At 61.4% G+C, this 57,671-nt stretch carries 46 protein-coding genes and 2 pseudogenes (1 of these 48 running past the window's edge); 31 read left to right on the forward strand and 17 right to left on the reverse strand.

What is annotated here, in order from left to right; all coding sequences use genetic code 11:
• The 7 genes and pseudogenes from NKH41_RS19045 to NKH41_RS19075 all read left to right on the forward strand — a co-directional run.
• Positions 1-370: pseudogene (locus tag NKH41_RS19045) on the forward strand (transcriptional regulator); the annotation flags it as partial.
• 4 nt (positions 371-374) lie between these two features.
• The gene (locus NKH41_RS19050; protein ID WP_352541706.1) at positions 375-536 is read left to right on the forward strand and encodes a hypothetical protein; all 162 of its coding nucleotides are present in this window, start codon (positions 375-377) and stop codon (positions 534-536) included.
• 19 nt (positions 537-555) lie between these two features.
• Positions 556-2,067, forward strand: a complete 1,512-nt coding sequence (gene arfA, locus NKH41_RS19055) for an arabinosylfuranosidase ArfA (protein ID WP_352769405.1) — start codon at positions 556-558, stop codon at positions 2,065-2,067.
• A 49-nt stretch (positions 2,068-2,116) separates the two neighbouring features.
• Positions 2,117-3,208 carry an ABC transporter ATP-binding protein gene (locus NKH41_RS19060; RefSeq protein WP_352449658.1) on the forward strand — a complete coding sequence of 364 codons (1,092 nt, stop codon included), beginning with the start codon at positions 2,117-2,119 and terminating at the stop codon, positions 3,206-3,208.
• Positions 3,209-3,227: 19 nt separating this feature from the next.
• Positions 3,228-4,145, forward strand: coding sequence for a carbohydrate ABC transporter permease (locus tag NKH41_RS19065; protein ID WP_502895679.1), 918 nt, complete (start codon positions 3,228-3,230; stop codon positions 4,143-4,145).
• A complete protein-coding gene (locus NKH41_RS19070; protein ID WP_352769411.1) occupies positions 4,142-4,990 on the forward strand; it encodes a carbohydrate ABC transporter permease in 849 nt (282 codons plus the stop codon). Before NKH41_RS19065 ends, NKH41_RS19070 begins: the two co-directional genes overlap by 4 nt.
• A gap of 95 nt (positions 4,991-5,085) precedes the next feature.
• Positions 5,086-6,405: an ABC transporter substrate-binding protein gene (locus NKH41_RS19075; protein ID WP_352769414.1), complete on the forward strand. Its 1,320-nt coding sequence runs from the start codon at positions 5,086-5,088 to the stop codon at positions 6,403-6,405.
• Between the two features lie 265 nt (positions 6,406-6,670).
• Here NKH41_RS19075 and minE read toward each other — a convergent pair whose 3' ends face one another.
• Genes minE through minC form a run of 3 tightly spaced genes read right to left on the reverse strand, consistent with a single transcriptional unit; the run spans position 6,671 to position 8,494 of the window.
• Entirely contained in the window at positions 6,671-6,943 is a 273-nt protein-coding gene (gene minE / locus NKH41_RS19080) for a cell division topological specificity factor MinE (protein WP_352683186.1), read from the reverse strand.
• Positions 6,940-7,755 (reverse strand): septum site-determining protein MinD, encoded by an 816-nt coding sequence (gene minD / locus NKH41_RS19085; RefSeq protein WP_352472499.1) that lies wholly within the window; start codon positions 7,753-7,755, stop codon positions 6,940-6,942. The genes minE and minD overlap by 4 nt, the downstream gene beginning before the upstream one ends.
• A 19-nt stretch (positions 7,756-7,774) precedes the next feature.
• Entirely contained in the window at positions 7,775-8,494 is a 720-nt protein-coding gene (gene minC / locus NKH41_RS19090; RefSeq protein ID WP_352472500.1) for a septum site-determining protein MinC, read from the reverse strand.
• Positions 8,495-8,732: 238 nt separating this feature from the next.
• On the opposite strand from minC, the gene NKH41_RS19095 reads away from it, so the two are divergent.
• Positions 8,733-9,593, forward strand: a complete 861-nt coding sequence (locus NKH41_RS19095) for an alpha/beta hydrolase (protein WP_352769417.1) — start codon at positions 8,733-8,735, stop codon at positions 9,591-9,593.
• Positions 9,594-9,687: 94 nt separating this feature from the next.
• Here the strand turns inward: NKH41_RS19095 and NKH41_RS19100 are convergent, their stop codons facing one another.
• Together NKH41_RS19100 and NKH41_RS19105 are read right to left on the reverse strand one after the other, a co-directional pair.
• Positions 9,688-10,794 (reverse strand): glycosyltransferase, encoded by a 1,107-nt coding sequence (locus NKH41_RS19100; protein WP_352769420.1) that lies wholly within the window; start codon positions 10,792-10,794, stop codon positions 9,688-9,690.
• An 8-nt stretch (positions 10,795-10,802) separates the two neighbouring features.
• Positions 10,803-12,353, reverse strand: a complete 1,551-nt coding sequence (locus NKH41_RS19105; protein ID WP_352778519.1) for a GumC family protein — start codon at positions 12,351-12,353, stop codon at positions 10,803-10,805.
• Between the two features lie 167 nt (positions 12,354-12,520).
• Here NKH41_RS19105 and NKH41_RS19110 point away from each other — a divergent pair, with 167 nt between their 5' ends.
• Positions 12,521-13,834 carry a VpsF family polysaccharide biosynthesis protein gene (locus NKH41_RS19110; protein WP_352472504.1) on the forward strand — a complete coding sequence of 438 codons (1,314 nt, stop codon included), beginning with the start codon at positions 12,521-12,523 and terminating at the stop codon, positions 13,832-13,834.
• A gap of 18 nt (positions 13,835-13,852) precedes the next feature.
• Here NKH41_RS19110 and NKH41_RS19115 read toward each other — a convergent pair whose 3' ends face one another.
• Complete coding sequence (locus NKH41_RS19115) at positions 13,853-15,295, reverse strand: glucosamine inositolphosphorylceramide transferase family protein (protein WP_352769426.1); 1,443 nt, start codon at positions 15,293-15,295, stop codon at positions 13,853-13,855.
• Positions 15,296-15,496: 201 nt separating this feature from the next.
• Between NKH41_RS19115 and wecB the strand changes: the two genes are divergently transcribed.
• From wecB to NKH41_RS19130, 3 genes are read left to right on the forward strand one after another with little or no spacing between them, the layout of a single operon-like run.
• Positions 15,497-16,651, forward strand: a complete 1,155-nt coding sequence (gene wecB, locus NKH41_RS19120; protein ID WP_352769429.1) for a non-hydrolyzing UDP-N-acetylglucosamine 2-epimerase — start codon at positions 15,497-15,499, stop codon at positions 16,649-16,651.
• Entirely contained in the window at positions 16,644-17,975 is a 1,332-nt protein-coding gene (gene wecC, locus NKH41_RS19125; RefSeq protein ID WP_352569040.1) for a UDP-N-acetyl-D-mannosamine dehydrogenase, read from the forward strand. Before wecB ends, wecC begins: the two co-directional genes overlap by 8 nt.
• Positions 17,972-18,775, forward strand: coding sequence for a WecB/TagA/CpsF family glycosyltransferase (locus tag NKH41_RS19130; RefSeq protein ID WP_031211886.1), 804 nt, complete (start codon positions 17,972-17,974; stop codon positions 18,773-18,775). The genes wecC and NKH41_RS19130 overlap by 4 nt, the downstream gene beginning before the upstream one ends.
• 45 nt (positions 18,776-18,820) lie before the next feature.
• On the opposite strand, the gene NKH41_RS19135 is transcribed toward NKH41_RS19130, so the two are convergent.
• A complete protein-coding gene (locus NKH41_RS19135) occupies positions 18,821-20,260 on the reverse strand; it encodes a lipopolysaccharide biosynthesis protein (RefSeq protein WP_352683195.1) in 1,440 nt (479 codons plus the stop codon).
• A gap of 169 nt (positions 20,261-20,429) precedes the next feature.
• On the opposite strand from NKH41_RS19135, the gene NKH41_RS19140 reads away from it, so the two are divergent.
• A complete protein-coding gene (locus NKH41_RS19140; protein ID WP_352769432.1) occupies positions 20,430-21,548 on the forward strand; it encodes a glycosyltransferase family 4 protein in 1,119 nt (372 codons plus the stop codon).
• Here NKH41_RS19140 and asnB read toward each other — a convergent pair.
• Both asnB and NKH41_RS19150 read right to left on the reverse strand, forming a co-directional pair.
• A complete protein-coding gene (gene asnB, locus NKH41_RS19145) occupies positions 21,522-23,447 on the reverse strand; it encodes an asparagine synthase (glutamine-hydrolyzing) (RefSeq protein ID WP_352769434.1) in 1,926 nt (641 codons plus the stop codon). The two genes, NKH41_RS19140 and asnB, sit on opposite strands and share 27 nt — an antisense overlap.
• A gap of 167 nt (positions 23,448-23,614) precedes the next feature.
• Entirely contained in the window at positions 23,615-24,856 is a 1,242-nt protein-coding gene (locus NKH41_RS19150) for a glycoside hydrolase family 5 protein (RefSeq protein WP_352769437.1), read from the reverse strand.
• A gap of 116 nt (positions 24,857-24,972) precedes the next feature.
• On the opposite strand from NKH41_RS19150, the gene NKH41_RS19155 reads away from it, so the two are divergent.
• The 3 genes from NKH41_RS19155 to NKH41_RS19165 all read left to right on the forward strand — a co-directional run bounded on the left by NKH41_RS19155 (position 24,973) and on the right by NKH41_RS19165 (position 29,302).
• Complete coding sequence (locus tag NKH41_RS19155) at positions 24,973-26,901, forward strand: heparinase II/III family protein (protein ID WP_352769439.1); 1,929 nt, start codon at positions 24,973-24,975, stop codon at positions 26,899-26,901.
• Between the two features lie 239 nt (positions 26,902-27,140).
• Positions 27,141-28,136 carry a sterol desaturase family protein gene (locus NKH41_RS19160; protein ID WP_352769441.1) on the forward strand — a complete coding sequence of 332 codons (996 nt, stop codon included), beginning with the start codon at positions 27,141-27,143 and terminating at the stop codon, positions 28,134-28,136.
• On the forward strand, positions 28,133-29,302 hold the full coding sequence (locus NKH41_RS19165; RefSeq protein ID WP_352769444.1) for a GNAT family N-acetyltransferase: 1,170 nt from the start codon (positions 28,133-28,135) through the stop codon (positions 29,300-29,302). The genes NKH41_RS19160 and NKH41_RS19165 overlap by 4 nt, the downstream gene beginning before the upstream one ends.
• Positions 29,303-29,446: 144 nt before the next feature.
• Here NKH41_RS19165 and NKH41_RS19170 read toward each other — a convergent pair whose 3' ends face one another.
• From NKH41_RS19170 to NKH41_RS19185, 4 genes and pseudogenes are all read right to left on the reverse strand, one after another.
• Positions 29,447-29,758: a UBP-type zinc finger domain-containing protein gene (locus tag NKH41_RS19170; RefSeq protein WP_036238601.1), complete on the reverse strand. Its 312-nt coding sequence runs from the start codon at positions 29,756-29,758 to the stop codon at positions 29,447-29,449.
• A pseudogene (locus NKH41_RS19175) lies at positions 29,755-31,442 on the reverse strand (FAD-dependent oxidoreductase). Before NKH41_RS19175 ends, NKH41_RS19170 begins: the two are co-directional and overlap by 4 nt.
• A gap of 359 nt (positions 31,443-31,801) precedes the next feature.
• Positions 31,802-32,728: an NADP-dependent oxidoreductase gene (locus NKH41_RS19180; protein WP_352933335.1), complete on the reverse strand. Its 927-nt coding sequence runs from the start codon at positions 32,726-32,728 to the stop codon at positions 31,802-31,804.
• Positions 32,729-32,841: 113 nt separating this feature from the next.
• A complete protein-coding gene (locus tag NKH41_RS19185) occupies positions 32,842-33,279 on the reverse strand; it encodes a CBS domain-containing protein (protein ID WP_352769449.1) in 438 nt (145 codons plus the stop codon).
• Positions 33,280-33,329: 50 nt separating this feature from the next.
• On the opposite strand from NKH41_RS19185, the gene NKH41_RS19190 reads away from it, so the two are divergent.
• Positions 33,330-33,674 carry a hypothetical protein gene (locus NKH41_RS19190; protein WP_352933339.1) on the forward strand — a complete coding sequence of 115 codons (345 nt, stop codon included), beginning with the start codon at positions 33,330-33,332 and terminating at the stop codon, positions 33,672-33,674.
• Between the two features lie 111 nt (positions 33,675-33,785).
• On the opposite strand, the gene NKH41_RS19195 is transcribed toward NKH41_RS19190, so the two are convergent.
• Complete coding sequence (locus tag NKH41_RS19195; RefSeq protein ID WP_502895678.1) at positions 33,786-34,661, reverse strand: AraC family ligand binding domain-containing protein; 876 nt, start codon at positions 34,659-34,661, stop codon at positions 33,786-33,788.
• A 198-nt stretch (positions 34,662-34,859) separates the two neighbouring features.
• Here NKH41_RS19195 and NKH41_RS19200 point away from each other — a divergent pair, with 198 nt between their 5' ends.
• From NKH41_RS19200 to NKH41_RS19225, 6 genes are all read left to right on the forward strand, one after another.
• Positions 34,860-36,326, forward strand: coding sequence for an alpha-glucosidase/alpha-galactosidase (locus tag NKH41_RS19200; protein ID WP_352769452.1), 1,467 nt, complete (start codon positions 34,860-34,862; stop codon positions 36,324-36,326).
• A 119-nt stretch (positions 36,327-36,445) separates the two neighbouring features.
• Positions 36,446-38,530, forward strand: a complete 2,085-nt coding sequence (locus NKH41_RS19205; protein WP_352541688.1) for an ABC transporter substrate-binding protein — start codon at positions 36,446-36,448, stop codon at positions 38,528-38,530.
• 112 nt (positions 38,531-38,642) lie between these two features.
• On the forward strand, positions 38,643-39,650 hold the full coding sequence (locus NKH41_RS19210; RefSeq protein WP_352769455.1) for an ABC transporter permease: 1,008 nt from the start codon (positions 38,643-38,645) through the stop codon (positions 39,648-39,650).
• A gap of 1 nt (position 39,651) precedes the next feature.
• Positions 39,652-40,785, forward strand: coding sequence for an ABC transporter permease (locus NKH41_RS19215; protein ID WP_352467677.1), 1,134 nt, complete (start codon positions 39,652-39,654; stop codon positions 40,783-40,785).
• Positions 40,786-40,795: 10 nt separating this feature from the next.
• The gene (locus NKH41_RS19220) at positions 40,796-42,463 is read left to right on the forward strand and encodes an ABC transporter ATP-binding protein (RefSeq protein ID WP_352769549.1); all 1,668 of its coding nucleotides are present in this window, start codon (positions 40,796-40,798) and stop codon (positions 42,461-42,463) included.
• 21 nt (positions 42,464-42,484) lie between these two features.
• The gene (locus NKH41_RS19225; protein ID WP_352933343.1) at positions 42,485-43,855 is read left to right on the forward strand and encodes an alpha-glucosidase/alpha-galactosidase; all 1,371 of its coding nucleotides are present in this window, start codon (positions 42,485-42,487) and stop codon (positions 43,853-43,855) included.
• A 26-nt stretch (positions 43,856-43,881) separates the two neighbouring features.
• Here the strand turns inward: NKH41_RS19225 and NKH41_RS19230 are convergent, their stop codons facing one another.
• Complete coding sequence (locus NKH41_RS19230; RefSeq protein ID WP_352769459.1) at positions 43,882-45,084, reverse strand: ROK family transcriptional regulator; 1,203 nt, start codon at positions 45,082-45,084, stop codon at positions 43,882-43,884.
• A gap of 243 nt (positions 45,085-45,327) precedes the next feature.
• Between NKH41_RS19230 and NKH41_RS19235 the strand changes: the two genes are divergently transcribed.
• The 7 genes from NKH41_RS19235 (at position 45,328) to NKH41_RS19265 (ending at position 54,256) form a co-directional block, all read left to right on the forward strand.
• On the forward strand, positions 45,328-46,599 hold the full coding sequence (locus tag NKH41_RS19235; RefSeq protein WP_352473206.1) for an ABC transporter substrate-binding protein: 1,272 nt from the start codon (positions 45,328-45,330) through the stop codon (positions 46,597-46,599).
• A 71-nt stretch (positions 46,600-46,670) separates the two neighbouring features.
• Complete coding sequence (locus tag NKH41_RS19240) at positions 46,671-47,555, forward strand: carbohydrate ABC transporter permease (RefSeq protein ID WP_352748217.1); 885 nt, start codon at positions 46,671-46,673, stop codon at positions 47,553-47,555.
• On the forward strand, positions 47,555-48,406 hold the full coding sequence (locus NKH41_RS19245) for a carbohydrate ABC transporter permease (RefSeq protein ID WP_352933348.1): 852 nt from the start codon (positions 47,555-47,557) through the stop codon (positions 48,404-48,406). Before NKH41_RS19240 ends, NKH41_RS19245 begins: the two co-directional genes overlap by 1 nt.
• A gap of 61 nt (positions 48,407-48,467) precedes the next feature.
• Entirely contained in the window at positions 48,468-49,607 is a 1,140-nt protein-coding gene (locus NKH41_RS19250) for an ABC transporter ATP-binding protein (protein ID WP_352473208.1), read from the forward strand.
• An 18-nt stretch (positions 49,608-49,625) separates the two neighbouring features.
• Positions 49,626-51,767, forward strand: a complete 2,142-nt coding sequence (locus NKH41_RS19255; protein WP_352769462.1) for a beta-galactosidase — start codon at positions 49,626-49,628, stop codon at positions 51,765-51,767.
• 223 nt (positions 51,768-51,990) lie between these two features.
• Complete coding sequence (locus NKH41_RS19260) at positions 51,991-53,232, forward strand: acyl-CoA dehydrogenase family protein (RefSeq protein WP_352541731.1); 1,242 nt, start codon at positions 51,991-51,993, stop codon at positions 53,230-53,232.
• A 7-nt stretch (positions 53,233-53,239) separates the two neighbouring features.
• Complete coding sequence (locus tag NKH41_RS19265; RefSeq protein WP_352769551.1) at positions 53,240-54,256, forward strand: phosphotransferase family protein; 1,017 nt, start codon at positions 53,240-53,242, stop codon at positions 54,254-54,256.
• A gap of 43 nt (positions 54,257-54,299) precedes the next feature.
• Here the strand turns inward: NKH41_RS19265 and ftsZ are convergent, their stop codons facing one another.
• A complete protein-coding gene (gene ftsZ, locus NKH41_RS19270) occupies positions 54,300-55,307 on the reverse strand; it encodes a cell division protein FtsZ (RefSeq protein ID WP_023677189.1) in 1,008 nt (335 codons plus the stop codon).
• A 219-nt stretch (positions 55,308-55,526) separates the two neighbouring features.
• Positions 55,527-56,645 carry an NAD(P)/FAD-dependent oxidoreductase gene (locus NKH41_RS19275; RefSeq protein WP_352769464.1) on the reverse strand — a complete coding sequence of 373 codons (1,119 nt, stop codon included), beginning with the start codon at positions 56,643-56,645 and terminating at the stop codon, positions 55,527-55,529.
• 167 nt (positions 56,646-56,812) lie between these two features.
• On the opposite strand from NKH41_RS19275, the gene NKH41_RS19280 reads away from it, so the two are divergent.
• Positions 56,813-57,671: the 5' portion of an aspartate aminotransferase family protein gene (locus NKH41_RS19280; RefSeq protein ID WP_352473216.1), read on the forward strand. 518 nt of this gene lie beyond the right edge of the window; only the first 859 of its 1,377 coding nucleotides appear in the window; it begins with the start codon at positions 56,813-56,815; its stop codon lies beyond the right edge, outside the window.

Raw genomic sequence — 57,671 nt, forward strand, 5'->3', positions numbered from 1 at the left:
AGTGCCGGGCACCAGCGCCGATTGGCCCTCGGACATCACGCTGACGATCAATGGCGTCGATGTCGGCACCTGGACGTCGCCGGGGGATTTCGGCGACAAGCGCGGCGTCTTCACGCCCACCTGGTGGAAGCTTAAGGGCTCGCAATACGGTAAGCTGAAGAACTGGCGAATTGCCAATGACGGCACCTATGTCGACGGCCTCAGGATTTCCGAAACCGGCCTCGCCGCACTCGATCTGAAGAGCCATCATTCAATCCGCGTCCGTATCGGCGTCAAAGACGACGCCGAGCGCCCCGGCGGGATCAATATTTTCGGCAAGGGCTTTGGAAATTACGATCAGGACATCCTGCTCAGGATCAAAACTGGTTGATATCATGAAACCGGGTTCTGAAGATAACGCAGCAATTTCAACTATCTGGCTTTCTGCTGTTCCAAAGCGTTCGTCTAATTGTCCTACATTTGGCTATTTTGGCTTGACGAAGGGCTGCCAATTCCTCTTTGATATCGGGCAAGATGATTTAAATCATCGTTTGTGATATCGATGGGAGGAAATGCATGAAGGCAGCCGTTACGGCTCATCCGCACTATGTTGTCTCGGAAATCGATCCGAGGCTCTACGGATCCTTCATCGAGCATCTGGGGCGGGCAGTTTACACTGGCATCTATGAGCCCGGCCATCCGACAGCGGATGCCAACGGCATGCGTCAGGACGTCATCGACCTCGTCAGGGAACTCAATGTTCCGATCGTCCGCTACCCCGGCGGCAATTTCGTCTCGGCCTACAATTGGGAAGACGGCATTGGCCCCAAGGAACAGCGCCCAGTGCGCCTCGACCTCGCCTGGCACACGTCGGAAAGCAACGAAGTCGGCCTGCATGAATTTGCCGATTGGTGCACCTCCGCCAACACCGAGATGATGCTTGCCGTCAATCTCGGCTCGCGCGGCCTCGATGAAGCCCGCAACCTGCTGGAGTACGCCAACCATCCCGGCGGCAGCAAATGGAGCGACAGGCGCATCGCCAACGGCCGCAAGGAGCCGTTCGACGTCAAGCTCTGGTGCCTCGGCAATGAAATGGATGGCCCTTGGCAGATCGGCCACAAGACCGCGGACGAGTATGGCCGGCTGGCGCATGAGACGGCCAAGGCCATGCGCGCCTTCTCCAAGTCACTCGAGCTGGTGGTCTGCGGCTCTTCGAATGCCAAGATGCCGACCTACCCTGAATGGGAAGCGACGGTTCTCGACCATACCTACAACGAGGTCGACTACATCTCGCTGCACATGTATTTCGACAACGAAGCCAACGACGCTCCGAACTATCTCGCCATGAGCGAAAAGCTCGACGACTACATTGTCTCGGTCGCCGGCGTCATCGAGTATATCAAGGCCAAGAAGCGCTCCAACAAGCAGGTCTACATCTCGTTCGACGAATGGAACGTCTGGTACCATTCCAAGGAGCAGGACAGGAAGATACTCGGCGGCAGCAACGGCTGGCCGTTCGCCCCGCCGTTGCTCGAAGACATCTATAATTTCGAGGATGTGCTGCAGGTCGGCCTGATCCTCAACACCTTCATCCGCCGTTCCGATGTCGTCAAGATCGCCTGCCTGGCACAACTGGTCAATGTCATCGCGCCGATCATGACCGTTCCGAATGGCCCGGCATGGCGACAGACGATTTTTTATCCCTATCTGTTTGCTTCTAACTATGGTCGCGGCAATGCGCTGGATCTCAAGGTGGAAAGCCCGACCTACAAATCCAGCGTTGCGGGCGACGTCGCCTATGTCGATGTTGCCGGCGTGCACGACAGGCAAACCGGCCACGTCACCTTCTTCGCCGTCAACCGCCATTCGAGCGAGGCAATCGAAACAGTGGTCGACCTCACCGGCTTCGGCGCAGCGGAGATCGTCGATCACCAGGTGATGGCACACGCCGATCTGAAAGCCGTCAATTCGGCCGAAAACCCTGGCAATGTCGGCCTCAGGAAGGGTGAGGGCGCCTCGCTCGCCGGCGGCAAGCTGAGCCTGTCACTGCCGGCCTATTCCTACCAGGTCATACGCCTGAGGCTCTGAGTTCAGGCGGATCATCGAGAAAGCGCAAACGCTGAGGAGGAGCGTCGACGTGACGGCCGATATCGAGATCAGGAACGTGAGCAAGCAGTTCGGTGCCATGACGGTGCTGGATCATCTGTCGCTCTCCATAAGGGCACGCGAATTCATCGTGTTCCTGGGCCCGTCCGGCTGCGGAAAATCGACGCTTCTTCGAATGATTGCCGGGCTCGAAGCTGTCGATAGCGGCGAGATTGCCATCAACAACGAGCGCATCGATCATCTGCCACCGGGCAAGCGCGGCATTGCCATGGTGTTCCAGTCCTATGCGCTTTATCCGCATATGACGGTGCGCGACAACATGGCCTTCGGGCTTGCGAATATCGGCGTACCAGGCAAGGTCATCGAGGCGCGCATCAACGAAGCCGCCCGCATCCTCGAAATGCCGCATCTGCTCGATCGCAAGCCGGGCCAGCTCTCCGGTGGTCAGCGCCAGCGCGTCGCCATCGGCCGTGCGATCGTCAAGGAGCCGAAGGCCTTTCTGTTCGACGAGCCGCTTTCCAATCTCGATGCGGCGTTGCGCACCCGCACCCGCATCGAGCTTGCCCAGCTTCACCAGCGGCTGCAATCGACGATGATCTTCGTCACCCATGACCAGGTCGAGGCAATGACGCTGGCCGACCGCATCGTCGTCATGAACAATCGCAAGATCGACCAGATCGGTACCCCGATGGAGATCTACGAACGCCCGGCGACCAAATTCGTCGCGGGTTTCGTCGGCGCGCCGGCGATGAACTTCGTCGATGCGACGCTTGACAGATCCGGCGAGAACGCCACGGCCAGGTTTGCGGACGGCGTCTCGGTGCAGACCGAGATCGCCTCCAGCCAACTGACCGATGGCAAGTACACTTTCGGCATCCGTTCTGAAGACGTGCGCATCGTTGCCGCCGGACAGGGCAATGCCGGCGGCGTGGTCGATGTGCTCGAGCGGCTCGGCGAACGCACCCTGATCTACGCGCGGCTGGGCGATGGCCAGCAGATCGTCGGCTCGGATGCCGGCAACAGCCGCGTCGCCGTCGGCGACAGAATCGGGCTCGCCTTTGACGGCCAGAAATCGCATCTGTTCAACGAGACCGGCCGCGCCTGGCATGCGAGAGAGGCCTGAGATGGCTGACCGGCTGGCGATGTCCCCGACCGCGACGCTTGCTGTCGGCGTCAGAGCCCCTACCGCCGACATCTATGCGCCGCAATGGCGAAACGTCATTTTCGTTGCGCCATTCTTGTTCTTCTTCACCACGCTGCTGCTCTTCCCGCTGCTCTGGGGGATGTGGCTGAGTTTCCACAAGGCCGACACGTTCTCGTCCGGAAATTTTGTCGGTCTCGGCAATTACGCCAGGCTGTATCACGACAAGGTCTTCCTGCAATCGATCTGGAACACCTTCTATTTCGTGCTTCTGACGGTGCCGACGCTGGCGCTGATCGGCCTTTTCCTGGCGCTTTGCCTCAACCGCCGCACGCGCGCTGCCGCGGTTTTGCGGACGCTGTTCTTTTCCTCGTCGGTGCTATCGGTCACCATCGTCACGCTGATCTGGCGCATCGTCTTCATTCCGAATGTCGGGCTGTTGTCGACGATTTACGGATGGTTCGGCGCAACGGCTCCGGCCTTCATTTCCGATCCCAGCCTGGCGATGGCCGGCATCGCCATTGCCACCATCTGGTGGTGCATCGGCCTGCCGATGATGCTCTTTCTCTCAGCACTCCAGCAGATCCCGCAGGACATTTACGAGGCGGCAGCGCTGGACAATGCCAATCGCTGGCAAACGCTGCGGTCGATCACGCTGCCGTCGATCAAGCGGACCTTCATCCTGGTGATCATCATCCAGATCGTGCTGCAATTCCAGCTGTTCGGCCAGGCCTGGCTAATGACGCGCGGCGGTCCGAACAATCTGACCAAGCCGATCGTGCTCTATATCTACGATACCGCATTCCGTCGCTGGGATCTCGGCCTGGGCGCCGCCGCATCGGAAATCCTGTTCATCCTCATCCTGGTCGCGGCCATGGCCCAGTACCTGGTGACACGCAGCAGGGGAGACCAGGCATGAGCGCCCCAGCAGCTTCCATCAAGGGCCGGGCATTTGGCGACCATTTGTTATTGGCCCTGGTCATCCTGCTTTCGATCGTCATGATCGCGCCGGTTCTGTGGGTCGTCGGTCTATCACTCAAGGACAATACGGAGCTGATGGCCGATCCGAACTCGGTGTTTCACGCACCCTATACGCTGAAGAACTACATCAACACCGTCGGCACCTCGTCGGTGTTCATCTGGGTGCGCAACAGCATCATCGTCTCGGGCGGATTGACGCTCGGCACGTTGATCCTGTCGTCGCTCGCGGGCTACGGTTTTGCACGGCTGAATTTCCCCGGCCGAGACGCGCTGTTCGTGATCGTTCTGTTCGGTCTGGCGGTCCCGGAACAGGCCGTGCTTGTCGCCCGTCACCAGATCTTCAGCATGCTGAAGTTCCACAACACCTATCAAGGGCTCATTCTGCCGGGCCTTTCGGCTCCGTTCGGTGTCTTCCTGATGACCCAGTATTTCAAGGCCATCCCGAAGGAGTTGGACGAAGCCGCCATGCTCGATAACGCCAGCCGGCTCAGAATTTTCTGGAAGGTGCTTCTGCCGCTCACGCTGCCTGCGCAGGCGACGCTCGGCATCTTCACCTTTCTCGGCGCCTGGAATGACTACTTCTGGCCGCTGATTTCGGCGACGAGGAAGGACATGTTCACGCTGACGGTCGGCATGGCCTCGACCCAGGCCAACTTCGCCCAGTCCGAAGGCATCGGCTTCCTGATGGCGCAGGCGGTGTTCGCCGGTGCACCGATCCTGATCGTCTACCTGTTCTTCCAGAAATACATCGTCACGGCAGTCTCCGGCGCTGCGGTGAGATAACGAAGATTGCCTGACGGCCGGGGGGAATGCGCAGCAATTGAAGCACGAAAGCCAATCCAGGGTGGAGCGGCGGAAACTCAGTAGGAGGAACTGATATGAAACTGAAGAAAATACTGTTTGCCGCAGTCTCTGCGGGCGCAATGATGCTCGCAAGTCCAAGCTTCGCGGCCACGGAGCTGAGCGTGCAGCGCTTTTTCGGCGCCTGCGATGCCGATTTCGGCACCAACACCGATGCCACCAAGGCCGTTGGCGAATGCGGCATCATCACCTCGCTAATCAACAAGTTCAACGCCGACAATCCCGATGTCCATGTCAACGTCACTACCGTGGAATGGCCCGGCTATGATCAGCTGACCGCGCAGTTCGCTTCAGGCGACGCTCCGGACATCGTCACGATCCATGAATCCGTACTGTCGGATTATCAGTCGAAGGGCCTGTTGATGCCGCTCGACGATCTCTTGAAGTCGGTCGGCGTGACACCCGACGCCTTCACCGACGCGGCGCGCAATGGCGCCACCAAAGACGGCAAGATCTACGGCCTGCCGATCGACAGCTGGACGATGCTCTATCACGTCAACATGGATCTTTTCAAACAAGCCGGCCTGGTCAATGCCGACGGCACGCCGATTTTTCCAAAGTCGCCCGAGGAACTGCTCGCCCAGGCCGAACAGTTCAAGCAGAAGACGGGCAAGCCTTATTTCGTCCAGAACCTGACCAATGAGACTGCACTCTACACACGCAACCTCTATACCTATCTTTTCCAGCAGGATTCCGATTTCTTCGCCGATCCGAAGCATGTGAAGTTGAATACGCCGGAAGCCAAGAAGGTCATCGAGATGTACAAGGCGATCTTCGAGAAGGGCTACACCACCAAGGATCTCGATTATGGCGGGTCGATCAACGCCTTCCTTGCCGGCGAGGGTGGCGTCCACCTTAACGGCACCTGGGTGGTCGGCGATTACAACGCGCAGTCCGAGACCAAGGGTACGGCGCTCAACAAGGGCGGCTATGCGGTCTATCCGTATCCGCAGCTGTTTGGCGGCGCCCACGCGCAGTATGCCGACGGCCACACCTGGGCCGTTTCGCAGAAAGACCGCACGCCCGAACAGATCGCGGCCATCGGTAAATTCCTGAAGTTCTTCGCCGACAACGACTTCGAATGGTCGCGCACCGGTCACCTGCCGGCCTATAAGGCCGTCATCACCTCGGACGCCTTCAAGGCCCTGCCGCATCGCAACACGATCTCTGCGGTCGCTGATCTCGGCAAGCCGCTGCCGTCCGCCGTACAGCGTCAGTTTGCGATCCAGGACATTATCGGCGAAGAGATGAGTGCAGCAATCAGTGGCCAGAAGGACATCGACACCGCCCTTGCCGACATGGAAAGCCGCGTCAACGAATTGCTCGCCAACATCTGACCACCGGTTTCGAAAGGCCCTCCCAAGGCCCCCCGCGGCTGGAAACGGCCGCGGGTTTTTAGTGAGGCAGTGATTATTGTCCTCGAATTGCGCGACTTGCCGGTGGCGACCGGGTCAAACACGCCAACCACGGCGCCGCAACCTCGGCAGCAGCCGACGCAAGCTAAGCATTTTGCAGCCAAGTGGAACCACTTGGCGTCGCACAAATGCGGCTGGAACAAACAGATAGAGCGGAATGCCCGATTCGATCCAAATGCATTCCGCTCTAGAACGCCGCGGCTATGGGCATTGCGACCTTGTTGGGGATCTGGATGTCGATCTCCAATCTCGACGTCGTTTCGCCGTGATCCATGCTCACCTGCAGGAAATCCTGGTCGACCTGAACATGCCGGGCGATCACCGCCATGATCTCCTCGCGCAACACCGAGACGAGATCGGGCTGGTTGCGGCTTCGACGCTCGTAAGCCAACAGCAGTTGCAAGCGCTCGCGCGCCACCGGCGCGCTGCCGCGGCGCTTGAAGATATCGAGCAGGTTCATGCTGCCCTCCTTCCCAACAGCCGGTCGAGGAGGCCCCTCCGCTCGAAAGGCAGAATGACCGGCAGGTCCTCGCCCTCGAGTCTTCTCGCCGCGTCGATATAGGCGCGTGCGGCGGGGTTGGTGTTTTCGCTGAGCGTAACCGGCGCGCCCACATTGGATGCGCGCAGCACGTCCTGGCTCTCGGGAATTATTCCCAGCAAGGGCGTCGACAGGATCTCGAGCACGTCATCGATGCTGAGCATCTCGCCGCGGGCAGCGCGCGCAGCATCGTAGCGCGTGACGAGCACGTGTTTGGCAATCGATTCACCCTGCTCGGCTTTCATCGTTCTGGAGTCGAGCAGGCCGATGATGCGATCGGAATCGCGGACCGAGCTCACTTCCGGGTTGGTGACGATTACCGCCTCGTCGGCAAAGCGCATGGCAAGTTGCGCGCCCCGCTCTATGCCGGCGGGACTGTCGCAGAAGACGTAGTCGAAAACCGAGCGCAGCTTGTCGATGACATCGGCGACGCCTTCCTCGGTGAGAGCATCCTTGTCGCGCGTTTGTGAGGCCGGCAGCAGGAACAGCGTGTCGAGTCGCTTGTCACGGATCAGCGCCTGCGAAAGCTTGGCGGTTCCCTGAATGACGTTGACGATATCGAAAACAACGCGCCGCTCGGCACCCATGATCAGATCGAGGTTGCGCAGGCCGACGTCGAAATCGACGAGAGCCACCCGCTTGCCGGTTTTCGCGACCGCGGCGCCGAGAGCGGCCGTCGAGGTCGTCTTGCCGACACCCCCTTTGCCGGATGTGACAACCACTACCTTGCCCATATTTGTGCCTCCAATGTTGTTAGTTGAGCGGTGCGACGCAAAGTGCGCCGTCCTCGAGAAAGGCCTGTACCGGCCTTCCTCGCGAGGAGGCGTCCATCTCCTCGGCAGTGCGGTACCAGCCGTCCACCGCCAGAAGTTCGGCTTCGTTTTTCCGGCAAAAGATGCGAGCCGCGGAATTTCCCGTGGCGCCGGCGAACGCACGTCCACGCAGCGTGCCGTAGACGTGGATTGATCCTCCGGCGACGATCTCGGAACCGGAACTGACGGAGCCGACAATGACCACATCGCCATCGGGATGAAAGATCGACTGGCCGGAGCGGATCGGTGCCTTGATCATCAATGAGTTCGGCGCCTGCGGTTCTTCCGTCTTGGCCTCAGCGGCGGCCTTCGGGTCCGGCTGCACGTAAAGCGCATCAGCGGTGGCCTCCTTGGCGCCAACGAGGAGCGGCGGCAGATCGGCATCGAGCGCTACATTGCCATCGGCCTCGATCGCGTAGATGCGAATCCCGCGCTCCGCGAGCTGTAAGACCAGATCCCGCATCTCGCCCACCTCGGGCTTGAGTATATTCAGATCGAGCACGACCGGGCGGCCGGCAAAGAAGCCGGGGGAGTTTTCGGTCCAGTGATCGAGGCTTTGCAGCCATTCCCCTAGCGGAGCCTCAGGGGTGAGGGTGAAGGCTACAAACGAGCGCGCTCGAAAGCGTATGGACTTGTTTTGGATGGGAGCGACGCAGGTCACAGAGGCGAGTCCTTACTGATTGGTTAAGGCTAGCCCGGCATGGTTAACGAAAAGTTAATGGCGGCTTCCCGAGGCGTTGGCGAAGGCATTCTTTTTGTCCCTGATCGTCCCGGCGGCGCCCTGCTTCCGGTGCACGACGAGGTCCTCCTCGCGGCTGCCTGGAGGCGCCTCCAGTTCACGAGGTCGGCCGACCGGTATATTGTTGTCGGAACGCCGGGCCTATTAAGGAGTTATCGATTTGACAAGTGTTGCCAAGGGGCCTGTCGCGGATCGCGGTCGCGCTACCTATGACCTTGGCGCGACCGCCATCTTTGCTTCCAAATCAGACGCGCGCTTTCACTATTGCCTGTATGTGCCTCCCGCGGTTGGGGAAGGGGCCAAAGTCGATCTGATGGTCGCTGTCCATGGCACCGGCCGCACCTCTTTTCTTGGATTCCGCGACGCGTTTTCCGAGTTCGGACGCTGGAACGGCTGCGCCGTTTTGTGTCCGCTGTTTCCAATCGGCGTTCTCGGGGATGATGCCCGCAGCGGGTACAAATATTTGCTCGAGGGCAACATACGCTACGATCAGGTGCTGCTCGCCATGGTTGAGGAGGTCAGCGCCAAATACAGTCAGGATTGGAGCCGCTTTGCCATGTTCGGATTTTCCGGCGGCGGACATTTCACGCATCGTTTTGCTATCCTGCATCCCGACAGGCTCTGGGCGGCCTCAATCGGCGCGCCAGGCTCGGTGACCTTGCTCGATCCGACGCATGACTGGTGGGTGGGCATTCGCGATCTGCCCGAGAAGTTCGGCATCACCTTCGATGCCGCAGCGCTGGCAAAAGTGCCTTTCCAGATGATCGTCGGCGACGCTGACCTGGAGACTTGGGAAATCACTCATGTCCAAGGCAGCACCCATTGGATGCCGGGCGCCAACGATGCGGGGCGAACACGGCCGGAACGCCTCATGGCATTGTGTCGATCGTTCGAGGAGGCGGGCGCGCGCGTGCGCTTCGATTTGCTGCCAGGCATATCTCATGAACGGGACGCGGTTCTCGATTCGGTCAAGGATTTCCTTGCCCGACAACTCAAGGAACGAGGGAACGCCTCACGATGAATTCGTTGCGCCCCAGCCCGTGAAGAGATTATCGCAATCAAAGCCCGACCACGTCGACCGCATCCAACCGCGATCTGCTGGCAGTGCGTAACGACTAGAGCAACGCTTCGTATTGATCGCCAATCTTGTCGACTGTGAAATCCACCGCCCTGTTTTTCAGCACGGCAGCAGGGGTGGGGTGGTCCAGCATCTCGGCCATCGCCTTCGCCAGGGCCGCGGCGTCACCGACCGGCACCAAGGTGCCGAAGCGGCCGTCACCGAGTATTTCGCGCGGGCCGTGCGGAGCATCGGTGGAGATTACGGGGACACCGGCGGCCATGGCCTCGACCAAGACGTTGCCAAAGCCTTCGCTCGTGGATGTAAGGACGAACAGATCGGCTGCGGCGTAACAGGCTGCGGGATCGTTGACGTAGCCGGCAAAGAGTACGTCCTGGCCAATGCCGATCTGCTCGGCACAGGCGTGCAATTTGGCAGCCAGCGGACCTTCGCCGAAGATGACAAGCCGGGCAGGGCGGCCGGCGCGCAGGGCAGCGAAGGCCCGCAGCAAAGTCCGGTGGTCCTTGACCGGCACCAGGCGTCCCGCGGTGGCGATGACCGGGCCATTGCCCATCGCCGCCAACGCTGCCTGCCAGGCATAGGAATTCCTCTGCGGTGCTACAGCCGGCGGCAGCGGGTTGTTGATGACGACAACCTTCGATTCGGGGAAGCCTCGGGCGATGATGTCACGGCCGACACCCGCCGAAACGGCGATGGCTTTGGTTGCGCGCGCTGCAACCAGCGCGGAAAGCCAGATCGCCAGCCTGGCGCCGAGGCCACTGGCAGGCAGCGAGGCCGCGGCATGGAAGCTTGGAAAGAATTTTGCCCGGCTTCTGGCCAACATGAGTGACAGCGCCATCACCAGATTGGCGAATTCCGGGGCGCTATAGACCGCATCAGGATCAAGGCGGCGGAACAAATTTGCGCTTCTCACGATGCCTTTCAGCGTCGCCGACTTGGCGTAACCCTCGCCGCGCAAGAGAAGGCCGAAGTCGACCAGATGCACGGCAGCGGAACGCAGCGCGGCGTTAGGGCCTTCCGCGTTCCAGGTAAAAAGCGTGACCTCGTGGCCACGCGATGCCAGTTCATTTGCCATCAGGACGAAAACACGTTCGGCGCCGCCGCCCCTCAGGCTGGCGATGTGGAAAACGATGCGCTTCACCATGCCTTGCTTCAGGCTCGGCTGGCGGCAACGCCTGATCGGTTCGGCGGCCGGCGCATGTCGCGGATGATGCCCATGCCGATGGCCAGCAGCATCCCCAGGGCAAAGCCTGCGAACGCTCCGGCGCCTGCCACCAGGGCAGTGCGCGGGGGCCATGAGCGCGCGGGCGGGGGCACCGCGGTCGAAATCACCTGTACGTTTGTGGTGTCGATCTGCTCGCGCTCGCTGATTTGGCGCGCACGTGACAGGAAGCTCTCATAGACCGCTCTCTTGGACGCGGCATCGCGTTCAAGTTCTCGCAGGGCGACTTCGGATTCGCTGTCGGTGAATACATTGCTCTTCAGATCGTTCATCCTGGCGTTGAGAGAAGCCAACGAGGCCCGGGCCTTGTCCAGGCTGGCCTTTGCCGTGCCGACGGTGCGGGAGAACTCGGCCCGGAGTTGCGAGTTGACGGTCTCGAGTTCCGTCCTGAGCCTGACAATCGTCGGGTGGCGCGGACCGAAGGTCATCGACTGTGAGTCGATCTGCTGCCGCAGGCTGTTTGACCTGTCGCGCAGCGCAGCGAGCGCTTCCGAAACCGTGGGGTCGGGATTGGCCCCGTTGATACCGGAGGCAACCAGGGCGTCGTAGCTTGCCTGCGCGGCGATGACACGCGATTGCGCATCGACGATTTCGCCATTGAGCTGCGTCAGCGTCTGCGAACTGACGAGCTGGCCATTGCTGGACGACAGGTTGTGGCTGCGCCTGTAGCTCTCGACCTTCTCTTCGGCTGCCTGCACGTCGCTCTTGAGTTGGCCAAGCCGGCTGTCAAGGGCAGCCGCGGCACGGCTGGCGCCGGCAGCTTCGGCCTTAGCCAGTTCTTCCTGGAAGTTTTTGACTATGGCCTGCGAGATCAGGATCGCCTTGGCGGTGGTTTCCGCAGATACCGAGAGGGTTGTGACAAACGAGGTCGGATCCGCGATGGCGTCTACCCGGTCCGCCAGGTTCTTCAAGGCGATGAGCCTCGGGTCGGGCTTCGCCACAGCGCCGGACGAGGATGTGCTCCGGTCCGGATCGAAGAATTCTGGATCGTGAGTCAGGTTCAGTTCGTCCACCACACGGGAAAGCACGTTGCCCGAGGTCAGGATGCGCTGCTTGCTGCGCGTGCTGAGCAACTGGCTATCGACCTGGCCCGGTTGCGAGTAGAGGTCGTTTTCCACAACCTGCAAATTGGATGGGTTGATGAGGACCTCGGTCGTGACGGTGTAACGCTGCTTGCTCAGCAATGCATAGGCGCCGCCGACAATGCCGCCGACTACCGCCAGCATGAAGGCCAGGGCGAGGCCGGCCCGCAGCCAGACGAACAGACGCCGAAAATCGAGCTCAAGGAAATCGCCGATCTTGTCCAGGGTCACCGTTGCGACAGGCTCTGGAGGTTGCGGCGTCACCGGCGCGGAGCTTAGCCCCGCGACTGGGCCATGCTGTTGCAGCAATGCCCTGCGCCGTGCATTGGCGATACGCTCGAATGCACTGTTATTGGAAGCCGTCGCGGAGATAGGGGGTGTGCCGGAACCGGCAGACATGGTGACAACCCTTGTTAAATCATTACGCTTGGCCTGCTCTACAGAAACATCGTTAACATCTTATTTTCCAAGTTGGCCCATTTTACCGCTCTCGCTGTCCGTCCGGCGGACGTTGAAGGGGTCTCGTTGCCCGGAATGCTGTTTGAATACCTTCACCTGGATGGGCCATGAGCTATCCCGCTGCCGCATCGGAACGATTGTTGCCCAGTCGAGCGCGCCGTGAGAACGCGCTGTCGCTGCTGTTTTTCCTATGCGCCGCCTTCGCGCTCCTGCTTCGCTTTACGGTGTCGCCGCAGGTGATGAACATGGTCGTCGACTATACGGCCCAGGGGGGCTCGTTCTACGAGAAGCTGCATTTCGGCACCTATGCGATCTTCCTGGTCCTTGCCGTCGTTCTTTTCAGCCGACCGTTTCTGCTGCAGGGCGACGAAATTGGGATATTCAAAGCGTTGATTCGCTTTTCGGTGCTGATGTTCGCGCTGGTGCCCTATCTGTTCGTCACCGGCCGTGCGGGCTCCTCCGGGTTCATCATCGATTCTTATCTGGTGGCCGGCGCCGCAGGCCTGTTGATGCTGGCCTTGAACGCGGAAGTGCGGCGGGCGTTGGGCGACGTCGTGCTTGGAATGGTGATCCTCAGCGCTGTGCTCGGCACGATCGAAGCGGTGACTCAACATCGATTTATGCCTTACGGTCTCAACGAACTGCAGTTCAGGCCAATTGGCCTATCGGCGCACCCGCTGGCGCTAGGCGCGCTCTGCGCCACAGCCATCGGATTCGTGCCGCTGACGCGCTGGCGCATATGGGTGCGGGTGGCATCGATTCTCGTGTTGCTCGTCGGTTGTGCTGCGTCAGGCGCCCGCGCCGCCCTGATGCTCGCTGCGGGAGAAACCCTCATTCTGCTGCTGTTCGTGCCTTGGCCGCGCCTGACTCTCAAGCACCAGCGGCAGGCCAAGTCCGTCGTGCTGCTGTTCGCCCTGGTGAGCGGCGCAGTGCTGGTGGCCATACTATTTTCGGGCGGGCTGCTGAATCGATTCGGCAACACGATCTTTGACGAGAATTTCATGGCGCGGGTGACGATCTACCAGATATTCGGACTTGTTAGCTGGAAAGACATCCTGTTTGGCATGAACGTCGACGACCTCCTGGCGATCGTCAAAGAGAAGCTGCATCTGCCCTATATCGAGAGCGCTCCGGTGGTCATCACCATGCTCTTCGGCTTGCCGATAGCTGTGCTCTTCATAGTGCTGGTATTCTGGTTCATTTTTCGGCTGCTGCGCGCGGCGCCGCTGCCGGCATGGATCGGCACCATGACCTTCCTGCTTGCTGCGCTGTCGAACAACGCGCTCTCGTCAAAAGCGCCGGATATTACGACTATCGTGGTGTTGCTGCTTGCCTATAGAAACGTGCCGTATAGAAACCAGCCGAAGAGCACGTCTTCGACCGCTGTCGCATCCGAGCCGAAACTGGATCGGCTTGGATAAGCGCAGGCTCCAGACGCATCAGCCGGCGCTATCCACAACCTCGACATTGCCTGCGCGATTGAGCGTGTGGATGCCCGCCCGCGCCCATGCCGGTCCTGGGCCGATCGGGTGGGGCGGTGCAAACAGGACATCGAAGTCGTCAAGGCGATCCAACCGCATCAATCCCAGGCCGCCGCCATAGGCTCTAGACCCGTTTTGCACGGGCAGTAGCAAAGCGTCGCCCTGGCGGATGAAAGCGCCGCCCGGCCGAGTGGCCGAGTGATCGACGGCGACGGGATTGAGCGCGTGCGCAGCCCACGGCCCACGCAGCGCCGGGGCGGAATAGACGGCCATCGTGTCGGACGCGCTGCCGTAACCGAACCGCTCCGTCCCCAACAGCCAGAAACGGCCGTCGGATTCGAGCAGCGTGGCGTCGTTGAAATCCCTGTCCGTCATCAGCACCGTATCGCGTACCCAGCGATCCGGAAACTGCACGGCACGGTAGAGCACCAGTTCTCGCGCCGTAGCGCTTTCAGGGATCATGAAAATCTCGCCGGAGTGAGCGAACACCTGCGGATATGACAGGTGATGCGCTTCGTCCAGCACCACTTTCGGCACGCCGAAAGTGCCGTCGGTGCCAAGTTCAGCGACAGAAATCACCCCGCGGCCGGTGGAGTAGGGAAACTCCTCGACAAACAGAAAATGACGGCCGTCGCGCTCGAGAACGAACGGATCGGCGTAGAAGCGCTGCCCGTCATCGGCAAGCACGGTGAAGGGCTTACCATCCAGCAGTCCGGTTTCGGCGACGCCTGGACCGTCGATCAGCCGATAAGCAACCTGCCAATAGAAGGGACGCCGACCACGTCGCAGTTTTTGCACGGCGCGGTCGACTAACCCCCTGCCGAAAAAGGGCAGATAGTGCCCGATAAATCCGCCTTTCTGCAGGGGCGGCGCCGGGCTCTCGGCAATCGGCGCAAGTTTGCCCGCGGAAAAGCGGGCGACACATTGGGCAATCAGGGAGATGGCGCCGGCGAGCAGGTCGTTGCTGGTTCGGGACAGCCACAACCGGTCGCTGATCATCGGCCGCGCCGTGGCGACGGCAACGCCGTCGAGGCGCGCGGTGAGTTCGGGCAGCCGCCCGCTCGCCAGCATCTCGGTCATGCCTGCGGCAAAGCTGCTTTGGCCGCAAAATTCGAGCGTCAGGACAGGCGTGCCGCGTCGTGCGGCGGTAGCCGTGAGATCGACTATAAGATCGACTGGGCCGGTGTCGCCGGACGGCAACGGCCGGGAACGGCTTGCCAGTGAGCGGCCGAAGCGCCGGCCCTCGAGCGCCAGCACATTATCCATCGTGCGCGCATTGGGTTCAGGCGTCGGCGCGCGGCAACTCGAAACCGCATGTCCAGCCGCACTCAACCGCGCCAGAAGCTCATTTTCCCAGCGCCGGGATGTGTCGGCGTGGCCGATGATTAAAATATTAGTCAATCCAATATATTCTTTTTCAAGACTACTGCCATAGACTACTTGTCAGTCCAACCTTTCACAAGAGTTAAACCGGGAGAACGCGGCCTTGGTTGTTAATCATATATTAAGAATTGAGATCACGAAGGCGCTTTCCGGCGCTATTATGACTCTTGCGGGCAATAGTCGGCATGTCCCGAAGGCTGCAGGCGACCAGGATCAGCGATGAACGTCCTTTCACGTCCAAAACTGCCATCCAGGCAGAAACTGCTGATCGTGTTCGGCACTAGGCCGGAGGCACTCAAATGCTTTCCAGTGGCGCGTGCCGCCCTCGCTCATCCAGGCTTCATCACCGAAATATGCATAACCGCCCAGCATCGTGAAATGGTCGACCAGGTTGTCGAGCTGACCGGCTTGCCTGTGCACCACGATCTCAACATCATGCAACCCGGCCAGTCGCTGTTCGATGTGACCTCGCGCGTGCTCCTGGGCATGGCCGAGGTGTTGGACAAGGCGAAGCCCGATATCGTCATGGTACAGGGCGACACCACCACGGCAATGGCCGCGGCTCTTGCTGCCTTCTACAAGCGTATCCCCGTCGCTCATGTCGAAGCAGGATTGCGCAGCCACAACATCAACTCGCCGTTTCCTGAAGAACTGAACCGCAAGATTGCCGGCGACATCGCCACCTGGCATTTTGCGCCGACCGTTCAAGCGCGCGACAATCTCATCGCCGAAGGAAAGGCCGAAAGCACCATTTTCGTGACCGGCAACACGGTGATCGACACGCTGTTGCATTTTTCAAGCGCGATCGATGCCGACAGGCTGATGAACGCGAAGCTCGCTGCCAGCTTCCCCTTCCTCGATCCTTCCAAGAAGATGATCCTCGTCACCGGACATCGCCGCGAGAATTTCGACGGCGGCATCCAGCGCATCTGTACGGCGTTGAAGGGATTGGCGGCGCGCGGAGACGTGCAGGTCGTCTACCCTGTCCATCCAAACCCCAATGTGCGCTCGGTGGTCAACGCAGAGCTGGAAGGCGTGCCGAACATCCATCTGGTCGAGCCGCAGGACTATCTGCCGTTTCTGTACCTGCAGAAGCAGAGCTATCTGGTGCTTACCGATAGCGGCGGCGTTCAGGAAGAAGCGCCGTCGCTCGGCAAGCCGGTGCTGGTGATGCGCGAAAATACCGAGCGACCCGAGGGGATCGTGGCCGGCACCGCCCGCCTTGTCGGCACCGATGTCGAAAAAATCCTGTTCAACGCCAATCGCCTGCTCGACGATCAGGCTGCCTATCGCGGCATGGCGGAACGACACAACCCATATGGCGATGGCCGGGCTAGTAACCGGATTGTTGAGGAACTGCTGCATCATGGCTGAAATCAAAACCGTTTCCGTAATCGGCATGGGATATATCGGCCTGCCGACCTGCGCCATTTTCGCCAGCCGCGGGCTCAACGTCATTGGCGTCGATGTCAACGGAGCGGTGGTCGAGAAGGTCAATCGCGGCGAAATCCACATCGTCGAGCCGGACCTTGACGGTCTGATCCAGAAGGTCGTGGCGAACGGCAAGCTCATGGCCTACAGCACGCCGCAGCCGGCGGACGCCTATATCATCGCCGTGCCGACCCCGATGACCCACGATCATAAGCCGGACGTAACCTACGTGCTCGCGGCGGCACGAAGCATCGCCCCCGTGCTGAAGCGCGGAGACCTTGTGGTATTGGAATCGACATCGCCGGTTGGAACCACGCGTATCATGACCGGGCTGCTTGCCGAGTTGCGGCCTGATCTCAAATTTCCTGTCCAGCATGGCGAAGACGCCGATGTGCTGGTCGCCTATTCGCCCGAGCGTGTGCTGCCGGGAAAGGTGCTGACCGAGCTGATCAACAACGATCGCTCGATCGGCGGATTGTCCCGCAAATCGTCGGAGCGGACCGCGGCACTCTATTCAACCTTCGTCACCGGCGACCTGTTCATGACGACGGCCGAAAGTGCTGAGCTGGTGAAACTGACCGAGAACGCGTTCCGCGACGTCAACATCGCCTTCGCCAACGAGCTTGCTGCAGTGTGCCAGGACCTGTCGCTCAATGTCTGGGAAGTGATCGATCTTGCCAATCGGCACCCTCGCGTGAACATCCTCCAGCCGAGCCCGGGCGTTGGCGGTCACTGCATTGCGGTCGATCCATATTTTATCATTGACGCCGCACCCAACAGCACGCGGCTGATGGCTTCGGCACGCCGGATCAATTCCGAACGGCCGATGTCGGTGGTCAGGGATATCGAGGCCTTGCTCGACCCCTCCCGCAAGCAAACGATCGCCTGTCTTGGCCTCAGCTTCAAAGCCAATATCGACGATCTGCGCGAGAGCCCGGCCGTCGAGGTGGTGAAGCTTCTGTCCGATAACCCCAATGTGAAGATCATTGCGGCTGAACCCAACACAAATGCGCTGCCGCATGAGCTCGAGGGCAGGGGCATCGTGTTCACCGACGCACTTTCGGCCATCGACAAGTCCGATATCGTCGTCCTCCTGGTCGACCATCGGCAGTTCAATCTGGTCGACCCCGAAGCGCTCAAGGACAAGAAGCTCGTCGATACGAGGGGTCTGTGGACGTGGCGCAAGGCACGCAAGCCCGACGCCCGCATCGAAGGCAAGAAACCAGAGGTCGCACAAGTGACGCTTGCAAGGGAGCAGGCCGCATGAACGCGCACGCCCCGGCATGGGCGCAGCATTCCCTGTTGGCATCACGGCGCCGGGAGTTCCTTGGTGCACCGATCCATGCGCTGACCATGGCCGAGACACTGGCCATCGCCGACGAGGCGATGACCCTGGGGCGGCCGCTGCATCATGTGGTCGTGAACGTCGCCAAGCTGGTGACCATGCGCCAGAATGCCGAGCTGCGCGAGGACGTGGCCGGGGCGGACGTGGTCAATGTCGACGGCATCGGCGTGCTTTGGGGTGCACGTCTGTGCGGCGTCGCGCTGCCCGAGCGGGTGGCGGGCGTCGACATCATGATCAATCTGCTGAGCCTCTGCGCGAAGCGTGGATTCAGGCCGTATCTGCTGGGGGCCGAACAGCACGTTCTCGACGCGGTTGTAGTGAGACTTGCCAAGGACCATCCGAGCCTCGTCATAGCGGGAATGCGCAACGGCTATTTCAAGCCGGAGGACGAGGCCGGGATCGTCGCGGCGATCAACGCCTCGGGCGCCGACTGCCTGCTGGTGGCCATGCCGACACCGCGCAAGGAACGCTTTCTCAAACGCTACCGCGATGAACTCGCCTCAAGCTTCGTGATGGGCGTAGGCGGCAGTTTCGACGTCTATGGGGGCAAGGTTGCCCGTGCGCCGAAGCTGATACAAGCGGCCGGCCTGGAGTGGCTGTTCCGCGTCGTCCAGGAGCCGCGACGCTTGTGGCGCCGCTACTACGACACCAACACTGCCTATGCGGGACTGCTGTGCCGGGAGTTCTGGGAGCGTCGCTGGCGCCGAAACGCCGGTTTATAGTTTCGCGTTCCCCCCACAAAACAGGCGTTGCCCCTGGACTTCGCTTTACGCGATCCGTAGCCGCGCTCGCAGCTGGGCGACGAATTGCGTCGCTGCCACGGGGTGGAACAACGAGGTCAGCCCGAAGAAAACCGCGGCGCCGGTGGTGCCGCCGGCGACAAGCGAGAAGATCGCCGGCACGTCGCCGGCCACCATGCTGGCAAGCTTGGCGGCCATCCCCGTGCTGAGCGAGATGATTACCGAAACACCGATGTCGCGCCACGGCACCGGCACCGGTGTGAGCCGCTCGCTGATGATGATGCAGGTTATGGAGCCCACCACCGAGCCCCCCGCCAGCGCCAAAGCGGCGCCGATCTCCGCCATCGGGGGGATCAACAGCAGGGACAATGCGATTGTTGCCACCGAGCCGAAGAGATTGGCGATGATCAGCAGCCACGGCCGCTTGTGCGCGTGCACCACGACGCCATAGACGAAGCTGGTGAGGTTGGCGCACAGCACGCTGAAGGCAATGATCGGAAACAGCAGGCCGAAGCGGCCGTGATATTGCGAGGGCAGCATGAGCTCGGTGATATCGCTGCTGAGCGCGACCAGCATCGCTGCAATCGGCAGGCAAAGCCGCATCATCAAGGCCATTAACTGCGACAGCAACCGACCCGATGCCGCGGGGCCATCCTCGTCGAACCGGCTAACCACCTCGGGAAAGGCGCCCATGTTGATGGCGTTGGCGACCATATCGATCGGCTGGCGGGCCAGCGCATAGGCTGCGGCGAAGATCGCCACGGCGCTGGCATCGTAATAGAACTTGAGGAACAGACGCTCCGCGCTGTTGAGCCCGAAGCCAACCAGCGCCATGATGATCAGCGGCACACCGAGCGCAAAGAAGTCCCTGTGGGTGAAACGCGGCGGACCGGCAACGAGCCGTCGCGATGCCATGATGCCCGCCACGATGCCGGCAATCAAGGCGCCGAGGCTCGAGCCGAGCGACACCGTCAGAAAGCTATCCTGAAAGACAAGGATAGCGCCGATCGGTAACGCGAGTTGCAGCAGGGCACGCAGGGCTTCTAGCATCGAATAGACCGAATGGCGCTGCTGCATCTGCAGCACCGTCAACGCGAAGCGGCTGATGGACCCGGCGACCAGATAGCCGCAGACTGCGATCGCGAACTCGATCCAGCGTTCAGGCACGATCACCGCCGACGCGCCTACCGATATGACCAGCGCCAGTGCCGTGGTGGCAAGCAACACCTGCCCGGCCAGCATCAGGCTGCCGCGGCTGACTTCGCCCTTGCCGCCAAGCCTGAGCAAGGCGATGCGCAGCCAGTTGGTGACGGCAATGTCGGTCATTTCCCCGACGGTCACCACCAGGGTGAGCAGGCCATACTCGGTCTGGTCGATCAAACGCGTCACGACGACCAGCAGGAGCAGCGCCGAAATTCGCGTCAGCAGGATCGCCGGAGCATAAATGAGCGTGGAACGGAGCAGCAAGGGCGTGTCCCTGGAAAACTCACCTTCGACTAGCCGCCGACTGGCGGAAAATCCAGCCCGATGACGCCGAAGGGTGAACAGATTCAGTTTGAACTAAAAGATTTGCCGTAAAACTTATCGGGAACGTTTGCTTTGCAGTTACCCGGTCTGTGTTATTTAGAGTACCATCATGTTGCAGCGCCTCATATCCGATCGAAAAATACATGTCCTGGTCGCGACGCCCTCGGGCGTTTCGGGGCAGGGCGGCATCGACCGCATCATGGGCGCGCTGAAGCAGGAGTTCGAACGGCAAGAAATCGCCGACATCGATGTGTGCTTCCTTGCCAGTCGTGGCCCGGGGCATGTCGGACTTTCGATCTTCTATATGCTCGGTTTTTGCTTACGGATGCTTAAAGCGCGTCTGGCTGGACGCGCCGATGTCATTCATATCAACATCTCGGTTTCCGGCAGCACCTACCGCAAGATGGTGATCGCCGCCTGCGCACGGCTGCTGTCGATACCCTATGTCCTGCACTTGCACGGGGCGCAGTATCAGACATTCTGGAAAGCCGACCGCGGTTTCATTAGCCGCCGTATCAAAGCTCTGTTCGAGCATGCCGATCGGGTGATCGTTTTGGGCAGGCTTTGGCGCGATTTCGTCGCCAGCCGGGCGCCGGGCGCAGCCGGCAATATCGTGATCGTGCCCAATGCGACCGAAGTCCCGTCGCTGGCGCATGTCGGCGGCGGCGACCATGTGCATATCCTGTTCCTGGGCCGCATCGGCGACCGCAAGGGCGTACCGCAATTGCTCGAGGCACTGCACCGCATGAGCCCTGTCAAGAATTGGCGCGCCACGATTGCCGGCGATGGCGAAGTCGAGGCGGCACGGGCAAAATCGGCCGCGCTGGGGATTGCAGACCGGATCGCCTTTCCGGGTTGGGTGGGACCGGACGATGTCGCATCGCTGATTTCTTCGGCCGATATTCTGGTTCTTCCATCCTTCGCCGAAAATCTGCCGATGTCGGTGATCGAAGGCATGGCAGCCGGTTTGGCGGTGGTGGCGACCCCGGTTGGCGCCGTCGAAGACATAATCACCGACGGGCAATCCGGGCTGCTGGTGCCGCCAGGCGATGTTACAGCGTTGACCGAGGCGCTGAGCCGCCTCGCGGAGAACCCGGCACTGCGGGCAAAGCTTGGTGCCGGTGCCATGGCCGTGCATCGGGAACGGCTTGAGCTCGCCCCGTTTGTCGGCGCAATCTGCGATGTCTGGCGGTCGGCCGCGTCAAGCCGTCAAACGGTCAAGCGCTGAGGCCGACGATCGCGGCGGCGCGTCGAGCCTGAATTCGCGGTGGAATATCTCCAAATTCAACAGCGCCCATATCAGCTTTTCGTGGTCTGCAGCACGCGTGGTGTGTTCCGAGACGATTTGATCTAGCTGTTTCGGACTCAGATAGCTGCGAATGACGGAGTGAGGCGAGCAAAGATGGTCATGCACGTAGTTCCTCATCGATCCGCGAAACCATTCGGCGACCGGTACCTTGAACCCGACCTTGCGGCGGCTGAGAATTTCCTCCGGGAGGATATTGGCCATGCTGTCGCGCAGGATCTGCTTGCTGTGCAACCAACCCAGCCTGTAGCGATCGGGCAATTTGCTAACGAATGAAACCAGGTCTCGATCGAGGAACGGCATTCTTCCTTCGATTGAACCGGCCATCATCATGTGGTCGCCTCGTTCCAGGAGATTGTCGGGCAGCCACGATGTCTGATCGAAAAACAGCACGCGGCGAAGATGGGAAGCCGCAGCGCTTGACGAGAACGGAAAGTCGTTGCGCTCATAACGGCGATTTGCGGACGCGCCGATCAGGCAAGCGCTCTGCTGCGCCGAAACGGCTCCAAACCAGGAGACCATCCGGGCGGCAAAGTCCCTTTCGCCCGCGGTGCGGGCAAATGTATCGACCTTGGCCGACGCGCCCGGCATGGCGCGTGCCAAAGGGGAAAGGACGTTATCGTGCAGCGAGGCTGGAACAAGCGACTGGTAGATCCCGGCCAGTGATTCCGCGCGATGCTTGGGATAGCCGCCGAGAATCTCGTCGGCTCCTTCTCCGGTGAGCACCATCTTGACGTCTTGCGAGGCTCGCTCCGACATCAGGTAAATTGGAATATCGCTGCTTTGCGAAACAGGTGCCCCGCGTTGGCGAACCATCGTCGGCAGATGATCCATCAGATCGCCTGGCTGGATTACAAGTTCGCAATGATCGGTCTTGAAATGATCGGCAACGCGTCGGGCGAATGCAAATTCGCTATAGGCTGCGTTGTCGAACCCGACGGAAAACGTGCGAATGGGCGTGGCGCTGTGCGTGGCCATCAGCGCGACGATAGCCGAGGAGTCGAGCCCTCCGGAGAGAAAGGCCCCAAAAGGTGCATCGCTGCGCATCCTGATCTCGACGGAATGGTCGAGCAATTCCAGAAATCGCCGCTTGGCGGTTTTTCCGTCGATCCGCTCGGTAACGGCCGCCTGGTCCGGAGGCGTATAGTAGCGCGTTTCCTTGACTACCCCTTGCGACCAGACAGCATAGCTTCCGGGATTGAGTTTGCGGATCTGTTTGAAGAGCGTGCGCGGTCCCGGCACATAACGCCAGTTCAGATACTCGTGCACGGCATCCAGATCGAGTTCCTGAGCATCTTGCTGCGATGACAACAATGCGTTGATCTCCGAGGCAAATAGCAGCAATTTTTCGCTTTGCATGAGGTAAAGCGGCTTTTCCCCGAAGGGATCCCGGGCGAGGATCAATTCCTGCCTCTGAGCATCCCAGAGTGCAAAGGCGAACATGCCACTCAGCCGGTCGAACATTGACAAGCGCCACTGATCGTAGGCTCGGAGCAGCACCTCGGTATCGGAGCGCGTTCGAAAATGATGGCCAAGGCCGATCAGTTCCTGGCGCAGCTCGATGTAGTTATATATCTCGCCGTTGAAAATTATTTTGAGACGACCGTCCTCAATCTGCATCGGCTGATTCGACTCGGGCGCTAGGTCAATGATCGCCAGGCGGCGATGAACCAATGCCAATTGTTGCTCGCCGGTATTCAGGTCCAATATCTCGGTGCCTTCGGCATCGGGACCGCGATGCCGCAATGCGTTTGACATTCTGGCGGCCCGCTCTTGTGGATTTTTAGCCCTTCGCCCGATCCATCCGGCAATTCCACACATTGTTCCCCCCTAGGCGCGCGCATTCCCCACTCAGTACAACAAATGTGTTAAACACTTCGTGCCAATACAACCCAACCGGGAGAAAGCTGCCACGGGCCGTTCCTCGATCGAGCCTGGCCGTCAGGGGTTGCCACCGGTTGTTCGCTGGTGAGGGCGAGTGATGGCACCTATGGCAGGCCCAATGCCTGCAGCATCTCCGGGTCGGGAACCGGGGGACCATCGGGCGGGATGAGGCTCATCCCATAGGGATTGGAGAACTCCCAGGCAGACCATGGGATCGCGAAGCGTTCGGCCTCTTGGCGCACTGCCTTGAGATAGCGCGAACGGTCGGCCTCAAAGGCGCCCATGCGGCCGTCCGCGGACATGAGGATAGCGCCGAATTCGCCCATGAAGAGCCGCCGGCTGGGAATGCCATGGCCTTCAGCCCAGTCGACAGCCTGGCGAAAGCTCGCCTCCAGTTGGCTCTGGCCCCAGTTCTGCTCGAAATAGTTCGCGATTGCTTGGCGCGCGGTGGCCATGTTCATGACCTGCTCGACCCTGCTCAAGCCGGCAGCGTCCATCCGCGCTCTAAGGGTTTCGGTCACCACTTCGGGTGTACTGCTGTCGGCCGGCCAGGGAAGTCCCGAAGCAAAGCTGATCGTGTCATCGGGCCGCTGGTGGGTGAAGCTGTGCGGCTCATACATATGGAAGCTGTAATAGAGGTTTGGGTCATCAAAGCCGGGGCTGAGGTTGACCAATCCGGCAATGCTGCCGCCGCAGGCGCCGGTTGCAACGATGGTAAGTTCGCTGCTGACCGCTCGAATGTCGTGGACGGTCCCTGCCATGATCCGCTGCCAGTGATCGCTGCCGCTCGCATCGCAAGGGTAGTATGCGGGCTCGTTGTAAGGTTCGAGGGCGACTTTGTCGGTGCCTATCTTGACCAGCATGGCGGCGACCGCCACAACCATTTGACGATAGCGGGCAACGCCCTCGCTGTCGGCGCCGCCATAGATCATCTCCATGCTGTAGTCGGGAACCTGAGTGACGCCATGCAGGTCGAAAACCACCTTGAGGCCGGTCGACGTGATCCGCTCGACGGCGGCGGCAAGTATGTCCAGCGCCTGCTGCCGCTTGGCGTCCCCGCTGGCAAGCAGCGGGCCGGGATCGACGCTCAGCCGGACGAAGTCGAAGCCCATCGATCGGATGTGGGCAAACACCTCCCCGGCCGGCCAGTCGGTGAGCGGCCTGCTTTCCGCAAGCCACTCCTTTTCGCTGCGATAGGGCGGCCAAACGTAGGTTCCGTCTTTCGCCACCGGCGACCAGTTGAGCCACTGATGCACGCCAACGCCGCGCTTGAGAGGGATGGGCTCTGCCTCGGCCGCCACAAGCAAGGCGAGCACCCAGGAAACAACATACACCGCTTTTCGCATCGCTCCCTCCGCATGCTCGCGGGAGATATTAACCGCAACGAGCGGGAAAGAAGATTGCCGGCCCGCAGCTTTTCGACGGCATGGTATACAAGGACCGAAACGTTGACGGGGCGTGCATGAGAATCGGCTGGTACATCAACCGATTGCGCAGCATGGGACCGGCCGAGGTGTTGCACCGGCTGGGCGAGCAACGTCGAAGGATCGCGTCGCGCCGCCGCGATGATGGGTGGGAGCGCTATCCATCGCCGCAGTTGCACCCAGTGCTGCCCGGATTTCGCCATGCTGCGCTGGCAGCGACCGACGCTCAACGGCAGGCCATAGCGGCGGCCGCGCAAGAGATGCTGCATGGCCGGTTTTCGGCACTCGGGCGGACATGGCCAAAGCGTGAGCCCGATCGTTTGTTTCCTGCTGAGCTTTGGCGTCTTGATCCGGTAACCGGCAGGCTTTGGCCTGGCGCCGAGGCTCATACTTTCGATATCGATTTTCGCGATGGCGGCGACCTTGGCGATATAAAATATGTCTGGGAGATCAACCGGCTGCAGCAATTGCCAGTACTGGCTGCACACCTGCTCCTCAGCGAGGACAATCGATCCCGGAGTGCCATTGAGGCGGCAATCGGCAGTTGGCATTCCGCCAATCCGCCGTACCGAGGCATTGGCTGGGCTTCCGGCATCGAAGTAGCGCTGCGAGCCATCAGCCTGATCGTCACCCTGGACCTTATCGGTGACCGGCTTGACCCGGCGACGCTGCGGAAAGCCGGTGAGATACTCGCGGCAAGCGCCTATTGGCTGCCGCGGTTTCCGTCGCGATATTCCTCCGCCAACAACCATCTCGTCGCAGAGTTGGCTGGCGAATATCTGGTTGGCCTGGCGCTCGGGGCCGAATCCGAAATTGCCCGCAGCGCCCTCTTAAATGAGACGCACAAGCAGATTCTTGCCGACGGCGCCGGTGCCGAGCAAACGCCGACCTATGCAGCCTTCAGCGCCGAACTCATCTTGCTGTGCGCCGCCGCGGCGCGCCAGGCGGGAACGCCGTTTCCCTCGGCCGCCGAAGCGCGTCTGGGCGCCTTCGCCAATTTCGTCGGCTGGCTGCCACAGAAAGCCGCCCGCTTCGGCGACGACGATGAGGGCCGTGTGCTGAAGCTGGGCGACGAGCCGAACTATATCCGATCCGTCGCGGCCGCCATCCACGGCTTACTGGGGACGCCGGGCAACGCGCCGGAGCCTGACGATTTTCGTTCGCTTTTCTTTGGTGCGCCGTCAGGCCCGGCGCCCGCGGTGCATGGCTTACAGACATTCACGCAAGGCGGGCTCTCCGTCTGGCGCGGAGCAATGAATGGCCGCAATGTCGAACTGACGTTCGACCATGGACCGCTCGGCTATCTCTCGATAGCGGCGCACGGCCATGCCGACGCGCTGTCGCTCACCCTGTGCATCGACGATGAGCCGGTGCTGGTCGATCCCGGCACCTGGCTCTACGGTTCGGGAGGCGCATGGCGCGACTGGTTCCGCTCCACACCGGCGCACAACACGCTGAACATCGAGGGCAAGAGCCAAAGCACCATCGCTGGAAATTTCAACTGGTCGCACAAGGCAGTCGCAGCGCTGATGGAGAGCGAACCGGAACCGCACTGGAGGCTGAGCGCCCGGCATGACGGCTATAGAAGCCGCTTCGGCGTCGTGCATCAGCGCACTTTGGCGCGCCAGGCCGATGGCATCCTCATCACCGACCAACTGCTCGGCGGCAGGCGCCAGTCCGAGATCGTCTTCCAACTGGCCGCCGGCCTCCTTGCCGAGCGGCACGAAGATACGGTCACGGTATTGTGCGGCGACGAGGTACTGTTGGCCATCCGCTTTCCTGATGCTGTGCTCGATATCGGCGCCGGCGGTGACATGCCGGGCCAAGGCGGTTGGGTTTCACTGCGTTTTGGCACCAGGCAGCAAGCCGAACGCATCGCCTGGCACGGTGAAGTGGGCGAAGCCGGGATCGATATCCATCTTGCCCCAATTCACCCGCCGCGACAGCAAAAACCGGTGCCAACGTAGAGTTGCCGGGCGAGTTCCAGCCGTATTCGACATTAATTACGTTTGGACATTTAGCGGTTTCGTTACCGTTGATCTGCTAGTCTCGCACCATCCAGCCTGCTTTGCCCGCTGCGCCCCGCAACAGCCACTGGTTGCAGGCGGCGTAGCGAGTTTGGCGGGAATTTTGTGCTTTGCTATTCGCCAGATCGCCTTCTTACGACCCCCAGACTGCCTTCTTACGACCAGGAGCCGCTGCATCAATGTTTTCCGAATTTGCCAGAGCGATTGTGGAAAAGCTTTCGAACGTCAATCTGACCACGCTCGGCCTGCTTCTCCTCACCGCACTGGGCAGCGCGGTGATCGCCTACTGGCGAACTGCCGAACATAAGTCCCTCAGGGACTTTTTCGACTTCGCCTTCCCACAGGAAGTCATCCTGCACCCGTCGGCGCGAGCCGACGCCATGTTCTGGATCACGAAACGGGCGATGATGCCTTTCCTGCTTATTCCTGCCGGCGTCACCTTCGTCGTCGCGGTGGGCTATGGCACACGCGAGGCAATTGGCTGGCTCCTTAACATCCACGCGCCGCTTCTCGGCGGCCCGGCGGGACCGGTGACGATCGTCATCTTCACCGCAACCATGCTGGTCGCCTATGATATTTCATACTACCTCTACCACGTCGCCCAGCACCGTTTCCCGTTCCTGTGGGAATTGCACAAGGTACATCATTCGGCCGAGGTGATGGTGGGGATCACCAAGGACCGGGTTCATCCGCTGGACGATCTGATGAACCGTATGTGGGATGGCGTCATCCCGGGCATCTGCTTCGGGATCTGGAGCCTGATCGCACTCGATCCGGTAGAGGTCGCTATCTTCGGCATCAACGTCTACGTCATCCGCAACATCCTGATGATGGACTTTGTTCGCCATACGCATCTCAAGATATCGTTCGGCCCGTTGAACAGCATCATCCTGTGTCCGCACTGGCACCAGGTGCATCACAGCATCGACCCTCGTCACTACGATAAGAATTTCGGTCTGCTTTTTTCGTTCTGGGATCGTCTGTTCGGAACGCAATTTGTCCCGGAGCCGGATGAAGACCTGAAATTTGGCCTGGTCGATCGCGATGTGCGCGATTACCAGTCGCTCTTTGGGCTCTACATCCTGCCGCTCAAGAAGATGGCAAGGCATGTCATGCGACTGTTTCACAGACGGCCCAATGTGGTCGCGCAGCCACAGGACAGTTCTCCTTCATGAACACCGCTGTTTCCATCGACGTCCTAGGCGCGGAGCGCCTGGAAATCGTCCGTTCGGCGGATCGCCTGGCTGCGGTCGAAGCCGCTTGGATGGAGCTTTGGCATCGTACCGACGGGCTGATCTTTCAAAGCCATGCCTGGATTTCGGCATGGTGGAGTACTGTACAACGGCGTGACCAGCGCGCGTTGCGGATCGGCCTGGTCTGGAAGGGCGAGAGACTCGTTGCTGTCGTTCCGCTAGCGATCGGCAGGCGCAGGGGGCTGCGGTTTCTCGAATGGGCGGCCGGCAGCTATACCGACTATGGGGATATTCTCGTTGCTCCGGAATGCTCGTTATCGGCGCTGCAGGAGCTATGGACCCAACTGTGCGACGCCGGCGGCTTCGACCTTGCCTTGATCAATCGTCTCTCACCGGATGCGGCGGCCCGCAAAATTTTCACGCCGGGAGCTTCCGACGGCATCAGGCTTCGTCCGTTTCACCGAACGGAAGTCAGCTATCGCGTTGCCGGACAATGGGAAAGCGGAGCGGCATGGTTCGCGGACCAGTCGAAAAAGACGCGCCAGAACTATCGGCGCGGCATCAAAGCGCTGGAAGAAACCGGAGAGGTGAGATTTCGCCTGCTTGCCCCCGACGAGCCGCTGCAACCGGTACTGGAGCGCCTCGCGGCCTTGAAGCGGAAATGGCTGACCGAGCGCATGCGTGAATCAGATCTGTTCGAAGAGGGCGTGCCGGTACTCGCCGCGCTCGTCGATGCGTTGGCGCGCGCCGGCGTGCTGCATATCTTCGTCCTCGAATGCAATGGCGTGATGGTCGCGGTGTCGATCAACTTCGTCCAGCACGACGTGATGATGGCCTTCGTGACGACGTTCGATCCGGATTTCGGCCGGGCGTCGCCGGGTGTGATCCTGTTGATGGATTACGTGCAGTGGTCGATCGATCACGGTTTGAGCATGGTCGATTTCCTCTGTGGCGCAGAGTCGTTCAAACACAAATTCTCAACGCAGGCGGCTACGCTGGAATCCGTCATCGGAACGCGCACGGCACAGGGCGCGCTTGCATTTCTTGCCGATCGTGTCCTCCAGACGGTCAGGCATATGCGCGAGCGGTCATCGGCACCACCAGAGGGACGCGATGCGCCCGCTCAAGCCGAAGCAGCCTTGGACTAAAGCGCGTCGCGTTCGATCGGCCTCATGCGACGCGCTTTAGATTCTTGTTTATACATGTCGTTATCGCAAAACCGCTGCACACTTTTGCGCGACATGCTTTAGAACGGTTCATCGTTTCACGGAAACGGCCCGCTCGCAAAAAGCTCAAATGAAGCGCGGTATCGGACCGTTTTGCGGCGTGGTGCGGTCGCCGAGGTCGAGGAAGATTTCGTCGATGTAGCACCATCCCCAACCTTCCGGCGGATCGTAGCCTTCGATGACAGGATGGCCGGTTGCCCGAAAATGCTTGGTGGCATGACGGTTGGGCGAGTCGTCGCAGCAGCCGACATGGCCGCATGTGCGGCAGAGCCGCAGATGCACCCACTGCGAACCGCTCTTCAGGCATTCCTCGCAGCCGAGCGCGCTCGGTGTCACGTCGCGAATGTCCCCGGCGTGCCTGCATTCGTCTGCCATCATACGCTCCTGACCAGTTGTGGCGCCACGGCGAGACTGCCGTTTCGCGCGAGATATGCATGCAGCGCTGCAACCACCTGGGCGCCTTCGCCGACGGCAGCGGCGACGCGTTTGATCGAGCCGGAGCGCACGTCGCCGATGGCGAACACCCCGCCGCGGTTCGTCTCCAGCGCACCACGTTCCTGGCCAATGTCAGGCCCAGTGCGAACGAAGCCCTTCGCGTCCAACGCCACGCCGCATTGCGCCAACCAGTCGGTGTTCGGATCGGCGCCGATGAACAGGAAGAGGTGGCGGATCGGACGTGCTGTCTCGGTGTCGCGGTTGCGCCAGCGCACTTTGCCAAGATTGCCGTCGTCGCCTTCCAGTGCCGCAATCTGCGTCTCAGCCAGCACTTCGATGTTCGGCTGTGCCCTGACGCGCTCCACCAGATAGCGCGACATGCTCGCATCGAGGCTGCTGCCGCGCGCCAGCAGCCATACCTTCTTCACATGCGCCGCCAGGTAGACGGCAGCCTGACCAGCCGAATTGCCGGCGCCGACCAGGGCTACCTCTTGCCCTGCGCAAAGCCGCGCTTCGATCGGCGAAGCCCAGTAATGCACGGAGCTTCCCTCGAACTGCGCCAGGTTTGCCATGTCGAGGCGGCGATAGCGCGCTCCGCTGGCGATCACGACCGTGCCCGCACGGTCTCCCCACCGCCGACGGCGAGCGTATAGTGGGCACCGGACGTGTCGCTTACGCTGCCCAGCAGCTTCGCCTCGTCCGGTATCACCATCTCGACGCCGAATTTCTGCGCCTGGTTGTAAGCGCGCGCCATCAGCGCCATTCCCGAAATGCCGGTCGGAAAACCGAGGTAGTTCTCGATGCGCGAGGAGGCACCCGCCTGTCCGCCGAAGGCACGGCAATCGAGCACGATCGTCGACAACCCTTCGGAAGCCGCATAGACGGCCGCCGCGAGGCCGGCCGGTCCGGCGCCGACAATGGCCACGTCGTACAGCCTGCCGGCGTCGATCGGCCTCACCAGGCCGATGCAGCGGGCAAGCTCGTTCTCTCCGGGATTGAGCAGCAGCTTGCCGTTCGGACAGAGCACGATCGGCAAATGGTGGATGTCGACATGGAAGCGTTCGATCAGGGTCCTGGCGCAGGGATCGGCAGCCGAATCGAGAATGCGATGCGGCTGACCGCTGCGAGCCAGAAAACCTTGCAGCCTCAAAACGTCGCCGCTGTCGACCGGTCCGACAATGATCGGGCCGGCTGTGCCGCTCTCGAGCAGGCCGACACGGCGCAGGATCAGCGCCCGCATGACGCGCTCGCCGAGGTTTGCTTCCTGCACCATCAGGTCCCTCAGTCTTTGCGAGGGGATGACGAGCGCCTCGACCGGCTCGACCGCCTCCACATCCACCAGTGAGGGTCGGGCTGAAAGCTGCGCCAACTCGCCGACGAAATTGCCTGCACCGTGCGTGACGATTGTTTCGCGCCGGCCGAAGCTGCCGCCCTGGATGATATCCACCTTGCCGGACAGGACCACGATCAGACCGGGCGCCAGCTCGCCGGCTTTGACGATCTGTTCGCCTGCAGCATAGGACACGGCTTCGCCGAAACGGCCCATGCGGTCCAGATCCGCCTCAGCCAGCACTGGAAACATCTGATCGCGACGGGCAATGGAGATCGGATTGGCGGGTTGAGACATGGTTCGAACCTATCGCCGGTTTCCGACAGTTTGAAGCGGTTTTTGCGGCTTGCGGCCGGTAGGAACCTGGCCCGCCTGTCGGTAAACGCTGTGCCCTTCGCTTCGCAGTTAACTGATCGCGGCCGTGCGACGGTGTCGTCGCGACGTGCCTCACGATCCGTTGCATCTCCTTGATTTGTTTGATTTGCGCATCCCGGCAAACCCGGCGCATGCTGCTTTAGCCGGCACCTGCCTAAGCCGGCCAGGCCCGGCGCGCCGTCCTGTGTCAAACTCTCGGCCGCCGGGCTTCTGGACAGCAGAAAACGGCCTGTGTCCGAGCACTCCGCAAACTGGCCCGCGGCCTGTTGTTCGGCGAGTGCTCAGGCAGCTACCTGAAGCACAATCTTGCCGCGCGTGTGCTGCTTCTCGAGCTGTTCCTCGGCCCTGGCGACTTCCTCAAGAGGATAGATTGCCTGCACGAATGGCCTGACCTTCCCGGCGTCGATGAGGCGGCTGATCTCGGCAAGCTGCGCCGCGTTCGGCTTGGTCAAATAGGAAACGCCGCGAGCCCGATGCAGGCGGGCCTTCTCCGCCGACGGTTCGGAAAGCGTTGAGACGACCGTCCCGCCGGGCTTGAGCACGTCCCACGAGCGGTCCTGTGTTTCACCCGCTACCAGGTCGAAGACGAGGTCGACGTCCTCGACAAGCTCCTCGAAGCGCTGGTTCTTGTAATCGACCGCCTGGTCGGCGCCAAGCGCGCGGACGAAATCGAAATCCTGCGCGGAAACGGTCGTCGCGACAAACGCGCCCGCGGCCTTTGCGAACTGCACCGCCAGATGACCGACGCCGCCGGCGCCGCCATGGATAAGGACCCGCTGCCCGGATTTGAGGCCGCCGTGATCGAAAAGGCCTTGCCACGCGGTAAGGCCCGCAAGTGGCACGGCGGCGGCTTCGGCGTGGCTTAAGCGTTGCGGCTTCGCCGCCGCCTCCGTTGCCTTGACGACGACATATTCGGCGTTGCCGCCGCGGTCGTTGCCGAGCATGGCATATAGCGGATCGCCCTTCTTCAGCGTATGGGCCCGCGTGCCGCACAGTTCCACCACGCCGGATACGTCGCGGCCGAGCGTGACGGGCAGATCCGCGCCCGAAGAGCCCTCGCGAACCTTGTAGTCGACGGGATTGACGCTTGCCGCGTAGACCTTGAGCGTGACCTCGTCGTCACGCGGCTGAGGCAACGGAACCGCGTCCAGCGAAAGAACCTCCGGTCCACCAAAATCGTGGATACGGACGGCCTTCATCGTAATCATGGCTTGCTCCTCGTCGGGTTGCAGTCCAGTTCGCTCTGAACAGTTTCGCCGGCAGGCCGGCGTCTATCCAGCCGGCGGTTCGGTCGTAGCAAAGGCCGGCCGGTGGTGCGCCGTCAGTGTATCGTTTGCGAATGCTCGCCGCCGGGTTGCGAGATGTCGCTCAGCGCTTCACCTGCTGTCGCCGTCTCGCTGTTGGTGGCGAGGTCGCCCAGCGAAACGATGCCGACCAGGCGCTTGTCGCGGTTCAGCACCGGCAAGCGGCGCACTTTCAGGTCAGCCATGTTACGCAGAACATCCTCTGCGTCTTCGTCTTCGAAGCAATACCTGACCTCGGTGCTCATCACTTCCCGTACCTTGGCGTCAGGTGTCTTGCCTTGGGCGACGCCGCGGATCGCGATGTCGCGATCGGTTACCATGCCGACAAGCCGATCGTTCTCGCCCACCGGCATTGCGCCGGCGTCGAGGCGACCCATCATTTCAGCCGCATCGCGCAGGGTTTGCTGCGGACTGGCGATCTCGACGTCCTTTGTCATGCAGTTGCCAACTTTCATTTTAACCTCCCTTGGTTGCAGGGCCCGCCGCCGGTTTCCAGGATGAAAGGGTGAATGAGCGCCAGCGCAAAACGTTCCATGGCAAGACCCGTTTCGAGCGCTTCGCCGAAATCACCCTTGCCATCCTCCACCCGACCGCCCTTCAGGCGGTCGGCCCGGGAAAGGTCGGTTCCGAAGGAATTTCGGAAGGCGTGCCGGGAGGAACTCCGATCGGCTCCTGGTCCGGCGTCGGAATTGGATCCGGCGAGGGCGGGGGTACGCCTGGAGGTTCTCCCGGCGGAGTCTCCGGCGGGGCAGGCGGCCGGGCCGGCTCCGGATTGGGATTGTCCGGCAGTGGATTCGGGTTGTTCGGATCGGGGTTGTTCATCGATCACTCCCTGACATCTGTGGCCTGATCTCCGCCAGAGCGGGGGTGCCGCAGCGGCGAGCAGGCTCTCTTGTCCTAAACCGAGGGGAAGCAAAAGCGTTCCCGCACCCGATGCCAAGCGCGGTGCCAATCTATCGGGCTATCGGGCGGTTCCCAGGCTGGCATACATCCCGTTGGTGCGGAACTGCGTCGGGTTGATGCCGTAGAGGCGGCGGAAGACCTTCGAAAAATAATTGGCATCCTCGAAGCCGCACATGATGGCGACTTCCTTGACCGGCAGGAAATCGGCCTTCGTCAGCAACTTCGCCGCGAGCTGCAGTCGCTGCTGCAGCACGAATTCGGCGGGCGGAAGTCCCTCGCTCTCGGCGAAGCAGCGCGAGAAATGCGCGCGGCTCAGGCCGCTGATCTCAGCGAGATCGGCAACGCGGAGCGGCCTGTCGAGATTGGCCCTGATGTGATCGATGACCGGCTGCATGGCGCTCTTGTCGTCGGTGACGGCATGCGAGCCAAAGACATCGTCGTAGAGCGCCATGGCTGCTTCATAGGCGACGGCCGAGGCGGCTCCCGGCGAGACCGCGCCCGTGATCAGGCGCACACTGCAATCAGCCAGATGATCGATCGTCGAGGGCTGCAGCCGCAGCACCGGACCGACGGCGGCAAGGATCGACTTGTGGATGCGCAGTGCCTCCTCGCCGTTCATCGATATCCAGAAGAACTCCCAGCGTTCGCCCTTGGCCAGCCAGTAACGGTGGTTGTGCGGCACGAGAACCAGCAAAGTGTCGCCCTTTTGCAGGCGGTAGTTCCGGTTCTCGTAGCGCAATCGGCCGGTGCCGCTGATCGTATGCTGGAGCACGGTAAACGGCGTCAGGCCGCGCTTGCGCCCATCCCAGTCGTAGACCTCGTTCTCGCGCACTTCATAGCCGGTGCTTGTCGGCATGGTGTGTAGGCGCTGGCGCCCGCGCGGCAGCGATACCGTCCTGCCCGCCGGCCCGATGTCGATCAAGTTCCGCAGCACAAAATTACCCCTAAAAGCATAATCCTTCTCTGGTCGCGTGCCGAATAAGGCGCATAATCCCTCGAGAAAAGCAAAAGAAACCGCGGTCAAAGAGCGGATGGGAGGAAGTGCTGGATTCCAGCCTGCATAGCGTCGCAGGCGGGCCAGCCTCTTTTCGCCGCCTTTGCCCTAGCGTTCGATCAGGTCGAGGTGAGGCTGATGAGTTTCAAGATCGCTATCATCGGTGCGGGAAGCGTCGGGTTCACCAAGAAGCTCTTCACCGACATTTTGTGCGTTCCTGAATTCAGGGATGTCGAATTCGCATTGACCGATCTCAGCGAGCGCAACCTCCAGATGATCAAGTCGATCCTCGACAGGGTCGTCGAATTCAACAGGCTGCCGACCAAGGTTACGGCAACGACAGACCGCCGTGCTGCCCTCGAGGGCGCACGCTACATCATCAGCTGCGTTCGCGTCGGCGGTCTCGAAGCCTATGCGGACGACATCCGCATTCCCTTGAAGTATGGCATCGACCAGTGCGTCGGCGACACGATCTGCGCCGGCGGCATCCTCTATGGCCAGCGCAACATTCCGGTGATCCTCGATTTCTGCAAGGATATCCTCGAAGTCGCCGAGCCTGGGGCGAAATTCCTGAACTACGCCAATCCGATGGCCATGAACACCTGGGCGGCGATCGAATATGGCAGGGTCGATACCGTCGGCCTCTGCCACGGCGTCCAGCATGGCGCCGACCAGATCGCCGAAGTGCTCGGCGCCAAGTCGCGCACCGATCTCGACTACGTCTGCTCCGGCATCAATCACCAGACCTGGTTCATCGACCTGCGTCTCAACGGCCGCAAGATCGGTAAGGACGAGCTGGTTGCCGCCTTCGAGGCGCATCCGGTCTATTCGCAGCAGGAAAAGCTGCGCATCGATGTCCTGAGGCGCTTCGGCGTCTATTCGACCGAAAGCAACGGCCATCTTTCCGAATACCTGCCCTGGTATCGCAAGCGGCCGGACGAAATCACCCGCTGGATCGACATGTCAGACTGGATCCACGGCGAGACCGGCGGCTACCTTCGCTATTCGACCGAAACGCGCAACTGGTTCGAAACAGAATTCCCGCAATTTCTGGAGTCCGCCGCGAGGCCGATCGACCCCGCCAAGCGCTCCAACGAGCACGCCAGCCACATTCTCGAGGCGCTGGAGACGAACCGCGTTTATCGCGGCCATTTCAACGTCAAGAACAACGGCATCATCACCAACCTGCCGCAGGACGCGATCATCGAGTCGCCCGGCTTCGTCGACCGCTTCGGTATCAACATGGCCTCCGGCATCACGCTGCCGGAGGCCTGCGCCGCCACTTGCATTTCCTCGATCAACGTCCAGCGCATGTCGGTTCATGCGGCGATCTCCGGCGATATCGACCTGCTGAAGCTCGCGGTCCTGCACGACCCGCTGGTCGGCGCGGTTTCGACGCCGGAAGAGGTTTGGCAAATGGTGGACGAAATGGTCGTCGCCCAGGCTCGCTGGCTGCCGCAATATGCCGATGCGGTGCCGGCCGCGAAGGAACGGCTTTCGAAATCCAGGATCAAGACCCGCGAATGGGCCGGTGCGGCAAGGCGCGACGTCCGTTCGATCGAGGAATTGCGTGCGGAAAAAACGGCTCTCAAGCAGGCCGTCTGAATTTCGCCAGAACGGATCGCGGCAAGCTTTCGGGAGGATTTTCCGCACCCGTCTGTACATTCGTTCGAGGAGAAATGGAGCGGCGTCAACGCGCTCCTGAACAACAGGGAGGAGAGACGATGAGGAATTTTCGAAACATTGGCATTCTCGCCGGGCTGGCGCTTAGCGTCTCGGCCTCGGCGCTGAACGCGTATGCATCCGAGCCGACCGTGCCGCCGGTGCCCGCGCAATTTCCCGCCGAGGGAAAGATCAAATACGTCGCGCGCGACTCCATCCTGGAGTTCAAGGCACTTCCGGAATACCACGAACCCGATTGGGTCACCGACAAATACGTCAAGGCAGGCAAGCTGCCGCCGGTCAAGGACCGGCTGCCGAAGGAGCCGCTGGTCTTCAAGACCGGCAATATGCCGGACGGCGTCGGTGTCTACGGTGATACGATGCGTCATGTCATCGGCGGCCGGCCGGAGGGCTGGAACTACGGCGCCGGCCAGACGCAAGGCTGGGGCGGTATCGACATCGGCCTTTCCGAATGCCTGACGCGCACCGCGCCGCTGTTCCAGGTCGAGGCCAAGGACACGGAGCCGCTGCCGAACCTCGCCAAGAGCTGGGACTGGTCGAAGGACGGCCACACGCTGACGATGCATCTGGTCGAAGGCGCCAAATGGTCGGACGGCGTTCCGTTCAACGCCGACGATGTGATGTTCTACTGGGACGACGAGGTGATCGACCCCAATGTGTCGCCGCTGAACGGCGCGACGCAGGAGACCTTCGGCGTCGGCACGACGTTGAAGAAAATCGACGACTACACCGTCGAGTGGACGTTCAAGGACGCCTTTCCGAAACAATACCTTTACGCCATGGCTTACGGCACCTTTTGTCCGGGCCCGTCGCATATCCTCAAGCCGCAGCATCCGAAATATTCGAAGAACACCTACGAGCAGTTCAAGAACGCGTTCCCGCCGGAATATATGAACATGCCGGTGATGGGTGCCTGGGTGCCGGTGGCATACCGCCCCGACGACATCATCGTCATGCGTCGCAATCCGTACTATTGGAAGGTCGACGAGAAGGGCAACCAGCTGCCGTATCTCAATGAACTGCACTACAAATTGTCGACCTGGGCCGACCGCGACGTTCAGGCGGTATCGGGGGCGGGCGACTTCTCCAATCTGGAGCAGCCAGAGAACTTCGTCGCCTCGCTGAAGCGCGCGGCGCAAAAAGACGCACCGGCACGGCTTGCGTTCGGCGCGCGGCTGATCGGCTATAATCTGCGCATGAATTTCTCAGCCAATGGCTGGGGCAACCCCGACGAGCGCGGACAGGCGATACGCGAGCTGAACCGCAACGAGGACTTCCGCAAAGGCGTCACCATGGCGCTCAACCGCAAGGCGCTCGGCGACTCGCTGGTCAAGGGTCCGTTCACTGCCATCTATCCGGGCGGCTTATCCTCGGGCACGAGCTTCTACGACCGGAAGTCGACGGTCTACTACCCCTTCGATCTCGAAGGCGCTAAGGCGGAACTCGCCAAGGCAGGCCTGAAGGACACGGATGGCGACGGCTTCGTCAATTTTCCTGCAGGTACCGCCGGCGGCAAGAATGTCGAGATCGTGATGCTCGTCAACAACGACTACACCACCGACAAGAGCCTTGCCGAAGGTGTCGTCGCCCAGATGGAAAAGCTAGGGCTGCGGATCGTGCTGAACGGACTCAACGGCACCCAGCGCGATGCCTCGCAATACTCCGGCCGCTTCGACTGGCTGGTACGGCGCAACGATCAGGAGCTGACTTCCGTCGTCCAGAATACCGATCAGCTGGCCCCGGTCGGTCCACGAACCAGCTGGGACCATCGTGCGCCGGAAAACGGCGAGGTCGATATGATGCCTTTCGAGAAGGACCTCGTCGACATCGTCAACAAGTTTGTCTCGTCCGCGGACAATGACGAGCGCGCCAGCCTGATGAGAAAATTCCAGAAGATCTCGACCGAGCACGTCTACAATGTCGGCCTGACGGAATATCCCGGCGCGCTGATCATCAACAAACGCTTCTCCAACATCCCGCAGGGCACGCCGATCTTCATGTTCAACTGGGCCGAGGATTCGATCGTCCGCGAGCGGGTCTTTGTCGCTGCCGACAAGCAGGCCAAGTACGAGCTGTTCCCCGAAGAGCTTCCCGGCAAGCCCGGAGACAAGGGCCCGATGAACTAGGTTTACCTCCCCTGACTGAGAACTCCGGCCGCGCCGGTTGGCGCGGCCGGACAAAGCAAACCTCCGTACGCTCAAAGAGAGCGACCGGCCAGACAAGGAAGCGGACCGACCGATGTTGCGATTCCTGCTCACGCGCATAGCGTCGGCGATCCCGGTCCTCGCCATTCTGAGCCTGGTCACCTTCGCCATCATCCAGGCGCCGCCGGGCGACTATGCCGACTACATCCGCTCGCAGTTGATCAATCAGGGCGGGGCCTCATTCGCCGAGGCCGACGCGCAGGCCAAGGCCTATCGGATAGAACACGGTCTCGATAAGCCGCTGCCCGTCCAGTATTTCAACTGGATCGGCGGCGTCATCACCCGCGGCGATTTCGGCTACAGCCTCTATTACAACAAGCCGGTGGCCGATGTGGTGGGCGAGCGGCTGCCGCGCACGCTGCTGCTGGCGCTGGTGTGCCATCTGCTGGCCTCGGTCCTCGGTATCACCTTCGGCATATGGGCGGCGACCAGGCAGTACAGCTGGATCGACAGTACGCTGTCAGCGATTTCCTTCCTCGGCATGACGGTGCCGCGCTTCCTGATGGCGCTGATCATCGTCTATCTGCTGGTCTTCCAGTTCAACGTTTCCGAGATCGGCAGCTTCTTTTCGCCGCAATTTGGCGGGGCGCCGTGGTCCTGGGCGAAGTTCGTCGATCTCGTCCGGCATGTCTGGCCGGTTGTCGCCATCGCCACCTTCGGCGGGCTCGCCTACAACATGCGGGTGATGCGCGGCAATCTGCTCGACACGCTGAACGCACAATATGTCGAAACCGCTCGCGCCAAGGGCCTTAGCGGCGGTGCGGTCGTGATGCGCCATGCGGTGCCCAATGCGCTGCATCCGCTGGTCATGTATCAGGGCGTGGTGCTGCCCTATATGCTGACCGGCGAGATCGAGACCGCGATCATCTTTGCCCTGCCGACCGTCGGCCCGGCGATCGTTGGCTCGATGGCGGTCGGCGACGTCTATGTCACGGCGACATTCATGATGGTGCTGTCGGCGACGCTGATCGTCGGCAACATCATCGCCGACATGCTGCTCGTCATGCTCGATCCGCGTGTGCGCCAATATGCAGGGTCCTGAGATGCTTGCTTTCGAGCCCTCGCTGCCGCCACTTGCCGAGGAACCGGCCAAGATCAAGCCGCGCGGCAATGAGAGTTACATCGCACTCGTCTGGCGCCGCCTGAAACGGTCCTGGACCGGCATGGCCGGGCTCATCCTGGTCGCGTTTCTGGTGCTGCTGGCGGTGTTTGCCGACTTCTTCGCACCGATGGATCCCAAGGTGACCGATGTCGGCTTCGCCCCGCCGCAGATGATGAGCTTCCATGACAAGGACGGCAACTTCGTCTTCCAGCCACGCGTCTATGCCCTGGCGGATTCGGAAGACCTCGACCCGGTCACCTTCCAACCCGTCGTCGGGCCGGACTACGACCATCCGCGGCTGCTCGGCTTCTTCGTCAAGGGAGCGGAGTACAGACTGCTCGGCCTGCTTCCCGCGAACCGGCACTTCTTCGGCTCGACCGACGGCCAGCCGGTGCACTTCCTTGGCACCGACAAATTCGGTCGCGATGTGCTGGCTCGTGCGATCTATGGTTCGCGCATCTCGTTGATGATCGCATTGACCGTGGTCTTCATCGTCACCGTGATCGGCACGACGGTCGGCATGGTGTCGGGCTATTTCGGCGGCACATTCGACGTCTGGGTCCAGCGCTTCGTCGAACTGGTGCTCGCGTTTCCGCAATTGCCGCTTTATCTGGCGCTGACCTCGCTGGTTCCGGTGACGGCGCCGACGAATGTCTTCCTGGCCTTCGTGATCGTTGTCATGTCGGCACTCGGCTGGGCGCAGATGTCGCGCGAAGTGCGCGGCAAGACCCTGGCACTGGCGCGGATTGATTACGTTCGTGCGGCGATGGCGGTCGGCGCCACAGATGGCCGCATCATCATGCAACACATTTTTCCAAACGTGATGAGCCACGTGATCGTTGCGGTCACGTTGGCAATCCCCAGCGTGGTTCTGCTCGAATCCTTCCTCGGTTTTCTCGGCTTCGCGGTGAAGCCGCCGCTGATCTCCTGGGGCCTGATGCTGCAAGACACCGCGACGTATTCGGTCATCGGCACCTATCCCTGGATCCTCTCACCGGTCGGCTTCGTGCTTGTCACCGTCTTCGCGTTCAACGCGCTTGGCGATGGACTGCGCGATGCGGTCGATCCTTATTGAGCATGAGATGATGCAACACGCGCTCGTCAAATCCTTCGCACCGCCTGTCCGGCTCGACCATGACGGCCGTTCGGAAAACCCGGTCATTGATGCCCGCAACATCGCCGTCGATTTCAAGGTCGAACACGGCATGATCGAAGCCGTCAAGGACATCTCCTTCCAGCTCTATCGCGGCGAGACGATCGCCATTGTCGGCGAGTCGGGATCGGGCAAGTCGGTGACGGCGCGCACCGTCATGGGACTGTTGTCGAAGCGCGCAGTCGTGTCGCCGAAATCGACTGTCGAATACAACGGGGCCAACATCCTGAAATTTTCCGAACGTGCGCGGCGCAAACTGCGCGGCGACCGCATCTCGATGATCTTTCAGGAGCCGATGAGTTCGCTTAACCCGATCTACACGATCGGAAGCCAGATCGTCGAGGCGATACGGGTGCATCGCAAGATGAGCCGCAAGCAGGCCGAAGCAAGAGCGCTCGAGCTGCTGCAGCAGGTACAGATTCCTGAGCCCCAGGCGCGGCTGAAACAATACCCGCACCAGCTTTCCGGCGGCCAACGCCAGCGTGTGATGATCGCCATGGCGCTGGCCAACGATCCCGATGTGCTGATCGCCGATGAGCCGACGACGGCGCTCGACGTCACGGTTCAGGCGCAGATCCTCAATCTCATCCGAAACCTGCAGAAGAAACTGCGCATGGCGGTGATCCTGATCACGCATGACCTGACCGTGGTGCGGCAGTTCTCCGACTATGTCTACGTCATGCAGCATGGGGAGATGCGCGAGCACAATGTGACGGAGAAGCTGTTCGCCAATCCGCAGCATCCCTACACCTGTCACCTGCTTGCCTCCGAGCCGCGCGGCCAGGCAAATCCGTTGCCGGAAGGCGCCGACGTTATTCTTGAAGCTAGGAATGTGCGCGTCTCCTTCATGCTGCGGCATGGCACGTTCATGAGGCCGGACCTGCGCGAACTCGTTGCCGTCGACAGCCTCAGCCTGACCCTTCGACGGCACGAGACGCTGGGTCTCGTTGGCGAATCCGGATCGGGCAAGACCACCTTCGGCGAGGCGTTGCTCAGGCTCAACACCACGGACAGCGGCGAGGTCTATTTCGATGGCCAGCCGATCCATGGCTGCTCGCGGGCGCAGATGCGGCCGTTGCGGTCGCGCATGCAGGTCGTCTTCCAGGATCCGTTCTCGTCGCTCAACCCGCGCATGACGATCGGCCAGATCATCGAGGAAGGGCTGGTCGTCAACCGCATGGGCGCCACCAGGAACGATCGGATCGAGCGGGTGCGCGAGGCGCTGATCAGCGCCGGCATGCCCGGCGATATCCTGTCGCGCTTCCCGCACGAGTTTTCCGGCGGCCAGCGCCAGCGTATTGCGATTGCCCGCGCCGTCGCGCTCGAACCGGAATTCATCGTACTCGACGAGCCAACATCGGCGCTGGATCTCTCGGTCCAGGCGCAGATCATCGAATTGCTGCGCAAGCTGCAGCGCGAACGGGGCCTGAGCTACATCTTCATCTCGCACGACCTCAAGGTCGTGCGGGCGCTGTGCCACCGCGTCATCGTCATGCAGCACGGCAAGATCGTCGAAGAGGGGCCGGTCGACGAAGTCCTGTCCCATCCCAAGACCGCTTACACCGAACGGCTGGTCAAAGCCGCTTTCGAGGTAGCCTAATTGCTTATGCCGGAGGTTGTTGTGGCAAGAAATCCCAAGGTCGCTTTCATCGGAGCTGGCTCGACGGTGTTCATGAGGAACATCGTCGGCGACATATTGCAGCGTCCGGCTTTATCCGGCTCGACGATCGCGCTGATGGACATCAATCCGCAACGGCTCGAGGAAAGCGCAATCCTCGTCGGCAAGCTGATCTCGACGCTTGGCGTAAAGGCCAAAGCCGAAACCTATTCGGACCAGCGCAAGGCGCTGGCGGGCGCCGATTTCGTCGTCGTCGCCTTCCAGATCGGCGGCTACGAGCCCTGCACGGTAACTGATTTCGAAGTTCCGAAGAAATACGGGCTGCGCCAGACCATCGCCGATACGCTCGGTGTCGGCGGCATCATGCGAGGGTTGAGAACCGTGCCGCATCTCTGGAAGATCTGCGAGGACATGCTCGCGGTCTGCCCGCAGGCGATCATGCTGCAATATGTCAACCCGATGGCGATCAACACCTGGGCGATCGCGGAGAAATACCCCGACATCAAGCAGGTCGGCCTCTGCCATTCGGTGCAAGGTACGGCGATGGAACTGGCGCATGATCTCGACATTCCCTACGAGGAGATTCGCTACCGCTCGGCCGGCATCAATCACATGGCCTTCTACCTGAAGTTCGAGCATCGCCAGCCGGACGGCTCCTACCGCAATCTCTATCCGGATCTGCTGCGCGCCTACAGCGAAGGGCGGGCGCCGAAGCCGGGATGGAATCCGCGCTGCCCGAACAAGGTGCGCTACGAGATGCTGAAGCGCCTCGGTTACTTCGTCACCGAGAGCTCCGAACATTTCGCGGAATACACGCCCTATTTCATCAAGGACGGGCGCGAGGATCTGATCGAGAAATTCGGTATCCCGCTCGACGAATACCCGAAGCGCTGCATCGAGCAGATCGAACGCTGGAAGGGGCAAGCGGAAGCCTATCGCTCGGCTGACAAGATCGAGGTGGAGCAGTCGAAGGAATATGCGTCCTCGATCATGAACTCGGTCTGGACCGGCGAGCCGTCGGTGATCTACGGCAACGTCCGCAACAATGGCTGCATCACGTCATTGCCATATAATTGCGCGGCCGAGGTGCCATGCCTCGTCGACGCCTCCGGCATTCAACCCACGTTCATTGGCGACCTGCCGGTGCAGCTCACCGCGCTGATCCGCACCAATATCAACGTCCAGGAGCTGACGGTCCAGGCGCTGGTGACCGAGAACCGCGAGCACATCTATCACGCGGCGATGATGGACCCGCACACGGCGGCCGAGCTCGACCTCGACCAGATATGGTCGCTGGTCGATGACTTGCTGGTTGCGCATGGCGATTGGCTGCCGGCATGGGCGCGTGGAGCGCGCAGCGTTCGAGCGGCCTGAGGCGCAGGGCTGTCTATTTCACTCGCCTATGCCGACCATAGGGCCGGCTTTGAAAGCGGAGCGGCGTTGCCGGCAGATGTTTCGAAATCAAAGAGCTTCTGCGTTACGAGAGCAGCCGCTCCCCTTGCCCAGGAATTGTCCTCCCAGTCCAGCAGCATTGGTGGTGCCGCGCGAAAGGTATTTTTCCCAAGCGTCAGCCGCATTGGGCCAAACAGCGCATCGCCAAACGACACGGCTTCACCACCGACGACAATGACCTCCGGGTCGGTGATGTTGACAAGGTTGGCGAGATGCCGGCCGATGCCACGTCCGGCTTCTTCGAGAATGGCGACGGCTCGCGGTTCGCGGTCTGCCAAGGCTGCCATAAGGCTGACTTTGCTATCCGTTTCGTCGGGCCCGGTGGCTTCGCGCCAGGTCCGCAGGATCGCCGGCTCGGCGTAATAGGCCATCAAGCAGCCGCGTTTTCCGCACTCGCAAAGGCGGCCGTTCTCCTCATAAGAGCTGTGGCCGAACTTGCCGGCGGCACCGTTCGCGCCGCGATAGAGTTTGCCATCGAAAACGAGCGCGCAGCCGATTCCGACGCCGATCGCCAGCACAGCCATATTGCGGTGCTGGCGTCCCAGGCCGAAGAGTTGCTGGGCGATGGCATAGGCATTGGTGTCGTCCTCAAGCCACACGGGGACGTCCACCAGTTCGGCCAGCATCGGGCCAAGGGGAACGTTGTCCCAGTTGTAGCGATTGCTGCGGATACACACAGCCTTCTGGTTGTCTATGACGCCAGGCATTGAAACGCCGATCCCGGCAAGCTTGGCAGCGGGCCGATCGACAATGGAAATCAGCTCCGGTACCGCCTTGGCCAAGGTCGCTATGATATGGTCGGGATCGCTGTCCGAGAGCTTGACGCGCAGAGACCCCAGCGGATTGGTCGCAAGATCGGTGACCACGCATTCGACCGATCCGACCATCAGCTTGAAACCTATGGCAAGGCCGTTGGCATAGTTGATATCCACCGGGATAGGGCGGCGCCCAGCCGAGCCCACGACTGTCTTGCCTTCGATCAGCAGGCCATCCTCGATGAGGTCGGCCACGACGAAGGTGACCGCTGCCGGACTAAGGCCGGTAACTGACGCTATGTCGGCCCGGCTGCGCGCTCCTTGCTGCCGCAAGAGATTGAGGATCAGTCTGCGGTTCATCGCCCGAGTCGTGCTCGGGTCACCCTTGAGCTTCACGGATCTGCTTTCTTAATTTTGTAAATTAATTATTGCCTCTCGAGAAAACATATGCGTAAGTTTGCCCGACTGTTCAACACCCGAACCGGGGGTCAGCGAAATTAATCCGGTTAGCAATGTCACCGCGCTCTGAAGCAGCGGGCAAGCATATTCCCTTGCCCGGGAGGTGAGCCGTGCCGTTGAGAAGAACAACCGCGCCGGCCGGTGTGCCAGTAGAGAATTGACAACACGGGAGGAGTAACAATGACGTTCAAGTGGATTGAAAAGCCGTCGACGCGGCGCAATTTCCTGAAGGGAGCCGGAGGCATTTCTGCTGGAGCTCTCGCGGGCTTCCCGATGCCGGCACTCAGCCAGTCGAGCGAAGTCACCATCATTTCAGACGAAAACAATGCCGATGCCCTGCGGATCTTGCGGCGCATCGCGGCCGATTTCGAGAAGCAGTCCGGCACCAAGGTTGTGATCAACAATATGGATCACGAGGCCCACAAGACCGCGATCCGCAACTACCTTGTCGCCGGCGCGCCGGATGTCTGCTTCTGGTTCTCCGGAAACCGCATGCGCGCCTTCGTCACCCGCGGCCTGTTCGACGACATCTCGGATCTGTTCGAGAAGGAAAAGTACAAGGACGTGCTGGGTGCCACGACCGGTGCCGTCACTGTCGACGGCAAGCAGTATGGCCTGCCGACTGGCGGCACGATGTGGGGCATGTTCTATCGCAAGGACGTCTTTGCCGAGCACGGACTGACGGTGCCGGCGACCTGGGACGAATTCCTTGCTTACGGCCAGAAGTCCAAGGCTGCCGGCCTTATTCCCGTCAGCATCGGCACCAAGGAACTCTGGCCGGCGGCCGGATGGTTCGACCAGATGAACCTGCGGATCAACGGTCTCGACAAGCATTTTGCCTTGATGAACGGCAAGATGGCTTACACCGACCCGGCGCTGACGCCTGTTTTCGACCACTGGGAAGAGCTGATCAAGCAGGGTTTCTTCACCCCGGATCAGACGTCGTTCGGCTGGCAGGAGGCCGGCGCCTTCCTCGCCCAGAAGAAGGCCGGCATGATGAACCTCGGTGCCTTCGTGAAAGCTACTTTCCCTGAGCAGGATCTCGAGCAGCTGACATTCGCCCCTTTCCCGAAGATTGACGGCGCCCTCGACCGCTACGAAGAATTCTCGGTCAATTCGGTCCACATCCCGGCCAACGCCAAGAACAAGGCGGGTGCCCGCGAGTTCCTCGCCTTCTTCTACCAGCCGGAAAATTTCGGCCCCTATCTGGAACCCGGCGGCAACGTTCCGCCGCGCAACGACCTTCCGGCCAGCAAGGACCCGCTGGTCAACGCGGCTGTGGAAAGCCTGAAGACGGTGGCCGGCACGTCGCAATATTACGACCGCGATACTGATCCCGACATGGCCCAGGCCGGCCTGGTCGGCTTCCAGGAATTCATGGCCAAGCCGGAGCGCCGGGACGCCATTCTTCAGCGTCTCGAGGGAACCCGTCGCCGGATCTTCAAGATCTAGCGCCTCCCAGCGGAGGGGAGCGGGGTTCGTGCTCTGCTCCCCGATGCATTCCGTGAATGAGGTCTCCCAAAATGACGAAGCTTTGGCGCCGCCATCGCTGGTGGCTGACACCGACACTTCTGATTCTGCCAGCCGCTGTGCTGTTTTCCGTCGTCATTCTGGCCTCTGCGGTCGAGAGCCTATGGATCAGCCTGCACGAATGGGACGGCTTCAGCCCGATGGTCTGGATCGGCCTTGGCAACTACCGCGAATTGTTCGCCGATCCACAGTTCTATGTTTCGCTGAAGAACAATCTGATCTGGTTGGTGATGTTCATGCTGGCGCCGCCGGTCGGCCTCGCCATTGCGCTGCTCGTCAACCAGAAAATCCGCGGCATGCGCCTGCTCAAATCGCTGTTCTTCATTCCGCTGGTGCTGGCTTCGGTTGCCGTCGGCGTGGTCTTCACCTGGGTCTATACGCCGGAATTCGGACTTCTCGCCCTGATCTTCCGCACCTTCGGCGCGACCGCCCCGGCAGTGCTGTCGGATGAAAATTTCGTCACCTTCGCCGTCGTGATCGCAGCGTTGTGGCCGCAGATCGCCTTCTGCATGGTGCTCTATCTCGCCGGCCTCAACAATCTCAGCGAGGACCTGATCGGCGCCGGGCGGGTCGACGGCGCCAGGGGCTGGAACATGCTGCGCCACATCGTGTTGCCGCAGCTGACGCAGGTCACCTTTATCGCCATCGCCGTCACTGTCGTCGGCGCACTGCGTTCCTTCGACATGGTCTCGGTGATGACCAGCGGCGGCCCCTTCGGTTCGTCCGAGGTGCTTGCCTATCAGATGTTCGAGCAGTCCATATTTTCCTACCGCTTCGGCTATGGCGCGGCCATTGCCTCGGTGCTGTTCGTGATCATGGCGGTCTTCATCGCCTGGTACCTGACGCGGATGATCCGCGCCGATGAAAGAGGCGGCTGATGTTTCCCCGCCCGATTCCCGAGACTGCTATTTGGCAGCGTGGCCTCTATGTCGTGCTGGTGGTCGGCATCCTGATTGTCTGGCTGGCGCCGCTCTTTGCCATCATCCTTACCTCGTTCCGCTCTACGCAGGATGTCATGGGCGGCAATCTGTGGGGCTGGCCGACCCAATTCGGCCTGGTCGACAACTACACGGCGGTCTTCACCCAGACGCCGATGGCCCGCTACTTCCTCAACAGCCTGACGATCACCATCCCCTCGGGGATGGGCGTTCTCATCTTGAGCACGCTCGCCGGGTTCGTGCTCGCCCGTTACCGTTTTCGCGGCAACATGCTCGTCTTCGCCCTGTTCGTCGGCGGAAACTTCCTGCCGCACCAGATCATGATGATCCCGGTGCGCGATCTCATGGTGCGGCTCAACCTCTACGACACGATGGCCGCCCTGATCATCTTCCACATCGCCTTCCAGACCGGGTTTGCGACACTGTTCATGCGCAACTTCATCGCCGCGTTGCCGGGAGAACTGTTTCAGGCCGCCAGGGCCGAGGGCGCGACACCGTTTCAGACATTGGTACATGTCGTGGTGCCGCTGGTGCGGCCGGCTCTTGCGGCGCTGGCGATCCTGCTCTTCACCTTCATCTGGAACGATTATTTCTGGGCGGTCGTGCTCACCATCAGCGATACCGTCAAACCGGTAACCGCTGGCCTGGCCAACCTGCGCGGCGAATGGGTTTCGGCCTGGAACCTGATCTCGGCCGGCACCATCGTCGTGGCTTTGCCGCCGGTTGCCATGTTCTTCCTAATGCAGAAGCACTTCATCACCGGCCTCACCATGGGAGCGGTCAAGGGATGAGCGACCATGGCTTCAAGGCGTCGCCCACCCGATCCGAAACTGATTTCGCAAGCAGGGCTCCATGACCAGTCTTGAACTCCGGCAGATACAAAAGAATTATGGCAGCTACCACGCGCTGCGCGGCATCGATCTCAGCGTCGAACAGGGCGAGTTCATTGTCACCGTCGGGCCGTCCGGCTGTGGCAAGTCAACGCTGTTGAAGATCATCGCCGGGCTTGAAACCGTCTCGACCGGTAAGATTCTGATCAACGGCCGTGATGTCACCACCACCGAGCCGGGTGAGCGCGGCATTGCCATGGTCTTCCAGTCCTATGCGCTTTACCCGCATATGACGGTCGCCGAGAACATGGGTTTCGGCCTGCGCATGGCGCATCGCCCCAAGGCCGAGATCGATGCCGCCGTGCTGCGAGCCGCCAAGATCCTTCGCATTACCGACCAGCTCGACAAGCGGCCGAAACAGCTTTCCGGCGGCCAGCGTCAGCGTGTGGCGATCGGCCGTGCCATAACCCGCTCGCCCGACGTGTTCCTGTTCGACGAACCATTGTCCAACCTCGACGCAGCGCTGCGCACGCAGATGCGCGTCGAGCTTTCCGATCTGCACGCCAGGCTCGGCGCCACCATGGTCTATGTCACGCACGACCAGACCGAGGCGATGACAATGGCGAGCCGTATCGTCGTGCTCAATCGCGGCTCGGTCGAGCAGGTGGGCGCTCCGCTCGAACTCTATCGCAATCCGGCCAACCTTTTCGTCGCGGGCTTCCTCGGCGCACCCCGGATGAATTTTTTCGAAGTGACCGTCGCCGCTGTCTCCGGCGGCGCCGCCACGCTGTCGACCGCCGGTCTTTCTCCTTTGACTGTCGAACTGACGGAAGCGGCATCCGTACAGGTCGGCGATAGGGTGACGATGGGGATTCGGCCGGAGAGCATCAGCTTGGCCGCGGAAGGGACAGCGAGTTTTGCAGGACGGGTGCGGCTGGTCGAGCATCTCGGCCGCGAGACCATCCTCTATGCCGACGCGGGCCCGCTGCAATGCGTCAGTTCCGAAAGCGGCAGCGGCAACGTCACCGTCCAGATCGGCCATGCGAGTGCCGTCGCTGCCGACGCGACCGTCGGCTTCAAGGTCGAGCCGCGTGACGTCTATCTCTTTTCCTCTGTCGATGAGCGGACAATCAGTGCCCGCAAATCCACCATCACCGACTGATCTGCAGGAGTATCCTTCGTGAACAAGACTTCAAGAGGCCGCGCCCTGTCGGTCTGGCGCACGATCCAGACCGACCGCTTTCTGGTCGGCGCGCCGCACTATCCCGAACATGTGGACGAGAGTTACTGGGACAACGACGCCCGGCGCATGGCCGAGGCCGGCTTCAACGTCGCCCGCCTCGGCGAATTCGCCTGGCACATTTTCGAACCGCGTGAAGGCACCTTCGATTTCGACCTGTTCGACCGGGCAATCGAGGGCCTCGCGCGTCACGGCGTCAACACGATCCTGTGCACGCCGACCGCCACCCCGCCGCGCTGGCTGACGGCAAAACATCCGGAAATCCTGCGGCTTGATGGAAATGGCCGGTCGATGGGCCACGGCTCGCGCCAGTATGCCGACACCAGCAGCCCGGTGTTTCGCGACTACAGCCGCAAGATTACCAGGGCGATGGCGGACCACTACCGCGACAACGCAAATGTCATCGGCTGGCAGACCGACAATGAACTCAACACCAGCATGCCGGAATCCTATTCGCCGTCGGCATTGAAGGAATTCCAGGCTTACCTCCAGGAAACCTACAAGACGACAGACAGGCTGAACTTCGCCTGGGGTGGCGATTTCTGGGCGACGGCTTACGGCGATTTCAGCGAAATTGTCTTCCCGCTGGATTTTTCCCCGTCCTTTCCCGGTCCCGGTCACCTCCAGGACTACCACCGTTTTCTCGCCTTTTCGACAGCACGGTTCCAGCACGACCAGGTCGAGATCCTGAGAAAAGCGAATGCCAGTTGGTTCATTTTCCACAATCTCGGCGGATTGCGTGACATCGACTTTCGCGGCCAATTCTCCACCGATCTCGACTTCGTCGGCTACGACATCTATCCGTTCCTCTATGACGAGTTCTTTCGCCTCGGCAACCACGCCAAGATCCAGGCGCTGCATCTCGACATCTGCAGGGGATTTTCCGGCAACTACATAGTGCCGGAACAACAGTCGGGCTTTGGCGCCCAGCCGGGCTTCTGCACGCTGACGCCGGAGCCGGGCGAAATGCGACGCATGGCGATGTCGTCGGTTGCGCGTGGCGCCGATGGTATCATGTTCTTCCGCTGGCGCCCCGCGCATTTCGGTGCGGAGATATACTGGATGGGCATCATCGACCACGATGATGTCGCTCGCCGCCGCTATGACGAAGCCAGGCAGTTCGCCACCGAGGTGACGGCGCTTAAAGACAAGATCCTGGGCACCCATGTGCGGATGGATGTCGGCATCGCCGGCTCGGACTTCGACAATCAGGAAGCCCACAAGACCTTCCCCATCGGCCTGCCAAGTCCGCAGGATGATGCAACCTTGCTGCATCAGTATTGCTATGACCGCGGCATCGCCTGCGGCTTCATCCACCCGGAAGACGATCTGTCGAAGCTCAAGGTCTTCTACGTGCCGCATTGGGTGATCTGGAAGGACAGCTGGACCGAGCGGCTGCAAGTCTTTGCCGAAAATGGCGGTACCGTCATCATCGGCGCGCGCACGGGAACCCGCGACGAAAACAACCACGTCATCCGCGAGACAGCGCCGGGCCGGTCGCTGTCGAAGCTGACCGGCGTTCGCGTCGAGGATTTCGGGCGGCTGGCGGCACCTGGGGCCAATGGCCTGTTCAATACCATGTCGCGCTCCGGCGGGCTCGTCATTCCTCCCGACAGACCGGCCGAATCCAGCCGCCGTATCCGTCGTTTCACCGTCGGAAACCACGAGTTCGATGCCGGTTATTTCTATGAGAACCTCGCAGTCGAACCGGAAGTCGAAATTGTAGGGGTTTGGTCGAACCGCTACGCGGCGGGAACGCCTGCAATTACCTCCCGCGCCGTCGGCAAGGGCCGTGTGCTCTATGTCGGCACTTATCTAACGCCGGAGCTGACAGCTCAACTCGCTACGCGCACTTTCGTGGATGCGAATGTGGAGCCTCTGGTTCCGGATCTGCCGGACGGCGTCGAGGTCACGATGCGCGAGAATGACGAACGCCGGCTGTTGTTCGTGCAAAACGTCAAAGACACGCCCGTTACGGTAACCGGCGTTCCCTTCGGCAGCAACCTGCTCGATAGCGAAGGACCTGTCTCCGGAGTGTTGACGCTGGACGGCTATGGCTGCGCTGTCCTCGAATTGATCTGAGCATTGTCGCGGACGTCAGCGATACGAAACCTGAGTACTCTTTGATCCTGGAATTCGACCGCCATCGGCAGCACGCCGGCATCGATCCATATCGAACCGGCGCTTTGACGTGCGCAAGGAACGGCCGGCGAACTGCTGTTGCTCCCATTCAACGACGGCAGTTACACTACCGGCGCGACCATCGGAGCCGATGGCGGCATCTCGTTTCATCCTTGTGAGCGCCATGAATTTCGACATTTCCGTCCGAACCGAGGCCTTCCGCAGCCGGATCGCCGATTTCGTCGAGCGCGAAATCCTGCCGCTCGAGGCTGACAAGGCTTGCTATGACGGCCATGGCAATATTGCGCTGCCGCTGCTTGAAACGCTGCGCGGCAAGGCGAAAGCAGCCGGCCTGTGGTGCCTGCAGCTCAAACCCGAGACCGGCGGGGCCGGCCTTTCCAAGGTGGATATGGCCGTCTGCTATGAAGAGATGAACCGCTCGATCTTCGGTCCGGTCGTGTTCAATTCCGCGGCCCCCGACGATGGCAATATGATGATGCTGGAAGGGTTGGGAACGCCTGAGCAGAAGCAAAGATGGCTGAAACCGATCGTCGAGGGCAAGGTGCGCTCGGCCTTCGCAATGACGGAACCGCACCCGGGCGGCGGCTCCGACCCGTCGATGATCATGACCAGAGCCGAACGGCGTGGCGACAGATATGTCGTCACAGGCCGCAAATGGTTCATCACCGGCGCGCAAGAGGCGAGCCACTTCATTCTCATTGCGCGCACTTCGGACGATCCGCGTCACGGCCTTTCGGCCTTGCTGTTCCACAAGGACCAGCCGGGCTGGCGGATCGTGCGGCGCATCGAAATCATGGGACCGGAAGAACATGGCGGCCATTGCGAGCTGGAGTTCGACGGCCTGGAAGTCCCGGTCGAGGACGTGCTTGCCGGCGAAGGCAGCGGCCTCCGGGTTACCCAGGTCCGGCTCGGTCCGGCGCGGCTCACCCATTGCATGCGCTGGCTCGGTCTTGCCAAGCGCTGCATCGAGATCGCGCGCGCCTATGCCGCCGAGCGTAGCGGTTTCGGGCAGCTTTTGGCCGACCGTGAGAGTATCCAGCTGATGCTCGGCGACCTTGCCATGCGCATCGAGATCGGGCGGCTGCTGGTGATGAAGGCGGCCTGGGAGCTCGATCGCGGTGGCTTTGCCCGCAAGGAGGTCTCCATGGCCAAGATCCAGGTCGCCAACGTGCTGCATGACGCCGCCGACGTGGCGATCCAGATCAACGGCGCCCGCGGCTATTCGAAAGACACTGTACTCGAATGGATTTACCGCTACGCCCGCCAGGCTCGCCTGGTCGACGGCGCCGACGAGGTCCACAAGATGGTGCTCAACCGCTTTCTCAACGAGGAAGGTGCGGGCTTCTGGCGCTGGCATGTCGAAGCCGGCAGACAAGACGAAACAGGTCGCGGCGGGAACCGCTGAGCCGGCAATGAGGATGGATTTCGATCCGGTACGCCTGGAGGATTTTCTGAGAGCGCATTTTGGCGATGGCCAAATGTCGCTTGAGCGGATCGTCGGCGGCCAATCCAACCCGACCTATTTCGTCGACTATGGCGGCCGCCGCATGGTTCTGCGCAAGAAACCTCCGGGACCGATCCTGCGCGGCGCTCATGCGGTCGATCGCGAGTACCGGGTGATCGAGGCGCTAGCATCGACAAAGGTGCCGGTGCCGCGGCCGGTGCTCTATCACGACGGCGACGAGCCGCTCGGCACGCCGTTCTATCTGATGCAGCGGCTCGACGGCCGGGTGTTCCACGATGGCGCGTTGCCGGGACTGACGCCAGACGAGCGGCGCGGCATCTATTTCGGCATGGCCGAGGCGCTGGCAAAGCTGCACGCCGTCCGGCCGGAAGAGGTTGGGCTCGGCGACTATGGCCGTCCCGGGAACTATTTTGAGCGACAGATCGCGCGCTGGACCAGACAGTTGCGGGAATCGCCGAGCGAGCGCATTGCCGCGCTCGAAGCCGTCGCCGAATGGCTGCCGCGACATCTTCCGCCAGATGATGGCCACGTTTCGATCGCGCATGGCGATTTCCGTCTCGGCAATCTCATCTTCCATCCCGAGCGGCCCGAGGTGATCGGCATACTCGACTGGGAGTTATCGACCCTCGGCCATCCGCTTGCCGATCTCGGCTTCTGCTCGATGCCCTGGCATTCCTCATCGGACGAATATGGCGGCATCCTCGGCCTTGATCAGGCAGCCCTCGGTATTCCGACACAGCGCGAATTCCTCGATCATTACTTCGCCTACGCCGTGCCGACGGCACCGCTGCAGCGGTTCCATCTGGTGTTTGCCATGTTCCGCTTTGCCGTGATCTTCGTCGGCATCGCCGACCGCGTGCTGGCCGGCAGCGCGGTTGCGGCCGATGCGGCGGATGTGGCACCGCTGGCCGGCTGTTTTGCTGTACGCGCCGTGGAAGTCATCGACGGCGCGCGGCCCTGGTGACGCGAGGCTGGCAGTCGGCTGAGCGAGTTGCAGCGATACGCGTTCAGTTCATGCGAACTTCCGGTTCGGCAAGCAGTGGGATCTCCAGGCCACGCCGCAAGCCGGTCGCCACGACCGACACCCTGAATTTTCCGGCGAGTGCCTTGTCGAAGATGGCGCCGACGATGATGTCGGCATCGTTGTCGACCTCCTCGCGGATGCGGGTAGCGGCTTCGTCGACCTCGAACAGCGTCATGTCCATGCCGCCCGATATCGAGACAAGGACGCCCTTGGCGCCCATCATCGAGGCTTCGTCGAGCAGCGGGTTGGCGATTGCCGCTTCCGCTGCCTTCTTGGCGCGGCCTTCTCCGGCGGCTTCGCCGGTTCCCATCATGGCGCGGCCCATGTCGCGCATCACCGACTTCACATCGGCGAAGTCGAGATTGATCAGGCCTTCCTTGACGATCAGATCGGTGATGCAGCCGACACCCGCATAGAGGACCCGGTCGGCCATGGCGAAGGCGTCGGCGAACGTGGTTCTGGCGTCGGCGATCCTGAACAGGTTCTGGTTGGGAATGACGATGACGGTATCGGCGCTTTCGCGCAGGCGCTCGATGCCCTCATCGGCAGCGTACATGCGGCGCCTGCCTTCGAAGACGAATGGCTTGGTGACGACGGCAACGGTCAGTATTCCGGCTGCCCGCGCTGCCTGCGCTATAACAGGCGCGGCACCAGTGCCGGTTCCGCCTCCCATGCCGGCGGTCACGAAGCACATGTGCGTTCCAGCAAGGTGATCCATGATCTCGTCGATGGATTCCACGGCCGCGGCACGGCCGACCTCGGGCAGGGACCCGGCGCCGAGACCTTCGGTGATATGAGCGCCCAACTGGATCAGCCTCGTTGCCTTCGACATGGCAAGGGCCTGGGCATCGGTGTTGGCGACGATGAATTCCGCGCCCTGCAGGCCTTCGGCGATCATGTTGTTGACGGCGTTGCCGCCGCCGCCGCCGACCCCGACGACGGTGATCTTGGGCCTCATCTCCGAGATTACCGGCCTCGTCGCGGTGTTCATTGCCGTTCTCCCTGGATACGCCGAGTGGTCGCTGGAAGCTTGTCCCGGGCGCACTGCGAAAACTCTGAACCGGGCAGTGCGAATCAGGACAGCCCAGAATGCAGGGAATCAGAGCGCGGAGCGGGCTGCAAGTGCGCGATGTGCCTCATAGGCGACTTGCGACTGAAAGTTCACGCGATGCGCCTTGATACAGTGCAGATCGCGGCGGGGCGCCGCACGCTACAACTTCGGCGCGAGGCACTGCGCGACATGGTCGGCAATCGTCAGGCAGGAGGTCAGGCCGGGGCTTTCGATGCCGAACAGGTTGACCAGGCTATCCACGCCGTGCACCGCCACGTCCTGGACGACGAAGTCGGCATTGGCCTCACCGGGACCGGACAGTTTTGGCCGGATGCCGCTGTAAGCGGGTTGCAGGCTGCCATCGGCCAGGTCCGGCCAGTATTTGCGGATCTCGCTGTAGAAGCGCTCGCCACGAGCCGGGTCGACGCGGTAGTCGAGTTGATCGGTCCATTCGACGTCCGGCCCGAAGCGGGCGACGCCATCAAGGTCGAGTGTCAGATGAACACCGAGCCCGCCGGGTTCGGGCACCGGATAGACCAATCGCGAGAACGGCGCCCGTCCGGCCACCGAAAAATAATTGCCCTTGGCATAATGGAGCTTTGGCACGAATTGCTGATTGAGCCCTTCAAGCGAACCGGCAAGTGCTGCGGCGCCAAGCCCGGCGGCATTGACGAAACGCGGAGTGGCGATCTCGAAGCGCTCGCCGCCGGCAGCGTCCACCGTCTCGAGCACGACGCGGCCTGCTTCGATGCGGCCGGAGGCGATGCGCGTGTTGAGACTAAGTGCCGCCCCGTGCTCCTCGGCGTCGCCCAACAGGGCGAGCATCAGGGCATGGCTGTCGATGATGCCGGTGGCGGGCGACAGCAGCGCCGCCGTGCACTTAAGGCTGGGCTCCAGCGTATGCGCCTCGGCTTCGCTCAAGCGCAACAGGTCGCCGGCGCCGCAAGCGCGTGCATTGGCCCGGATTGAGGCGAGCACCGGCTCCTGTTCGGCACTTGTGGCAACGATGAGCTTGCCGCAGCGCGCGTGTGGGACCGCCCGCTCCTCGCAATAGCGATAGAGTCTTTCCCGGCCGGCCACGCAGAACCGGGCTTTCAGCGATCCAACCGGATAGTGGAGGCCGGCATGGATGACCTCGGAATTGCGCGAGCTTGTCCCGGTGCCGATAGCGTTCTCGGCTTCCAGGACCAGCGTATCGATGCCGCGCTGCGCCATCTCTCGCGTGATCGCCAGGCCAACAACGCCGGCGCCGGCGACAATGCAGTCGACATGGTCCACGGTTAGGTCAAGCCGAAGTTCTGCATGCGTCCATCCATCCGCTGGCCCTGCCGAAAGCGCTTGACACTATACCGTTCGAGAAAGATGCATCAAACGGCATAACGCACGGGGACCTGCCGAGCCGGACCGGCGGCAGGACTGTTCCGCGTGCAGCATCAGGAGCCGTCATGGACGCACGACCGAATTCACCCGAAGCCCGCGACATAAGCTTTCACATGCATGGCTATACGAATGCGCGCAAGCATCAGGAGTCGGGGCCGCTCGTCATCGAGAAGGGCGACGGCATCTATGTCGAGGACCTTGCCGGCAACCGCTATATCGAGGCGATGGCGGGGCTCTGGAGCGTCGCGGTCGGCTTTTCGGAGAAGCGGCTGGTCGATGCGGCAGTACGGCAAATGTCGAAGCTGCCTTACTATCACGATTTCGGCTCCAAATCGCATTCGCCGCTGATCGATCTCGCCGAGAGACTGGTGCAGATGGCGCCGGTGCCGATGAGCAAGGCGTATTTCACCAATTCCGGCTCCGAGGCCAACGATACGGCCATGAAGATGATCTGGTACCGGTCGAATGCGCTCGGCCAGCCGGCGCGCAAGAAGATCATCAGCCGCAAGAAGGGCTATCACGGCGTCACCATCGCCTCGGCAAGCCTGACCGGACTGCCCAACAACCACACTTCCTTTGACCTGCCGATTGCCAATGTGCTGTATACCTCGACGCCGCACCATTGGCGCGAGGCGCTGCCGGGTGAAAGCGAGGAGCTGTTTTCGACGCGGCTTGCCGACGAACTGGAAAAGCTGATCCTCGCCGAAGGACCGGAAACCATCGCCGCCTTTTTCGGCGAACCGATCATGGGCGCCGGCGGCGTCATCGTACCGCCGGCGGGCTACTGGGAGAAGATACAGGCGGTCCTGTCGAGATACGACATCCTGCTCATCGCCGACGAGGTGATCTGCGGCTTTGGCCGAACTGGTGAGATGTTCGGCTCGCAGACCTTCGGCATCAGGCCCGACATCATGGTGTTATCGA

The sequence above is a fragment of the Mesorhizobium sp. M1169 genome (assembly GCF_040318345.1).
Taxonomy (GTDB): Bacteria; Pseudomonadota; Alphaproteobacteria; order Rhizobiales; family Rhizobiaceae; genus Mesorhizobium.

What these genes read in the sequence shown, in the direction of transcription:
- NKH41_RS19065 (WP_502895679.1), top strand. Translation starts at nt 3,228, where the DNA reads ATGTCCCCGACCGCGACGCTTGCTGTCGGCGTCAGAGCCCCTACCGCC.
- NKH41_RS19130 (WP_031211886.1), top strand. Translation starts at nt 17,972, where the DNA reads ATGAACGCGCACGCCCCGGCATGGGCGCAGCATTCCCTGTTGGCATCA.
- NKH41_RS19185 (WP_352769449.1), bottom strand. Translation starts at nt 33,279, where the DNA reads ATGAAAGTTGGCAACTGCATGACAAAGGACGTCGAGATCGCCAGTCCG.
- arfA (WP_352769405.1), top strand. Translation starts at nt 556, where the DNA reads ATGAAGGCAGCCGTTACGGCTCATCCGCACTATGTTGTCTCGGAAATC.
- wecC (WP_352569040.1), top strand. Translation starts at nt 16,644, where the DNA reads ATGGCTGAAATCAAAACCGTTTCCGTAATCGGCATGGGATATATCGGC.
- NKH41_RS19220 (WP_352769549.1), top strand. Translation starts at nt 40,796, where the DNA reads ATGCAACACGCGCTCGTCAAATCCTTCGCACCGCCTGTCCGGCTCGAC.
- NKH41_RS19205 (WP_352541688.1), top strand. Translation starts at nt 36,446, where the DNA reads ATGAGGAATTTTCGAAACATTGGCATTCTCGCCGGGCTGGCGCTTAGC.
- minD (WP_352472499.1), bottom strand. Translation starts at nt 7,755, where the DNA reads ATGGGCAAGGTAGTGGTTGTCACATCCGGCAAAGGGGGTGTCGGCAAG.
- NKH41_RS19215 (WP_352467677.1), top strand. Translation starts at nt 39,652, where the DNA reads ATGCTTGCTTTCGAGCCCTCGCTGCCGCCACTTGCCGAGGAACCGGCC.
- NKH41_RS19105 (WP_352778519.1), bottom strand. Translation starts at nt 12,353, where the DNA reads ATGTCTGCCGGTTCCGGCACACCCCCTATCTCCGCGACGGCTTCCAAT.
- ftsZ (WP_023677189.1), bottom strand. Translation starts at nt 55,307, where the DNA reads ATGAACACCGCGACGAGGCCGGTAATCTCGGAGATGAGGCCCAAGATC.
- NKH41_RS19240 (WP_352748217.1), top strand. Translation starts at nt 46,671, where the DNA reads ATGACGAAGCTTTGGCGCCGCCATCGCTGGTGGCTGACACCGACACTT.
- NKH41_RS19260 (WP_352541731.1), top strand. Translation starts at nt 51,991, where the DNA reads ATGAATTTCGACATTTCCGTCCGAACCGAGGCCTTCCGCAGCCGGATC.
- NKH41_RS19180 (WP_352933335.1), bottom strand. Translation starts at nt 32,728, where the DNA reads ATGATTACGATGAAGGCCGTCCGTATCCACGATTTTGGTGGACCGGAG.
- NKH41_RS19265 (WP_352769551.1), top strand. Translation starts at nt 53,240, where the DNA reads ATGAGGATGGATTTCGATCCGGTACGCCTGGAGGATTTTCTGAGAGCG.
- NKH41_RS19070 (WP_352769411.1), top strand. Translation starts at nt 4,142, where the DNA reads ATGAGCGCCCCAGCAGCTTCCATCAAGGGCCGGGCATTTGGCGACCAT.
- wecB (WP_352769429.1), top strand. Translation starts at nt 15,497, where the DNA reads ATGAACGTCCTTTCACGTCCAAAACTGCCATCCAGGCAGAAACTGCTG.
- minE (WP_352683186.1), bottom strand. Translation starts at nt 6,943, where the DNA reads ATGAACCTGCTCGATATCTTCAAGCGCCGCGGCAGCGCGCCGGTGGCG.
- NKH41_RS19110 (WP_352472504.1), top strand. Translation starts at nt 12,521, where the DNA reads ATGAGCTATCCCGCTGCCGCATCGGAACGATTGTTGCCCAGTCGAGCG.
- asnB (WP_352769434.1), bottom strand. Translation starts at nt 23,447, where the DNA reads ATGTGTGGAATTGCCGGATGGATCGGGCGAAGGGCTAAAAATCCACAA.
- NKH41_RS19165 (WP_352769444.1), top strand. Translation starts at nt 28,133, where the DNA reads ATGAACACCGCTGTTTCCATCGACGTCCTAGGCGCGGAGCGCCTGGAA.
- NKH41_RS19150 (WP_352769437.1), bottom strand. Translation starts at nt 24,856, where the DNA reads ATGCGAAAAGCGGTGTATGTTGTTTCCTGGGTGCTCGCCTTGCTTGTG.
- NKH41_RS19210 (WP_352769455.1), top strand. Translation starts at nt 38,643, where the DNA reads ATGTTGCGATTCCTGCTCACGCGCATAGCGTCGGCGATCCCGGTCCTC.
- NKH41_RS19245 (WP_352933348.1), top strand. Translation starts at nt 47,555, where the DNA reads ATGTTTCCCCGCCCGATTCCCGAGACTGCTATTTGGCAGCGTGGCCTC.
- NKH41_RS19235 (WP_352473206.1), top strand. Translation starts at nt 45,328, where the DNA reads ATGACGTTCAAGTGGATTGAAAAGCCGTCGACGCGGCGCAATTTCCTG.
- NKH41_RS19160 (WP_352769441.1), top strand. Translation starts at nt 27,141, where the DNA reads ATGTTTTCCGAATTTGCCAGAGCGATTGTGGAAAAGCTTTCGAACGTC.
- NKH41_RS19140 (WP_352769432.1), top strand. Translation starts at nt 20,430, where the DNA reads ATGTTGCAGCGCCTCATATCCGATCGAAAAATACATGTCCTGGTCGCG.
- NKH41_RS19050 (WP_352541706.1), top strand. Translation starts at nt 375, where the DNA reads ATGAAACCGGGTTCTGAAGATAACGCAGCAATTTCAACTATCTGGCTT.
- NKH41_RS19100 (WP_352769420.1), bottom strand. Translation starts at nt 10,794, where the DNA reads ATGGTGAAGCGCATCGTTTTCCACATCGCCAGCCTGAGGGGCGGCGGC.
- NKH41_RS19170 (WP_036238601.1), bottom strand. Translation starts at nt 29,758, where the DNA reads ATGATGGCAGACGAATGCAGGCACGCCGGGGACATTCGCGACGTGACA.
- NKH41_RS19155 (WP_352769439.1), top strand. Translation starts at nt 24,973, where the DNA reads ATGAGAATCGGCTGGTACATCAACCGATTGCGCAGCATGGGACCGGCC.
- NKH41_RS19200 (WP_352769452.1), top strand. Translation starts at nt 34,860, where the DNA reads ATGAGTTTCAAGATCGCTATCATCGGTGCGGGAAGCGTCGGGTTCACC.
- NKH41_RS19075 (WP_352769414.1), top strand. Translation starts at nt 5,086, where the DNA reads ATGAAACTGAAGAAAATACTGTTTGCCGCAGTCTCTGCGGGCGCAATG.
- NKH41_RS19250 (WP_352473208.1), top strand. Translation starts at nt 48,468, where the DNA reads ATGACCAGTCTTGAACTCCGGCAGATACAAAAGAATTATGGCAGCTAC.